This is a genomic window from Nonomuraea spiralis, assembly GCF_014648435.1.
GTDB classification, from domain to species: domain Bacteria; phylum Actinomycetota; class Actinomycetes; order Streptosporangiales; family Streptosporangiaceae; genus Nonomuraea; species Nonomuraea spiralis.
In genome coordinates this window covers 113,875-170,553 of sequence record NZ_BMRC01000019.1, presented here as the reverse complement: position 1 = coordinate 170,553, position 56,679 = coordinate 113,875, and the positions used below count along the sequence as shown (strand labels likewise).

Below are 56,679 nucleotides of genomic sequence, written 5' to 3'. Positions count from 1 at the left end.
GGGGTTCGCGGGCGGGGCGGGGAGGAGGGCGGCGCGGGCGGCGTCGGCCAGGCGCAGGAACCGGCCGGCGTCGATGTCCTCGGGGTCCACCGGCAACCGGTATCCGGCGGCGGTCAGCTCGACCGGGATCCCGTCCCCCCGGAGCCGGGAGACCTGGGAGTGCAGGGCGTGCTGGGCGTTCTTCGGCGGCCGGTCGGCGTACAGGAGGTCGACGAGGCGGTCCTGGCTGACGATCTCGCCGGGCCGTACGAGCAGCAGCGCCAGCAGCGCGCGCCTGGCCGGACCACCCAGGGGTACGTCGACGCCGTTCGCGTCCCATGCCCGGGTGCTGCCGAGAATGCCGAAGCGCATGGAGGCTACTTTAGATGCGTGAGCAAGATTCCCGCCGCGCCCGAGCCGCTTTCCGCACCGGTGTTCGACAGCCACTGCCACCTCGACATCATGGTCGGCAACCGGCAGGCGTCCTCGGGGGACCCGGTGGCGCAGGCCGCGCAGGCGGCGTCGGCCACCGTACGGACCATCCTGCGGGACGCCCGCGAGGTCGGCGTGACGAGACTGGTCACCATCGGGTACGACCTGCCCTCCTCCCGCTGGAACGCCGAGATCGCGGCCGAGCAGGAAGGCGTGTACGCCGGGGTCGCCATCCACCCCAACGAGGCCCACGAGGCGACCCCCGAGGTCCTGGCCGAGATCGAGGCCCTGGCCGGGCGGCCGGACGTGCGCGCGGTGGGGGAGACCGGCCTCGACTACTTCCGCGACTGGGCGGGCAAGGACGACCAGCACGCGAGCTTCCGCGCCCACATCGAGATCGCCAAGCGCACCGGCAAAGCGCTGGTCATCCACGACCGCGACGCGCACGACGACGTCCTGAAGGTGCTGGCCGAGCAGGGCGCGCCGGACAGGGTGGTGTTCCACAGCTACTCGGGCGACGCCGAAATGGCGAAAAAGTGCGCTGAAGCTGGATATTTCATGTCGTTCTCCGGGCCCGTTACCTACAAGAACGCCGGTTACCTGCGCGAGGCCGCCGCCGTCGCCCCCATGGAGCTCATGCTCGTCGAGACCGACGCCCCCTACCTGCCGCCGGTCCCGTACCGGGGCAAGCCCAACGCCCCTTACCTCATCCCGCTCACCCTGCGCTGCCTGGCCGAGGTCAAGGGTGTCCATCCGGACGAGTTGTGCGAGGCGATCAGCACGAACGGAGTCACGGTCTTCGGCGAGTGGTGACCATCTTTCCGTGAAGCGGTGGAGGCGGGCGCGCCGCCGCCGCTAGCGTTCGGGCGGTCCCTGGGCGTTTCCGGAGGTGGTTCGTGCGAGGCAGGAGGCGTGCGCCGCGTCCGCGCATCCCCTGGCGTTCCCCGTGGACGCCGGTCGTGTGCGTCGTCGGTACGCTGGCCGCCGGCCTGCTGGTCACGGCCTCGTACCTGGTCAAGGACGTCGTCGTGGTCGTGGACGGCACGCCGGTGGCGATCCGCAGCTTCGCCGGCCGGGTGGCCGGCGCGCTCGGCGACGCCGGCGTGTCCGTGGGCCACGGCGACGTCGTACGTCCCGGCCTCGACGACGGCCTCATCGACGGCTCCACCATCGAGGTACGCCACGCCCGCCCGATCACCCTGACCCTCGACGGCCGCACCACCACGCACCTGGTCACCGCCACGAACGTCCGGGACGCCCTGGCCGAGCTCGACGTCGACGCGGCGGCCGGCAGCCTGTCCGCGCCGCCGGGCCGCCCGGTGCCACTGTCGGGAATGTCGCTCACGGCGTACACCGAGCGCAGGGTCTACGTGATCGCGGGCGCCGGCCGGCTCGCCTCGCGCACCTCGGCGCGTACCGTCCGGCAGGTGCTCAGGCAGGAGCGTGTCGTCCTCCGGCGCGGCTCGGTGGTGCGCCCGCCGCTCGGCAGTTTCCCCGAGGACGGGACGGTCATCACGGTCATGCCGCCGCGAACCGTACAGATCCCGTGGGAGGTGACCAGGCTCGACTGGCAGGCGCTGGCCGACTGCCAGTCGCGGGGCGACCCCGTGGCGTACAACCCCCACGGCCCCTACTACGGGATGTACCAGTTCAGCCTGCCCGTGTGGCAGGCGGTCGGCGGCGCCGGGCTGCCCAGCTCCTGGCCGGAGGAGGAGCAGACGTACCGGGCGCAGCTCCTCTACCAGCGGGTCGGCGGCCGGTGGCAGTCCCAGTGGCCGAACTGCGGCGACCACCTGTTCGACTGACGGCGACGCCGCTTCCCACTGGGCTGAGGCCTGTCCGCCGGGCCGTGACCTGTTCAGCCGGGCCGTGACCTCTCAGCCGGCCAGTGATGCCCCGAAGTCGGCGCCCTTGGGCGGCTGCACCGGCCGCAGGCCGTCGGTGTTCCGCGGCGCCACCGACACCTTGCCGTACGGCGGCGCGTCCGGCTGGCCCACGAAGAGCTTGTTCCCGCTGAAGGCCACCGACCAGCCGAACAGCCCCTCGGTTGTCGGGAGCTTCCGGTCGTCGGCCGGGTTCTGCCACGACAACACCTGCACGCCGCCGCCATAGGGCGCGCCCACGGCCAGCCTGCCGTCGGCGGAGGCGGCCATCGAGAAGCCGAACGCCTGCTTGCCGCCCTGCTTCACCGTCCTCGTCTGCTTCCTGGCGGGATCGAGGAACTGCACGTAACCGGGGCCGGGCGCGCTGATCGCGTACCCGTGGCCCTCGGCGTAGGCGACCGCGTAGCCGTACCGGTCGCCGGAGGACTTGGTGGGGGAGTCGAGCTTCAGGCTCGTGATCCGCGCGGCCAGCACGTCGTCGATGAAGACCACCGACCCCGAGTCGATCTTGCCGGCCTGGACCTGCCGTCCCGCGCCGTCGTCGTTCTCGTACGGGACGCCCACGACCAGCCCGTTCTTCGGCCCGATCGCCAGCGACCAGCCGAACTGGTCGCCGACCTCGCTGTTGCCACGCACGTCCACGGTCTCCTGGCTGATCCGGCGCAACGCGTTCGTGCCCTGGCGTACGTAGACCGCGCCGGCGTCCTGGATCTGGCCGTCGTCCTCGTACGGCGCGCCGATCGCCACCAGGTTGCCCCTGGCCGCCAGCGACCAGCCGAAGTGCGCGAACCGTTGCGGTCGCGGAGCGGTGAGGCGTTGCGGGGGGCCGGCGTCGCCGCCGTAGACGACGTAGACGCTGCCCGCGTCCTGCTCGCCGTCCACGTCCGCGAAGGGGGCGCCGACCAGGAGGTCCGCGCAGGAGTCGGCGTTGACGTCGGCCAGCCGTACGGACCAGCCCAGACCGTCGCCCTTCACCGGCCCCGGCACGGCGACGGGGATCACCTTGTCGCCCGACAGCAGGTGGACCGCCCCCTTCTGACCGTCCCCGAACGGGTCGCCCACGGCCACGTCGTCCGCGCCGTCACCGTCGAAGTCGGCAGCCCCGGCGCAGGCCGCCGCCGTGGCGGCGGGCGGCGATAACGCGACGCCGCCGCCCGCGAGCGCGACGACCATCGCCCCGGCGAGGGCCGATCTGATGGGGTTCACAGTGCGACCTCGATCTGTCGGCCGTTCTCCAGCATGGTCGCGGTCATCTTCACGGGCACGCGATAGGGCGCCAGGTCGAACACGAAGGCGCTGTCCACGCGCCCGCCCGGCAGGATGACCGGCGGCAGCGTGACCGGGACCGGGTCGTGCTCGGCGCCCTTGTCGTCGACCATGGTGACGACGGGCTGGACGAGCTGGCGGCGCTCACCGCCCGGATTGATCATCGTCCAGTGGACCACGCAGAGTTGTCCCTTCGTGGCCGCCTTGCCCCCGAACTCCTTGAGCCCGCACTGCGGCGCCTCCGGCACGATCGCGACCGGGTCGTCGAACGCGCCGCCGAGGGCGAACCTGCGGCCCAGGTCGCCGGGCCGCGAGCCGGTCACCGACCGGGAGGGACTGTTGGTTACGGCGACGCCGGAGGAGTTGCGGCCGGAGTTCACGATCAGCACCGCGACCGTGACCACGATGGCCAGTACGGCGGCTCCGGCGGCGATCAGCCAGCGGGTGCCCTTCGTCCGCGTGCCGCCCAGGGTGTCGGGTTCGTCGGGGATGTAGGTCAGGACGCCGGGGTCCGTGCCCGCGCCGGTCCGGGGCTTCTCCGGTTGCTTCTCCGCTTGCTCTTCAGGGGGTTTGGACTTGCGGGCCAGCAGGCGGGCCTGTTCCAGCTGGCGGTCCTGTTCGCGGCGGCGGGCCTGCGCCTGCGCCTCCCAGCGGGCCAGTTCCTCGCGGGCGGCCTGCTCCTCGCGTCGCGCCAAATCGTCCAGGGACGCCTGCCGCGCCCCCGGCCCCTCCTGAGCCGCCTGGGCGCCTTGGGCGCTCTGGGCGTTCGGCGCCGCGGCGGCCCCGAAGGCGCTCGGGACCCCGGGCCGTACGGGGTTGGGGCCTCCGGCGGTGCCCGTCGTGTCGCTAGGGGGCGGTGTGGTGAACGTGGCCGTGATGTCCGGTTCGTTCACGACGTTCTGCGGGGGCTGCCACTCGGTCAGCATCTCGGTGGCGACCAGGGTGGGCGGATCGTCGGCGATCGCCGGGGTGCTGCCGCCGACCAGCGCGATCAGGAGCTCCTGCGCCGTGGGCCGGTGGGCGGGGTCCATGGCGGTGGCCCGGCGTACCAGCTCGTTGAGCGGCGCGGGGAGCGCGCCGAGCTCGGGCGGCGTGTTCAGGACGCGGGTCGCCATCGTGATCGGGTCGCCCCGGCCGAACGGATGGCGGCCGTTGCCCGAATAGGCCACCAGGCAGCCCCAGGCGAAGATGTCGGCCGCCGGGCTCACCGCCTCGCCGCGTACCTGCTCGGGGGCCCACCACCCCGGGCTGCCCAGCAGTTCGCCGGAGAGCGTGAACCCGGTCTCCCTGTCCAGGGCCCTCGCGATCCCGAAGTCGATCACCCGGGGCCCGGACAGCGACAGGATGACGTTGGCGGGCTTCAGGTCCCGGTGCACCAGCCCGGCCACGTGGATCGCCGCCAGCGCCGCGGCGACCCCCAGCGCCACGCCGTGCAGCGGCCCCGGGTCCAACGCCCCGAAAGTGGTGATCTGCTCCGAGAGAGGGGTGCCCGCGATGTACTCGGTCACCATGTACGGACGCCCGTCCCCGGTATTGCCGTTGTCGAGCACCTGAGCCGTGCAGAACGACGCCACCCGGCGCGCGTTGTCCACCTCGGCGTGGAAGCGGGCGGCGAACCCCTCCTGATTGGCGAACTCCGCCTTCACCACCTTGACCGCGACGAACCGCCCCGTCGGGGCCCTGGCGAGGAAGACGGTCCCCATGCCGCCTTCGCCGAGCCGTCCGAGCAGCCGGTACGGCCCGATCTCCCGCAGATCGGTCGGGCGGAGCGGCGCGGCGCCCGTTGGCTCCATCAGGGACGTCCCTTCCTGTTCCACGCCATCCTCTCCTTAGGTCTCCCCCATCCGCCATCGCAGGTTCTTCGATGCGGGAGACTGGTTGGATGATGAGGCTGTTGGGCCCTGCAGAAATACGTATTTTGGCGAACAAGCTAGATCTTCGCCCCACCAAAAAGCTAGGCCAGAACTTCGTGATCGACGCGGGGACCGTCCGGCGCATCGTCCGCGTGGCCGACCTGTCGGCCGACGACGTGGTCATCGAGGTCGGGCCCGGCCTCGGCTCGCTCACCCTGGCGCTCCTGCCCGAGGCCGCGCACGTGGTGGCCGTCGAGATCGACCCGGTCCTGGCCACCCAACTGCCCGTCACCGTCGCCGAGCGCGGCCCGTCCGACAAGCTCACGGTCGTCAACGCAGACGCCATGAAGATCGGCCTCGACGACCTCGCCGGCCACACCCCCACCGCCCTGGTCGCCAACCTCCCGTACAACGTGGCCGTCCCCGTGGTGCTCCACCTCCTGGAGAAGCTGCCCTCGCTGCGCAAGGGCCTGATCATGGTGCAGCTGGAGGTGGCCGACCGCCTCGCCGCCGGTCCCGGCTCCAAGGTGTACGGCGTTCCGTCCGTCAAGGCCGCCTGGTACGCCGACGTACGCCGGGCGGGGCCCGTGGGCCGTACGGTCTTCTGGCCCGTACCCAACGTCGACTCCGGTCTGGTCTCCCTGACCCGTCGCGAACCGCCCACCACCACGGCGACCAGGGAAGAGGTGTTCGCCGTGGTGGACGCCGCCTTCGCCCAACGCCGCAAGACCCTGAGGGCGGCGCTGGCGTCGTGGGCGGGAAGCCCGTCCCAGGCGGAGACGGCACTACGAGCCGCCGACGTGGACCCCTCCGCAAGAGGCGAACAACTCCCGATAGAAGCCTTCGCCCGCATAGCCGAACAAAAACCCTGACCCACCCCGGAGCACCTCCGGAGCACCTCCGGAGCACCTCCGGAGCACCCCCGGAGCACCCCCCGAGCACCGCCCGAGCGTGCCCCGAGCACCCTCACCGCCACCTTCCGCCGAAGCTCCCCGGGCCCCCACAACCTTCGCCGACGCTCCCGCGGCTCATCCACAATCCCCGGCGGGCCTCACCGGGCCCATCCACAGAACCCCGTTCGGCCCCCACGGCCCCCGCCGGCCCGCGTGATCCTGGCCTCCTCGTCCCGCACCACGACGAAGGAGACCACCCATGACCACCCGCCACCTGGCCCAGCCGCTGTCGATCATCCTCACCAGCGGCCTCCTGACCGCCGCCGCAACCGCCACCCACCCCGCCCCGGCCCGCGCCACACCCCCGCAATGCATCCGAGCCACCATCACCATCCCCGTGACCGGCACCGGAGCAACCGCGACCACCCCGTGCCCAGCCCCCCACCACCCCAAGAAACCGAAGCCCAGGAAGCCCCGAAAGCCCCGAAGTCACCAAAGACACAAGGGCGACATCGCAGCCGAGGCAGCCCTGGCCCAACTGGGCGTCTCGTTCTCCTGGGGCGGCGGCTCCTCAAAAGGCCCCACCATCGGAGTGGGCACCGGCGCGAACACCACAGGCTTCGACTGCAGCGGCCTCACCCTCTACGCCTGGTCCAGAGCCGGGGTGCGCCTCGCCCACTACACCGGCACCCAGTTCCGCCAGGGCCGCAGAGTCCCCCTCAGCGCCCGACGCAGAGGCGACCTCCTGTTCTTTGGCGGCACCGGCGACCCGACCCACGTAGCCCTCTACCTGGGTGACGGCATCATGATCCACGCCCCCCGAACAGGCGACGTAGTCCGAAGAACCAAGTTCCTGAACTCCCCCTACTACCGCACCGCCTACCGAGGAACCATCCGCCCCGCCTGACAAGGCGCCCCCAAGGCCCAGACCACCCCAACCACGGCGACACCCCCAGGCCGGGCCGCGGGGCCCACCCCACCCCACCCCACCCCGGCCCTGCCCCTTCCCCTGCCGCTGTCCCGGGCTCCGGGCTCTGCCCCTGGCCTGGGCTGTCAGACCCGCAATGGGCTGGGCCGGGGCCTGGGCCCGGGCCTCTGCCTACCGCCCGGCGCAGACCGCCACCAGCTCCTTCACCAACGACGCGAGCAAGGCCTGATCCTCAGCCCCCGTCGGCTCATACTCCATGAGCCCCAGCCCCACCACCTCGAACCGCCCCGCAACCGCACTGACCATCGCCAGAAGCTCATCAGGCCGAAACCCGTCAGGCGTTGGACTCCCCACACTCCCGAAGAGCTGAGGATCAAGCACATCGAAGTCCACATGCACGTAAACAGCAGCCCGCTCACCGCCCCCCGCCGCAGCAGCAGCTCCCACCGCCTCGACCAGGGCCTCGGCATCCGCCGCCCGCACCCGCCGTACCCCCTGAGCCTCGACGAACGCCACCTCAGCCGGATCCAGGTCACGCACCCCCGCCAGCACGATCTGCCCAGCCCCGACCGGCTCCCCGGCGGCCACCAGCCCTTCAGGCCCTTCGCCGGTCAACGCCCGCAGGACCATGCCGTGAAAGGCCCCCGACGGCGACGAGTCCGGCGTGTTCAGATCCCCGTGCGCATCGAACCAGACGACGACCAGCCCGTCCCCGAACCATCGCCGCGCCGCCGAAACCGGCTCCAGCTCGACACCGCAGTCCCCGCCGGCGGTGACCAGAAGCCCGTCCCAGCCAGCCTCGGAAACCGCCTCCCGCACCCTGGACGCGGTGACCACCAGATCATCGTCATCGACCTCGACCCGAATCCGGCGATCCGCGTCCACCATCTCCGAGACCAGCCGAGCGCCTTCACGCAGCCGCTCAGCCGTACGAGCCCCCGACCCCCGCCACTGCGGCACCTCAACCACGGTCACCTCGGACACGAGCACCTCCACGTCCAGTCAGCCATCGTGCCCCCAGCATCCCAAGGACCGATCCCAGCCGACCACCACAAATCCCCTTACATAAACCCCGAACGACCTCCGAACCGAACCCCGGAGCGACCGCCCCGACACGCCCATACGGCCACGGCATCCGGGAAGGGCATGCCCGTGGCGGCTGCGGCACCTATGAGGGCGTGCCCGTACTGCCGTGGCGTCCGGGAGGTCATGCCCATGCAGCTGTGGCGTCCACGCGGGCATGGTGGGCTTCTGCTGCAACGCCGAGTGGGTGTCCGCCACCCCTACGTGGGCGGCAGTCGACCCCAGTTCGCCACGAGCCCGGACCCCCTAGCCACCGCCGGGTCGAGTCTCACCCCGCTCTCCTTCCCGGCAACGATGGCCGAGTTCGTCGAGCCGACCGGCGGAAAGGATGACGAACCTCACCCTGCGTGGCACGGAGTCGTCCATCTCACAGGTCTAATTCCAAGAACCGCATGTCAGCGCACCCCACCCCGATAACATCGAGTGTCCTTGACCCCGGCAAGCGATGAAAGTGGCAGAAGATCGATGAGTTCGGTGACCGTACGTGTGCCCGCGAAGGTCAACGTGCAGCTTTCAGTCGGCCCGCTCCGGGAAGATGGCTACCACGACCTGGTCAATGTCTTCCACGCAGTGTCGATCTTCGATGAGGTGGTCGCGAAGGAGGCCGAGTCGATCACCGTCACGGTCAACGGCCGGTGGTCCGACCAGGTGCCGCTCGACGACGACAACCTCGCCATCCGCGCCGCCCGCGCCCTGGCCAAGCACGCGGGCCGCTCGTACGGCGCCGACCTGATCATCCAGAAGGCCATCCCGGTCGCGGGCGGCATGGCGGGCGGCAGCGCCGACGCGGCGGGCGCCCTTGTGGCGTGCAACGAGCTCTGGGGGCTCGGCCTGCCCTTCGAGGACCTCATGGAGATCGCCGGAGACCTCGGCAGCGACGTCCCGTTCTCGCTGCTCGGCGGCACGGCGGTCGGCACCGGCCGGGGCGAGCAGCTCAGCGAGCTGCCCACGGGCGGCACGTTCCACTGGGTGTTCGCGCTGGCCGACGGCGGCCTGTCGACCGCCAAGGTCTACGCGGAGTGCGACCGCCAGCGCGAGGTCTCGGGCGCCCGCGTGTCCTGGCCCGAGCTCAGCGCCCCGCTCATCGAAGCCCTGGGCACCGGCGACGCGTACGCGCTGGGCGCCCACCTGAGCAACGACCTCCAGGCCGCCGCCCTGGCCCTGCGTCCCGAACTCGCCGCCACCCTCGACTCCGGCCGCCAGCACGGAGCGCTGGGCGCGATCGTCTCCGGCTCCGGCCCCACCTGCGCCTTCCTGGCCATCGACGCCACGCACGCGCGCGACCTGGCCGACAGCCTCACCGCCACAGGTGCCGCCACCACCACGGTCGCCGCCCACGGCCCCGTCACCGGCGCCACCCTGCTCTGACCGCCTGCGGGCCCTGCACCGACCGGCGCCGCTCTGACCGGCTCCGCAACCCTGAACCGATTGGCTCCGGGCCCCGAAGCCGGGGACAAGTCGGCGCCGGGGACGGATCAGCGAGGGGCCAGCGTCGGGATGACCTCGGGGTACGTGCATGGGCCTCCCGGTCGGTGACGGTCCACCTACGGACGCTCAAGGAGGTCGCCGACGTCGGGAATCGGTTGGGGAGACCGATACTCTGGACACGTCATGAATCTGGTCAACCTTGAGTCGGTCACCCACGCCTACGGGCCCAAACCGCTCCTCAGCGACGTCTCCCTGGGCATCGAGGCGGGGGAGCGCATCGGCGTCGTCGGCCGCAACGGGGGCGGTAAGACGACCCTGATGTCCGTCATCGCCGGGGACGTGCGCCCGGACAGCGGCCGGGTCACCCACACGCGCGGCCTGCGGGTCGGTTTCCTGTCCCAGCAGGACACCCTCGACCCAGAGGCCACGGTGAGCGAGCTCGTCCTCGGAAACAGGGCAGAGCACGAATGGGCCGGTGACCAGCAGGTTCGCGAGATCCTGGCCAACCTGATCGGTGACCTCGACCTCAGCGCCAAGGCCGCCGCCCTCTCCGGCGGCGAGCGCCGGCGCACCGCGCTGGCCCGCCTGCTCATCGACGACCACGACCTGGTCATGCTCGACGAGCCCACCAACCACCTCGACATCGAGGCCATCGCCTGGCTCGCCGCCCACCTGGCCGCCCGGAAGAGCGCCCTGCTGGTCGTGACCCACGACCGCTGGTTCCTCGACGCCGTCTCCACCCGTACGTGGGAGGTCGTCGACGGGAAGGTCGAGCGTTACGAGGGCGGATATGCCGCCTACGTGCTGGCCAAGGCCGAGCGCGCGCGTATCGCCCAGGCCGCGGAGGAACGCCGCCAGAACCTCATGCGCAAGGAGATCGCCTGGCTGCGCCGCGGTCCGCCCGCCCGCACGTCCAAGCCGAAGTTCCGGATCGAGGCCGCGCAGGCCCTGATCGCGAACGAGCCTCCGGCGCGGGAGAGCGTCGAGCTGATGCGGTTCGCCGCGGCCAGGCTCGGCAAGACGGTCTACGACCTCGAAGACGTGACCCTGCACGCCGGCGGCCCCGGCGACGGGCCGCTGGTGCTCGACCACTGCACGTGGCAGTTCGGGCCGGGCGACCGCGTCGGCCTGATCGGCGTCAACGGCTCGGGCAAGTCGTCGGTGCTGCGGCTGCTCGGCGACAACGTCCAGCCCGATTCGGGCCGGGTGGTCAGGGGCAAGACCGTACGTCTCGCGCATCTGTCGCAGGAGCTGACCGAGCTCGACCCGTCCCGGCGGGTGCTGGAGTCGGTGGAGGAGATCCGCAAGTACCTCCAGCTCGGCAAGCGGGAGTGGACGGCGTCCCAGTTGCTGGAGCGGCTGGGCTTCAAGGGCGACGCGCAGTGGAAGGTCATCGGCGACCTGTCCGGCGGCGAGCGGCGGCGGCTGCAGCTGCTGCGCCTGCTGATGGACGACCCCAACGTGCTGCTCCTCGACGAGCCCACCAACGACCTCGACATCGAGACGCTCAACGAGCTCGAAGACCTGCTGGACGGCTGGCCGGGCACACTGATCCTGGTGAGCCACGACCGCTACTTCCTGGAGCGGGTGACCGACCGGTGCGTGGCGCTGCTGGGTGACGGCAAGCTCGTGATGTTGCCCGGCGGGGTCGACGAATACCTCGAACGCCGCAGCGCCGGCACGGCCGTGACCGCCCGCCTCGGCGGCGCCTCCGTCCCGGCGGCGGGAGCTCCGACCCCCGCCGCGGCGCCGTCCGAGAGCGGCCTGTCGGCCAAGGAGGAACGCGAGCTCCGTAAGGAACTCAACCGCCTCGAACGCCAGCTCGACAAGCTCGGCGACCAGGAGGCCCGCCTCCACGCCGCCATGGCCGAGGCCGCCAGCGACTACGCCAAGCTGGGCTCCCTCGACGGGCAGCTACGTGACGTCCTCACCCAGAAGGACACCGTCGAGGCGGAATGGCTTGAGCTGGCCGACCGCCTCGGCGACTGATCCGGCGGCCCAGGGAAACCGAGAAGACGGCTCACAGGGCGCTCGTAACGGCGAGCAACCCTGTGAGCCTTCACGACCGGCGCTCGACGGACGCCCGCCGACGTCGGCGAGTCCGGGCAACCACGACACCGCGTAAAGAAAAACCCCGCAAAGAAAACCGCGCAGAGAACCACGCGCAGAGAACCACGCGCAGAGAACCACGCACAGGGCCGCGCGCAGAGCCGCGCACAGCGGGCCACGCGGCGAGCTGCGCGGCGAGCTGCGCACAGAGGATCGCCACACACCACGCGCAGAGGGTTGCGTAGGAACGGGCTACTTGGGGGAGTCGAAGGGGGCGAGGAGGAGGCGGAGGAGGGCGGCGAGGGAGCGTTGGTCGGCGGGTGGGAGGCCGGAGAGCAGGTCGCGTTCGCGGCGCAGCAGCCCCGCGAAGGCGGCGTCCACCTGCGCGAGCCCCGTCTCCGTCAGCGACACCAGCACGCCGCGCCGGTCCTCCGGGTCGGGCCGCCGCCGCACCAGCCCCGCCTGCGCGAGCCGGTCGATGCGGTTGGTCATCGTCCCCGACGTCACCAGAGTGGCCCGCAGCAGCGCCCCGGGGCTCAGCTCGTACGGCTTGCCGGCCCGCCGCAACGCGGTGAGCACGTCGAACTCCCAAGGCTCCAGATCATGTTCGGCGAACGCCGCCCGCCTGGCGCGGTCGAGATGTTTGGCCAGCCGTGACACCCTGGAGAGGACCTGGAGGGGCTCGACGTCGAGATCGGGCCGCTCGATCCGCCATGCCGCGACCAGCCGGTCGACCTCGTCATCCTGTGGCGTCATGACACAGAGTCTACTGTCTTGACATCGAGATATCTCTCTCGATATCAATTATCTCTATGTCAAGAGATATCTGGGACCCGGTGACCTACGCCGTCTACGCCGACGAGCGGTCGCGGCCGTTCATCGAGCTGATATCCAGAGTCGGTGCCGTGGCTCCCGATTATGTCGTGGACGCCGGCTGCGGCAGTGGCGAACTCACCGTCATGCTGGCCGAACGCTGGCCCGAAGCCACCGTCGAGGGCTTCGACGCCTCGCCGGCGATGATCACCAAGGCCCGGCAGCTCAAGACGCCGGTGCACTTCGCCGTGGCCGACGTCGACACCTGGCACCCCGACCGGCCCATGGACGTGATCGTCTCCAACGCCGTCCTGCAATGGGTGCCCTCCCACCGGGCTGTGCTCGAACACTGGCTGGAGGAGCTGGCCCCCGGCGGCTGGCTGGCGTTCCAGGTGCCCGGCAACTTCGACGCCCCGAGCCACGTCGCGATCCGCGAGCTGTGCGCCTCCCGGGCCTGGTCCGACCGGCTCAGCGATCTCAACAGAAGCAACCCGGTGGACGATCCGGTCCAGTATCTCGACTTCCTCAACGACGGCGGCTGCCAGGTGGACGCCTGGGAGACGACGTACGTGCACGTGCTCCAAGGCGAGAACCCGGTGCTCGACTGGGTCTCCGGCACGGCCCTGCGCCCGATCTTCGACCGGCTCGGCCCGGAGGAGCAGCGGCGGTTCAAGGCCGACCTGGCCGGACTGCTCGCCGAGGCGTACCCGGCCAGGAGCTACGGCACCCCCTTCCCCTTCCGACGCGTCTTCGTGGTGGCCCAGAAATGACGATCAGAGCTCTGCATCACGTCCAGCTCGCCGCGCCCAAGGGCAGCGAGCCGCAGTTGCGCGCCTTCTACGAGGGCGTGCTCGGGCTGCGCGAGGTTCCCAAGCCGCCTGAGCTGGCCAAACGCGGCGGCGCCTGGTTCCGCGGCGACGGGGTAGAGGTTCACCTCGGCATCGAGGACGACTTCAGGCCCGCGCGCAAGGCCCACCCGGCGTTCCTGGTCGAGGACCTCGACGCGTACGCCGCGAAGATCCCCGGAGCCGTGCCCGACGACCTCTTTCCCGGCTACCGCCGGATCTACGTCACGGACCCGGTGGGCAACAGGATCGAGCTTCTACAAGTCGTGTGATGTTCATCTGCGGGTGGCATCATGGTCCGAAATCGCACACTTGTGAGGTGCAGTGGGCATCGAGATCGAGGACAAGTTCGACGTTCCTACCGACTACGCGATTCCGGATCTGAGTGGCCTTGCGCAGGTCGCGGGCCCGCGCAGCCACCAGCTCGTGGCGCTCTACTACGACACGCCCGATCTGCGGCTGGCGGCGCGCGGCGTCACGCTCAGACGCAGACGCGGTGGCGACGACGCGGGCTGGCACCTGAAGCTGCCCAAGGCCAAGGGCGTACGCCAGGAGATCACGTGTCCGCTGACGCGGAGCACCAAGATCGTGCCGCCGGAGCTGGCCGAACTCGTCCGGGCGTACTCCCGGGGCGCGGAGCTCCAGGTCGTCGCCGAGCTCGACACCCGCCGTAGTGTGACGCTGCTGCACGAGGGTGGCACCCACCTGGTCGAGGTCGCCGACGACCGGGTCAAGGGCACCGTCCACCGGGACGGCAGGGTCCTGCGGTGGCGCGAGGTCGAGGCCGAGCTCCTGGCGGAGAACCGCCGGGACCTGCTGGCCAAGGTCGGCAAACGGCTGCGGAAGGCGGGCGCGACCCCCGCCGGGAGCGCCAGCAAGCTCGCCCGGCTCCTCGAGCCCACCCCGCCCGCCAAGGCCGACACCGAGCCGGGCACGGCCGGTGAGACGGTCCTCGCCTACCTGTCGAGCCAGGTCGACGCCCTCCTCACCCAGGATCCCCGGGTACGCAGGGCCGAGGAGGACGCCGTCCACCAGATGCGGGTGGCCTCGCGCAGGCTGCGCAGCGCGCTCAAGGCGTTCAAGTCGGTGGTGGGCGGCACCGAGGGGGTGCAGGACGAGCTGCGCTGGCTCGGTACGGTGCTCGGCGAGGCCCGCGACCTTGAGGTGATCAGGGCCAGGTTCGACAAGGAGCTGGCCGGTCTGGCCCCTGAACTGGTCACCGGTCCCATCCAGACCCGGCTCGGCACGGACCTGTACGAACGCGAGCAACAGGCGTACGAACGCATCAAGGACGCGCTCAGCGGCGACCGCTACTACACCCTGCTGGACGCCCTCGACGCGCTGGTCGCCACCCCCGAGCTGGGCAAGGCGGCGGCCAAGCCGGCGCAGGAGCAGCTCACCGCCGTCGCCTCCGCCGGCTGGGACCGCGTGACCAGGGCGTACGAGACCGCCCAGGGCATCGAGGACCCCGAACGCCGCGAGATCGCCATGCACGACGTCCGCAAGGCGGCCAAACGCGCTCGGTACACCGCCGAAGCGCTCGAACCCACCCTCGGCAAGGACATGGTCAGGCTCGCCAGGCTGGCCGAGAACGTCCAGGAGATCCTTGGGGCGCACCGGGACGGCGTGGTCGCCCAGGAGACGCTGGCCAAGGAGGCAGAGGGCGCCCGGCAGGCCGGCGAGGACACCTTCACGTACGGGCTGCTGATCGGCATCGAGCGCAACATCGCCGAACGGGCGCAGGCCGATTTCCCCAGAGTATGGGCGGAAACCGTGAAGGCGGTTAAGAAGGTTCTATGAGTAACCTTCCGGCAATACCCTTCGCGCGCAGCGACCCTCTCGACGTGCCCGCCGCCTACCGGGAACTGCGGGCGGCGGAGGGCATCGCGCGGGTGCGCACCTCCGTGGGCGACGAGGTCTGGCTGGTCACCGGCTACGAACAGGCCCGCGCGCTGTTCACCGACCCCCGGCTCGGACGTTCGCACCCCGAGCCCGAGCAGGCGTCGCGGGTGTCGAACTCGGCCCTGCTCGGCGGCCCCCAGGGCGAGGTCGCCACGGAGAAGGCCGAGCACGAGCGCCTGCGCAGGCTGCTCACGCCCGCCTTCTCGGCCAGGCGGATGAGGAGGCTCGCCGACCATGTCGGGTCACTGGTCGAGGAGCGGCTGGACCGCCTGGCCAAGCTGACGCCGCCCGCCGACCTGCACGCCGAGCTCTCCTTCCCGCTGCCGGTGCTGGTCATCTGTCAACTGCTCGGCGTCCCGTACGAGGACAGGGAGTACTTCAGCGGCGTCTCCGGGCGTATGGCCGACCTCCGGGACGCGGCGACGGGGGAGGCGGCGCGGGCGGAGCTGAGCGCGTACATGGCTGGGCTGATCACCCGTAAGCGGCACGAACCGGGCGAAGATGTCCTGTCGGACCTGGCGAACGAGCTGGACGACGACGGCAGGATCGCCGAACTGGCCGCCGGGCTGCTGTTCGCCGGGCACGAGACCACGGTCAACCGCATCGACTACGGCGTGCTCCTGCTGCTGGCCAACCCGGGCCGGCTCGCGCTGCTGCGCTCAGACCCCGGGCTCGCGCCCGCCGTGGTCGAGGAGATCCTGCGCATGGCCGTGCCGAGCCTGCACGGCCTGCCCAGGTACGCCCACGAGGACATCGAGATCGACGGCCGGACGATCCGCCGCGGCGAGGCCGTCGTGATCAACCCGGGCGTGGCCAACCGGGACGAACACGTCTATCCGGATCCCGACGCCTTCGTCATCGGACGACCGTCGACCGACCCGCACCTCGCCTTCGGGTACGGCCCGCGCTTCTGCGTCGGCGCGAGCCTGGCCAGGGTGGAGCTGGAGGCCGTCTTCGGCCGGCTCTTCCAGCGTTTCCCGGACCTGCGCCTGGCCGTCCCCCTCGCGGAGCTGCCGCGCAACGAGGGCAGGGTCACACAGGGCTTCGCCACCCTGCCCGTGACCTGGTGAGGGCCGGCGAAACGTCCGACCTGGTGAGGGCCTTCAGGTCGCGTAACGTTCCACGCTGACGACCTGCCCGTCCCGGCGGTGCAGCACCGCGAAGGCGCCCTTGCGCAGGTGCACGTCCTTGTCGCTCAGCGTGTGGATCAGGTGCGGCAGGACCTTGCCGTGACTGCACACGGCGGCGGCCACGGCGAGCCTGCCGACGAGGTCCGGCGTCTTGCGCGGGTCCTGGCCCTCCTCGCTGAGCAGGGCCTCGGTCCTGATCTCGGTCCCGTACGGCTCCAGCGTCTGGACGCAGCGCCGGCTCGGCGAGCTGACCAGCACCTCGGGCCGGTAGGCGGCCAGTGCGGTGGCCAGGGCCGCCGCCTGGGAGCCGCCGTCGGCGTCGAGCGGGCGCAGCGCGTCGTCGCCCTTCCACGCGCTCCTGGACCCGGCCGAACCGTGCCGTACGAGCACCAGAGGGACGGTCGCGAGCGGCGCGGCGGCCAGGGCGCGCAGCAGACCGGCGTCCCACTCGTAGGTCAGCAGGTCTCTGGCCTGTTCCAGCGGCAGCCAGCGCAGCCCGTCGACCTCCTCACCGGGCTCGAACCCGGCGTCGTGGGCCACCTGGGCCGTCCAGTAGTCGACCCGCTTGAGCCGGCCGCCGCTGAGGTAGTGGATCGGCGGCAGCGCGCGGCCGAGCACGACCGTCAGGCCGGTCTCCTCGTCGACCTCGCGCAGGGCGGCGGCGATCACGTGCTCGCCGGCCTCCAGCTTGCCCTTGGGGAGGGTCCAGTCGTCGTAGCGCGGGCGGTGGATCACCGCCACCTCGGGGCGGCTCTCCTCGCCCCTCCAGACCACGGCCCCGGCGGCCCGGAGCAGATCAGTCATCAACGGTCCTCCAACGCCTGGTGCTGACGAGATGGCTCTGCAGGTCCTCGCCGTGGTGGCGGATCCAGGTGCCGTCGGAGTTGAGCCACCACGCGTTCGTGGTGTCGGCCATGGCCAGGTCCATCAGCTCGATCAGGTACGCCCTGTGCTGCTGGGAAGTCACCTTGACCAGGGCCTCGACGCGACGGTCGAGGTTCCTGCGCATCAGGTCGGCGCTGCCGATCCACACCTCGGGCCGTCTGCCGAGGCCGAACTCGTACACGCGGGAGTGCTCAAGAAAGCGCCCCAAAACCGACCTTACGCGGATATTTTCGGACAAGTCGGGAATTCCGGGGCGGAGGATGCAGATGCCACGCACCCACAGATCCACCGGCACCCCCGCCCTGGACGCCCGGTAGAGCGCGTCGATGATCGGCTCGTCCACCAGCGAGTTCGTCTTGATCCTGATCCGGGCCGGGCGGCCCGCCTGCTGGTGGGCGATCTCCCGGTCGATCCTGGCCAGCAGGCCGCTGCGCATGGAGTGGGGAGCGACCAGCAGCCTGCGGTACGCCGAGTGGTTGGAGTAGCCGGTGAGGTGGATGAACAGGTCGGTGACGTCCTCGCCCACCAGCGGGTCGGCGGTGAGCAGGCCGAAGTCCTCGTACTGGCGGGCCGTCTTGGGGTTGTAGTTGCCGGTGCCGATGTGGCAGTAGCGGCGCAGCTCGCCGGAGGGCTCCTGGCGTACGACGAGGGCCAGCTTGCAGTGGGTCTTCAGGCCGACGACGCCGTAGACCACGTGGCAGCCGGCGCGCTCCAGCTTCCTGGCCCAGGAGATGTTGGCGTGCTCGTCGAAGCGGGCCTTGATCTCCACGACCACGACGACCTGCTTGCCGGCCTCGGCCGCGTCGATGAGCGCGTCGACGATGGGGGACTCGCCGCTGGTGCGGTAGAGGGTCTGCTTGATCGCCAGCACTCTGGGGTCGGCCGCGGCCACCTCGATGAAGCGCTGCACGCTCGTCGCGAACGAGTCGTACGGGTGGTGCAGCAGCACGTCGCGTTCGCGCAGGGTCGCGAAGATGTCGTCCTCGGAGTTGATCACCTCGGCCGGCACGAACGGGCGGTAGCTCAGCTCGCCGCGGTCGAGGTCGGCGATGGCGTGCAGGCCGGTCAGGTCGAGCGGGCCGGGCAGCCGGTAGATCTCGTGCGGGGCCAGCTCCAGCTCCTCGATGAGCGGGGCCAGCACGTCCGGCGTGATCGTGTCCTCGACCTCCAGCCGCACCGGCGGCCCGAAACGCCGCTTGAGCAGCTCCTTCTCCAGCGCCTGCATGAGGTTCTCGGTGACGTCCTCGTCGACGTCGAGGTCCTCGTTCCTGGTGACGCGGAAGACGTGGTGCTGGAGGATCTCCATGCCCTTGAAGAGCTGGCCCAGGTGCGCCGCGATGACGTCCTCCAGCGGCACGAACCGGTCCTTCGAGGCCGGTACGAACCGGGGGAGCTGCGAGGGCACCTTGACCCGGGCGAACACGGTGTGGTCGGTGATCGGATTGCGTACCAGCACGGCCAGGTTCAGGCTGAGTCCGGAGATGTAGGGGAAGGGGTGGGCCGGGTCGACGGCCAGCGGCGTCAGCACCGGCCTGATCCGCTCCCTGAACAGCTTGCGCAGCTCCGTACGCTCCTCGCGGCCCAGGTCGTCCCACCGGACGATCTCGATGCCCTCGGTCGCGAGCTGCGGGCAGAGCCGGTCGTGGAAGGCGGCGGCGTGCCGCTTGGCCAGGGAGTCGGCGATCGTGGCGATCCTGGCCAGCTCCTCGCGCGGCTTCAGCCCGCTCTTGGTGCGCAGCAGCAGCCCGGTGGCCATGCGCCGCTTCAGCCCGGCGACCCGTACGCGGAAGAACTCGTCGAGGTTGCTGGCGAAGATGGCCAGGAAACGCACCCGTTCGAGCAGCGGGATCGAGGGGTCCTCGGCCAGCTCAAGGACACGTTCGTTGAACTGGAGCCAGCTTTCCTCGCGGTTGAGGAACCGCTCCTGTGGCAGGGGCAGGTCGTTTCCCGAGTGCAGCGGTTCCGCGGACATATGGCCTATATTGCCCCGATTGGTTGAACGGAACGTTAACGTAGCCGCAACGACTCACTCCGGATGCTCGGCCTGCTCCAGGCGTGCGGCGCGCTCGGCGAGCCTGACCTCCCGCTGACGGATCTTCTCCTCGCGCTCACGGGCCTTCTCCGCCTCCTTCAGCAGCCGCTCGCGCTCCTTCAACTCTCGTACCCGGGCCTTCTCGGCGTCACGCAGCTCACGCTGGCGCAGCTTCTCGGCCTCCTTGAGCTCCTTCTCGCGGGCCTTCTCGAAGTCGCGCATCTCCTTCTCACTGGCCCGCGGTTTGGCGAGCGCCTGCTGGTCGCGGCTGGCCACGGTGATGACCGGGCTGGGGTTCAGCCCGGTCAGGCCGTTCCAGGCCAGGTTGACCAGGTGCGCGGCGACCTCCTCGCGGCCAGGCTTGCGTACGTCCAGCCACCACTGGCCGGTCAGCGCGACCATGCCGACCAGCATCTGGGCGTACATCGGGGCGAGTTTGGGGTCGTAGCCGCGGTCCGCGAACTCGTCGGCCAGCACGTCCTCGACCTGGCTGGCGATCTCGCTGATCAGGCTCGCGAACGTGCCCGTGCCCGAGGCCGCGTGCGAGTCGCGGACCAGGATGCGGAAGCCCTCGCTGCTCTCCTCGATGTACTGCAGCAGGGCCAGGGCGGCCCGCTCCAGCTTGATGAGGGAGTGGGAGGCGGCGAGGGCGGAGGTGATCATGCCGAGCAGCTTCTGCATCTCGCGGTCCACGACGACCGCGTAGACGCCTTCCTTGCCGCCGAAATGCTCGTACACCACAGGTTTGGAGACCTGCGCGGTGGCGGCTATCTCCTCGATAGAGGTCCCGTCGAACCCCTTCTCGGCGAACAGCGTGCGGCTGATCCGGATCAGCTGCTCTCTGCGCTCTCTACCGGACATGCGCCTGCGAGATCGGGGTTCGGTCACGGTTTCCATAATGACGGCCACGGACGAATGGCCGTTCATCGGCTGATTATCGTCAGGCAATGCGCTTCGCCGCCAGGCGCTCCGGCGTCGGCCAGCGCACGTCGTCCACCCAGCCCACCCGCTCGAAGATGCGGATCAGGCCGGCGCTCAGGTCGATCTGGCCCTTGAGCGCGCCGTGCCGGGCGCAGGTGGGGTCGGAGTGGTGCAGGTTGTGCCAGGACTCGCCGAACGACGGGATGGCCAGCCACCAGACGTTGCGCGACTTGTCGCGGACCTGGAAGGACTCCTCGCCGAAGACGTGGCAGATCGAGTTGATCGACCAGGTCACGTGGTGCAGCAGGCCGATGCGGATCAGCGAACCCCAGAACAGCGCGGTCAGCGCGCCCTGCCAGGACCAGGTGAGCAGCAGGCCCAGCACGCCGGGCAGCAGGACCGAGACGAGGGCCAGCGTCGGGAACCACTTGTGCAGCTTCTGGATGTCCTCGTCCTTGCACAGGTCGGGGGCGTACTTCTCGCGGTTGGTGCGCTCGCTCTCGAACAGCCAGCCCATGTGGGCGTAGAGCAGGCCCTTGGACATCGACTTGAAGCCGGGGCCGAAGCGCCACGGCGAGTGCGGGTCGCCCTCCTTGTCGGAGAACTTGTGGTGCTTGCGGTGCGTGGCCACCCAGTCCAGCACCGACATCTCCAGTGACAGGCTGCCCGCGATGCCCATCGCGATCTTCAGCGGCCGCTTGGCCTTGAACGAGCCGTGCGTGAAGTAGCGGTGGAACCCGACGGTGACGCCGAGCCCGGAGACGATGTAGAAGACGAAGGCGATGGCGATGTCCGTCCAGCCGAGTCCCCAGCCCCATGCCAGAGGTACCGCCGCCGCGATCGCGATCAGGGGCAGTCCCACCACGAGTGCGAACGTGACGAGCTCCGCCTTGGATTTCGGTTCGGGTTCGAAGTCGGGCTTCGGGGCAGGGGATGAGCGCTCGGCGAGAACGGTCATGGGCTACCTCCAACGACATGTATGAGGACGAATGTCCGGGCTACGCCACCGTAACCTACGCCATCGTAAGTAAGGAAGCCCTAAGCTGTGGATGTCACATAGCTGACGGGCGGCTCGCCGAGGTGAGTGGGTTTCGTACCTTGCGGCTTTTCGGGGGGTCTGTTATGTGAGCAGCGCGCCGACCACCCCTCATGACCCCGGTATTCGCGGGGGCTGGTGAGGTGGGAGAGAATTGAGGGCGCATACGCCCGTGCGGGCTCGGTATCGTAGGGGCTGTGCCGGACGCCGCGGCGTCCGGTCCGTCCCGGATCGTCTAATCGGCAGGACAAGTGGTTTTGGTCCACTTTGTAGGGGTTCGAGTCCTCTTCCGGGAGCCTTGACACACATTTCGCGACTCCCCGGGCGAAAGAGCCCGGAGCCGGGCAGGTATCCTCACGGTGTCGGGAGGGTTGCGGGGCGGTAGCCGCGCCGACGACCCTGATCCGTCCAGTCACAGGGAGCCTCAGTCCGTGAGTGTGCCGCGCCCGGCAGCCGTCATCGTCCTCGCCGCCGGCGAGGGCACCCGGATGAAGAGCCAGACCCCGAAAGTCCTGCACGAGCTGTGCGGCCGCGCGCTGGTCGACCATATGCTCGCCGCCGCCCGCGACCTCGGTCCCGAACGGCTCATCGTGGTGATCGGCCACGCGCTCGAACAGGTCGGCGGCCATCTCGCCGCGACCAGCCCCGACGCGCGCGCCGTCGTCCAGCGTGAGCAGCGCGGCACCGGCCACGCCGTCCGTACCGTGCTCGAAGAGGTCGGCACGATCTCCGGCACGGTCCTGGTCACCTACGGCGACGTGCCGCTGCTGCGTGCCCGTACCCTTTCCGACCTGCTGGACAAGCACGCCGCCGACGGCAACGCGGTCACCGTGCTGACGGCGCAGGTGCCCGACCCGACCGGCTACGGCCGGATCGTGCGCGACCCGTCGGGCGCCGTGCTGGAGATCGTCGAGGAGAAGGACGCCGACGACGAGCAGCGCGCGATCAAGGAGATGAACTCCGGCATCTACGCCTTCGACGGCCTGCTGCTCGCCGACGCCGTCAAGCGCGTGTCCACCGACAACGCCCAGGGCGAGGAGTACCTCACCGACGTGCTCGGCATCCTGCGCGGCGACGGCCACCGGGTCGGCGCCTGCGTGGTGGCCGACCACGTCGAGGTCGAGGGCGTCAACGACCGCGTCCAGCTCGCCTTCGCCCGCCAGGTGCTCAACCGGCGCCTGCTGGAGGAGCACATGCGCGCCGGCGTCACCGTCGTCGACCCGTCGAGCACGTGGGTCGACGTGGGCGTGGAGATCGCGCCCGACGCCGTCATCCACCCCGGCACCCAGCTCCACGGCCGTACGGTGATCGAGACCGGCGCCGAGGTCGGCCCGGCGACCACGCTGACCGACACCCGCGTCGGCGAGCGCGCCGTCGTGCGCAACGCGGTCTGCGACAGCGCCGAGATCGGCCCGGAGGCCAACGTCGGCCCCTACGCCTACCTGCGCCCCGGCACCGTCCTCGGCCGGAAGTCCAAGGCGGGCACGTTCGTCGAGATGAAGAACACCAAGGTCGGCGAGCGTTCCAAGGTGCCCCACCTGACCTACGCCGGCGACGCCACCCTCGGCGAGGACGTCAACATCGGGGCCTCCAGCGTCTTCGTCAACTACGACGGGGTCGACAAGCACCACACCACCGTGGGCGACGGCGCGTTCGTCGGCTGCGACACCATGCTCATCGCTCCCGTGACGATCGGCGACGGCGCCACCACAGCGGCCGGATCCGTCATCGTCAGCGACGTACCCCCAGGGGCGATGGGCGTGGCAAGAGCGCGACAGCGCAACATCGAGAAATGGGTCTTGCGCAAGCGCGCGGGCACGAAGTCGGCCGCCGCCGCCGAACGGGCGCTGGCCGAGCGAGCACAGCAGGAGAACGAACAGTGACCAGCATCAAACAGCCGGGCGAGAAGAACCTCATGCTCTTCTCCGGCCGGGCCTATCCAGAGCTGGCCGAAGAGGTTGCCGAGCACGTCGGCGTCTCCCTCACCCCCACCAAACTGATCGACTTCGCCAACGGCGAGATCTACGCCCGATACCTTGAGTCCGTCCGCGGTTGCGACGCCTTCGTGATCCAGAGCCACACCGGCCCGATCAACAAGTGGATCATGGAACAGCTCATCATGGTCGACGCGCTCAAGCGGGCCTCCGCCAAGCGCATCACCGTGGTCATGCCGTTCTTCGGCTACGCCCGCCAGGACAAGAAGGGCCGCGGCCGCGAGCCCATCACGGCCAGGCTGATGGCCGACCTGTTCAAGACCGCGGGCGCCGACCGGCTCATGTCGATCGACCTGCACACCTCGCAGATCCAGGGCTTCTTCGACGGTCCCGTCGACCACCTGTTCGCGATGCCGGTCCTGGAGAGCTACCTGAAGAACAAGCTCGACCTGGCCAACACCACCGTCGTCTCGCCCGACACCGGGCGCGTCCGCCTGTCCGAGCGCTGGGCCGACACCCTCGGCACGCCCCTGGCCTTCATCCACAAGCGCCGCGACCTCGACGTGGCCAACTCCGTGAAGGTCAGCGAGGTCGTCGGCAAGGTCAGCGGTCGCACCTGTGTGCTGATCGACGACATGATCGACACCGCCGGCACGATCTGCAAGGCCGCCGACGCCCTCTACGAGCAGGGCGCCACCAACGTGATCGTCGCCGCCACCCACGCGGTCTTCTCCGACCCCGCCGTCGACCGGCTGAAGAACTCCCGCATCTCCGAGGTCATCGTGACCAACACGCTGCCGCTGTCGGAGACCAAGCGGTTCGACAAACTGACCGTGTTGTCGATCGCCCCGCTGATCGCCCGCGCGGTCACCGAGGTCTTCACCGACGGGTCCGTCACGAGCCTGTTCGAGGGCGACACCTGAGCGAGTAAGCTGTACGGGTTGCGCTCGTAACGCCTTCCGCTAGGGCGGGTGAGGGGGAGCGCGCCACAATCCGATCTCTGCATCCCTAGGAGATGTCGTGTCCGAAGTACGTATTGCCGCCGAGCCGCGCACGGTGTTCGGCAAGGGCGCCGCCCGCAAGATCCGCCGCGCCGACAAGGTGCCCGCCGTTCTCTACGGGCACGGCATCGACCCCAAGCACCTGACCCTGCCCGGTCACGAGGTGCTGCTCGCGCTCCGCACGCCCAACGTGCTGATCCGCCTCGAGGGTGAGGGTGTCGACGAGCTGGCCCTGCCCAAGGGTGTGCAGCGCGACCCGATCAAGGGCTTCGTCGAGCACGTCGACCTGATCCTGGTCAAGCGCGGCGAGAAGGTCACCGTCGAGATCCCGGTCACCACGACCGGCGACGTCAACTCCGAGGGCCTGCTCGACCAGCAGCTCGTCGCGGTGGCCGTCGAGGCCGAGGCCACCCACATCCCGACCGGTGTCGAGGTCGACATCGAGGGCATGGAGGTCGGCACCGTCGTCACCGCCGCGCAGCTCAACCTGCCGTCGGGCGCCACGCTGGCCGCCGACCCCGAGGCCGTGGTCCTCCACGTCATCGCCAAGCCGACCGAGGAGCCCGCCGAGGAGGCCGCCGAGGCCGCCGAGGGTGAGGTCGCCGAGGCCGAGGGCGAGGGCGAGACCGCCGAGGCCGCTGCCGAGTAAGCACGTCCTGCGAACGGGGGTGGCGCGAGGCCGCCCCCGTTCCGCTGTAAGGGGAGCACATGGACCGCTGGCTGATCGTGGGACTGGGCAATCCGGGGCCCGAATACGCGGGCAACAGGCACAACGCGGGCTTCATGGTGCTCGACGAGCTGGCCGCGCGGGCCGGTGGGCGCTTCAAGGCCCACAAGAGCAGGTCCGACGTGCTGGAGACGCGGGCGGCCGTGCTGGCCAAGCCGCTGACGTACATGAACCTGTCGGGCGGGCCGGTCAAGGCGCTCGCCGACTTCTACAAGATCGGCCCCGAGCGGCTGATCGTCGTGCATGACGAGCTCGACGTCCCCTACGGCGCGCTGCGCGCCAAGCTCGGCGGCGGCGACAACGGCCACAACGGGCTCAAGTCCATCACCAAGGTCCTCGGCACCCGCGACTACCTGAGGGTGCGCTTCGGCATCGGCCGGCCGCCCGGCCGCATGGACCCCGCCTCCTTCGTGCTCAGAGACTTCGCCACCGTCGAGCGCAAGGACCTGCCCTTCCTCGTCGACCGCGGCGCCGACGTCGTCGAGTCGCTCATGACCCGCGGCCTGGAAGTCACCCAGAACGAGTACCACCGGGCTGATCTGCACATTTCCGGCCCTCCGCGCTGATCGCCGCATAGAACCGTTCGCCGCCTGTCGTCGCGTACGCACGGCTACCATCTGTGACTGTCCGTTCGGTAATGGACACACACAGGTGTGCCGGGGAGACGGCGGGAGCGGAGCGGGGGAAGACGGCATTTGGCGACCGAGGCCGCCTCACGCAGTGAGGCAGGAGAGCCCGTGAGATCGGGCGAGGCCGTCTCGTGGCGGGTGAGCCCGGTGACGCCGGTGTGGATGCGGTCCTACCGGTTCCGTGCCGTCGTGGGCGATCTGTGCGGGGCGGGCGTCGGGTCCGCCGCCGCCTTCTGCGGCAGGTTCGGGGGGTTCACCCCGTACGTGCTGCCGTACCTGCTGGTCAGTGTGGCGTTGCCGTGGGTGTGGATCTGCGCGGTCGCGTTCAACCGGGCCTACGAGCCGCGCATGATCGGCGTCGGCACCGAGGAGTTCCGCCGGGTCGTGCACGCCGGCGTGGCGCTGACCGCGGCCACCGCGATCGGCTCGTACGTCACCAAGACCGACGTCGCCCGCGGCTACGTCGTGCTCGCGCTGCCCCTGGTCACGCTGCTCACGCTGGTCGCCCGCTACCTGCTGCGGCGCTCGCTCAACCGGCGCAGGGCGGCCGGCGCCTGCATGCGCAGGGTGGTCGCGGTCGGCCATCCGGCCTCGATCGCCGAGCTGGTCCAGCTCTTCCGCAGGGAACGCCACCACGGCATGGACGTCGTGGCTGCCTGCGTGCCCCACGGCGACGCCCAGGGCGCGCTGAGCGGGGTGCCCGTGGCGGGCGACTTCGGCGACGTGCCGCTGGTGGTCGACCAGGTGCGCGCCGACACCGTGGCGGTGCTGGCCTGCCCCGAGATGGACGGCGACGCGCTGCGCCGGCTGGCCTGGCGCCTGGAGCGCAGCCACACCGAGCTGGTGGTCGCCCCCGCGCTGATGGACGTCACCGGCCCGCGCATCATGATCCGGCCGGCCGCCGGGCTGCCCCTGCTGCATGTCGAGCACCCCGAGCTGACCGGCGCCAGGCAACTGGTCAAGAACGTCTTCGACCGCCTGGTCGCCGCCGCGCTGCTGGTGCTGCTGTCGCCGCTGCTGGTGGGCCTGGCGGTGGCCGTACGCGGCACGAGCCCCGGGCCCGCGCTGTTCCGCCAGGTCAGGATCGGCAAGGACGGCAGGCCGTTCACGATCCTGAAGTTCCGTACCATGCGGCGGGGTTCGGAGGAGCAGAAGATCACCATGGTCAGCGACCGCGACGGGCTGCTGTTCAAGATCCGCAACGATCCGCGTGTGACGCCGCTCGGCACGCTGATGCGCCGCCACTCCCTCGACGAGCTGCCCCAGCTCATCAACGTGCTCCTCGGACACATGTCGCTGGTCGGCCCCCGCCCGCCGCTGCCGGAGGAGGTGGCGCGCTACGGTGACGATGTGCGCAGACGGCTGCTGGTACGCCCCGGGCTGACCGGGCTGTGGCAAGTGAGCGGACGATCCGACCTGTCCTGGGAGGAATCGGTCCGCCTCGACCTGCGTTACGTTGAGAACTGGTCCCTCACGCTGGACCTCCAGATCCTGTGGAAGACCTGGTCGGCCGTCGCCCGCGGGCAAGGAGCATATTGATGACGATTCGCGACGACCACGCCGTGGCCGCCGACCTGGCGACCGAGGCGGGCGAGCGGCTGCTGGGGGTTCGCGAGCGCACGGGGTTCGGCGACTCCGCCGCGCTGCGGGCGGAAGGCGACCGGGCCGCGCACGTGTTCCTCATGGAGGCGCTGGCGCGCTTGCGTCCGAGTGACAGTGTCCTGTCCGAGGAGGCCACCCGCGAGGAGCGGCTCGACCCGCGCAGGCTGGGCGCCGAGCGGGTGTGGATCGTCGATCCCCTCGACGGCACCCGCGAGTTCTCCGAGGAGGGCCGTTCCGACTGGGCCGTCCACGTGGCGTTGTGGGAGCGCGGCAGGCTGACGGCGGGCGCCGTGGCGCTGCCCGCGCAGGGCCGTACTCTGAGCACGGCCGAGCCGCCCGCGCTGCCGGCGTTCGAGAAGGGGCGCTTCCGCATCGCGGTGAGCCGCACCCGGCCGCCGGAGTTCGTCCAGAAGCTGGCCTTTCTGCTGGGGGCCGACCTGGTGCCGATCGGCTCGGCGGGCGCGAAGATCTCCGCGGTGCTCACCGGCGAGGTCGAGGCGTACGTGCACGCCGGCGGCCAGTACGAGTGGGACTCCGCCGCCCCCGTCGCCGTGGCGCAGGCCGCCGGCGCCTTCGCCAGCCGGGTCGACGGTTCGGAGCTGACCTACAACCAAGCCGACCCGTCACTACCGGATATCCTGGTTTCCCTACCGGAGCTGGCGACATCCCTGCTCGCCGGAATTCGGGACCTGCACCGCTAACCGCCGGAGGAAGCGCCCATGCTCCAGCGCGACTACACGACGTCGCAGCTCGACGTACTCGAAGCCGAGGCCATCCACATCATGCGCGAGGTGGCGGCGGAGTTCGAGCGGCCGTGTCTGCTCTTCTCCGGGGGCAAGGACTCGATCGTCATGCTCCGCATCGCGGAGAAGGCGTTCTGGCCCGCGGCCATCCCGTTCCCGCTGATGCACGTCGACACCGGGCACAACTTCGACGAGGTCATCGAGTTCCGCGACCGCCGTTCCGAGGAGCTGGGCGCGCGCCTGATCGTGGCCAGCGTGCAGGAGTCGATCGACAGCGGCCGGGTGGTGGAGGAGACCGGGCGGCGCGCCTCGCGCAACCGCCTGCAGACCACCACCCTGCTCGACGGGATCGAGGAGCACGAGTTCGACGCCGTCTTCGGCGGGGCCAGGCGCGATGAGGAGAAGGCCCGCGCCAAGGAGCGCGTGTTCTCCTTCCGCGACGACTTCGGCCAGTGGGACCCGAAGAACCAGCGCCCCGAGCTGTGGAACCTCTACAACTCGCGCATCCGCAAGGGCGAGCACATCCGGGTCTTCCCGCTGTCCAACTGGACTGAGCTGGACATCTGGGACTACATCCGGCGTGAGGGCATCGAGATCCCCTCGATCTACTTCTCCCACACCCGCAAGGTGTTCGAGCGCGACGGCATGTTGCTGCCCGACTCCGACGTCGTCTCGCGCGGCGACGACGAGCCGCTGTTCGAGGCCGTCGTACGCTACCGCACCGTCGGCGACATGACCTGCACCGGCGCCGTTCAGTCCAAGGCCGTCACGGTCGAGGAGATCATCGAAGAGATCGCGGCCACCCGGATCACCGAGCGGGGGGCCACCAGGGCCGACGACCGCTCGTCCGAGGCCGCCATGGAGGACCGCAAGCGAGAGGGCTACTTCTGATGGACATTCTTCGCTTTGCCACCGCGGGAAGCGTCGACGACGGCAAGTCCACCCTCATCGGACGGTTGCTCTTCGACTCCAAGGCCATCTTCGAGGACCAGCTCGAAGCGGTCGAACGCACCTCGCGCGACCGCGGCACCGAGTACACCGACCTGTCGCTGCTGACCGACGGCCTGCGGGCCGAGCGCGAGCAGGGCATCACGATCGACGTGGCCTACCGCTACTTCGCCACGCCCAAGCGCAAGTTCATCATCGCCGACACACCCGGGCACATCCAGTACACCCGGAACATGGTCACCGGCGCCTCCACGGCCGACCTGGCGATCATCCTCATCGACGCGCGCAAGGGCGTGCTGGAGCAGTCGCGCCGGCACGCGTTCCTGACCTCGCTGCTCCGCGTGCCGCACCTGGTGCTGGCCGTGAACAAGATGGACCTGGTCGACTACTCGCAGGAGCGGTTCGAGGAGATCCGCGAGGAGTTCACCTCCTTCGCCTCCAAGCTCAACGTGACCGACCTGACGTTCATCCCGATCTCCGCGCTCAACGGCGACAACGTGGTCTCGCGCTCGGAGAACATGCCCTGGTACCTCGGCACCTCCCTGCTCCACCACCTGGAGAACGTGCACATCGCCTCCGACCGCAACCTGGTCGACGTGCGTTTCCCGGTCCAGTACGTGATCCGCCCCCAGAAGGCCAACGACCACGCCTTCCACGACTACCGCGGCTACGCGGGCCAGGTCGCGGGCGGCGTGCTCAAGCCGGGCGACGAGGTCGTGCACCTGCCGTCCGGGCTGACCACGCGGATCGCCTCGATCGACACGTTCGACGGGCCGGTGGAGGAGGCGTTCCCGCCCATGTCGGTCACGCTTCGCTTCGAGGACGACCTCGACGTCTCGCGCGGCGACATGATCGCCAGGCCCAACAACCAGCCGCACGCGGCGCAGGATCTGGAGGCCATGGTCTGCTGGATGGCCGACGGCCTCAAACTGGCCCCGCGCTCCAAGCTGACGATCAAGCACACCACCCGTACGGCGCGGGCCCTCGTGCGCGACCTGCACTACCGGCTCGACGTCAACAGCCTGCACCGCGACGAGGAGGCCACCGCGCTCGGCCTGAACGAGATCGGCCGGGTGTCGCTGCGGGTCACCCAGCCGCTGTTCGTCGACGACTACGCCCGCAACCGGCTGACCGGCGGCTTCATCCTCGTGGACGAGGCCACCAACGGCACGGTCGGCGCCGGGATGATCATCGACGCCAACTGAGCGCATCGACCGTACTGGACGGCCCGGCGATCTCCGCCGGGCCGTCCGTGTTTCGGTAGATCTTTGCGAGGTTTCCTGACCTACTGATTACCCTGCGCGCTAGTGTCGTCGCATTCCGTGTTGGCGACGTGAAGGCCCTCCCCTGTGACCGACCGCGCAACCGCCACCCGAGTGATCTTCCTCGGGGGCCTCGGCCGAAGTGGCACCACTCTGCTGGAGCGGCTGCTCGCGGAGCTGCCCGGCGTGGTGGCGCTCGGCGAGGTGGTCCACCTGTGGTCGAGGGGCGTGCTGGCCGGGGAGCCGTGCGGCTGCGGGGCCGCCTTCGCCGACTGCGACTTCTGGCGGCGGGTGGGGGAGCGGGCGTTCGGCGGGTGGCGTCCGTCGCTGGCCGAGCGGGTGCTCGTGTTGCGGCGGCGGGTGGACCGTACCCATCGGATGGGGTGGATCGCCCATCCCGACCTGGCCGAGTACGCGCGGGCGTACCGGAGGGTCTACGAGGCGACCGGCGCGCCCGTCGTGATCGACTCCAGCAAGCACGCCTCGCTCGCCCACTGCCTGGTCGCGGCCGGGATGGACGTACGTGTCGTGCACGTCGTCAGGGATCCGCGGGCCGTGGCCCACTCCTGGCGCAGGCTCGTGGAGCGGCCCGAGGACGGGCGTCCGATGACCCGGTGGGGGCCGTTCCGCACGGCGCTCCACTGGACCGCCCAGAACGCCGGCCTCGAACTCCTCACCCGCCGGGGCGCCCGGGTGGCCCGGGTGCGCTACGAGGACCTGGTCGCCGACCCGGAGCGCACGCTGACCGAGCTCGCCGGGTTCCTCGGTCTCGATGTGCCGGGCCTGCCGTTCCTGGAGGGCGCGACCGCGCTGCTCGGGCCCGCGCACACCGCGTCCGGCAATCCGATGCGGTTCCAGGTCGGGGGGATCCGGTTGCGGTGCGACGACTCGTGGCGTTCGGGGCTGCCGGTGCGTGACCGGCGGCTGGTCGCCGCGCTCACCTGGCCCCTCCGCGTGCGGTACGGCTACCGGGAGGTGGCCGCGTGACCGCGCTGCCGTCCGTGGGCGTGGTGATCCCCACGCGGGGCGATCGGCCCGGTCCGCTGCGCGAGGCCGTGGCGGCCGTGCTGGCCCAGGACTACCCGGGCCGGGTCGCCGTGGTCGTGGTCGCCGACGGGGCCGACGCGGGGGAGCCGGGTGTGCCCGTGCTGGCCAACTGCCGTACCCCTGGGCTGCCCGGGGCGCGTAACACCGGTGTGGCGGCGCTCGACACCGACCTCGTGGCGTTCTGCGACGACGACGACCTCTGGTTGCCGGGCAAGCTCGCCGCCCAGGTGCGGGCGCTGGGCGGGGGCGAGTTCGCGAGCTGCGCCATCGAGGTCGAGCACGGGCGGCGCCGGGTGGTCCGGCTCGCGGGCTCGGACACGGTGACCGTGGCCGACCTGGTGCGGTCGCGCATGGTGATGGTGCACTCCTCGACGTTCCTGTTCCGGCGGGGGGTGTTGTGGGCCGACGAGAGTGCCCCCGGCGGGCAGAACGAGGACTGGGACTTGGCCCTGCGCGCGGCCCGGCGGCAGCCGATCACGTACGTGGACCGGCCGCTCGTACGGGTGCGGTGGGGTGGTTCGTCCCACTACGCCGCGCGCTGGGCGGACCGGATCGCCGGGCTCGACTGGATGCTCGACCGGCACCCCGAGCTGGCCCTCGACCGGCGCGGCGCGGCCCGCGTCTACGGGCAGCTCGCCTTCGCGCACGCGGCGCTCGGGCGGCGGCGGGAGGCGGTCCGGTGGGCGTGGCGCACGCTGGGGGCGCGGCCGGGCGAACCGCGCGCGCCGATCGCGCTCGCCGTCGCGGCCGGGCTCGTGCCGGCCGCCACCGTGCTCGGGTTGCTGCACGGGCGGGGGCGCGGCATATGAGCCCCCCGAGAACCCGCACCCCCGCCGTCCCCGCGCAACGGCCCCCGTCCCACGCCCCCGCCGACAGCAGGAGCAGCGTGTACGGCCCCTCGACTCCCGCGCCGGTTGCGGGTGAGGGCGGGGCGTACGGCCCCTCGGTTCCGCTGCGTTCCAGGGGGGCGGGGCGGGTGGTGGTGGCCGGGGTCGGGGTGGACGTCGTCACCGAGGCCGACGTGGTGCGGTGGGTGGAGCGGGAGGCGGCGGCCGGGCGGGGCGGTCGCATCGTGACGCCCAACGTCGACATCTGCCGGGCCGTCGCCCGCAACCCCGCGCTCCAGGAGCTCGTACGCTCGGCCGACATCGTGGTGGCCGACGGCATGCCGCTGGTGTGGGCGGCCAGGCTGCTCGGCACGCCGCTGCCCGAGCGGGTCACCGGGGCCGACCTCATCTGGTCGCTCAGCGAGCTGGCCGCGGCCCGGGGCTGGCCGGTGTACCTGCTCGGCGGGCCGCCGGGCGTGGCCGAGCTGGCGGCCGACGAGCTCAGGAGCTGCCGTCCGGGGCTGAAGGTGGCCGGGGTGCACGCTCCGCCGTACCACTTCGACGCCACGGCGGAGGGGAGGGAACGGGTGCGGCGGCGGGTGGTCGCGGCGCGGCCCCGCCTGGTGTTCGTCGGCCTCGGCTTTCCCCGGCAGGACCTGCTCATCGCCGAGCTGCGGGAGGAACTTCCGGAGGCGTGGTTCGTGGGGTGCGGGGCGGCCATCGCCTTCGCCGCGGGGACGGTCCAGCGGGCGCCGCGGTGGATGCGGCGGGCCGGGCTGGAGTGGGCGTTCCGGCTGGTGAGCGAGCCCGGACGGCTGGCGCGGCGCTACCTCGTGGACGACCTGCCCTTCGCGGTACGCCTGCTCACCGGCTCCCTGCTGCGCCGGTTCAGGCGGTGAGGGCGCGGACTCGGATGGCCTCCTGCGGGGTGAGGCCGCGGGCGGCGCTGGTCAGGGCTTGACGGGAGTCCATCGGCCGGAAGGCCGTGCGGGACAAACCTGACCAGGCGAAGGCCGCTGACCGGCCGGAAGGCGTCGTGCACGCGCGTACGATCCGGCGTTCGGCGGACGGGGTCCAGGGCAGGCCCGCGTGGGCGTACAGGCGTCTGAAGCCGGTGACCGGGTCACGTGCCAGGGACTCGTACGAGACGACCAGGATGCCGGGGGTGGCGGCCAGCACCGACCGGGCGGTCCGCCACAGACCGGCGGTCCTGGCCAGTACGTCCGGGGAACCGACCAGGGGACGCAGGTCCAGCACGCCGGGATGGTCGCGGACGAGGAGCGGCTGGTCGAGCAGGTCGCGGACGTCGAACGTCCAGCCCAGGCGGCGCCAGCTCGCGGCGAACGACACGGGATCGCGTAAGAGGGCGATGACCGCGCAGCCCAGCCGCCGGGCGAACCAGCCGGCCGAGAACACCGCGAACGGGTCGTCCAGCAGCGCCCGGCGGCCGGTCAGGCGGCCGTACGCGAACGCGGTGCCGTAGCGCGCCAGGCGGGCCAGGTCGTAGGGGGAGTGGTTGGCGCGCAGCTCGGCGAGCCAGTGGTAGCGCAGGGCGACGGTGTCGCGGAAGGCGGGCAGCCAGGCGGCGGCGTTGTCATCGCAGATGTACTGGAATCGGTGGGCGACCTCCGCCCGGAGCACGCCGGGGCAGCGGCCGGGCGGGTGTTGCGGGTTGAGCGGCTCGTTGACGTAGACCAGGCCGCCGCCGGCGGCGAGCATCTTGCCGGCCCAGCTCGTGCCGCTCCTCGGCAGGCCGGTGACGAGGACGGGGGTGTTCACGCGGCCGTGGCCCAGGTGCGCGGGCGCAGGGCGGCCAGGGTGTGGCGGCCGAACGGGCGCAGGCCGTAGCGGTGGTGGAGTTGCCACAGCGGCAGCAGGTTCTTCACGATCACGCCGGACGACCAGCCGATGACCGCGCCGAGCGCGCCGTGGGAGGGGATCAGGACCAGGTCGAGCGCGACGGTGCAGGTGATCGCGGCCAGCAGGTTGAGCAGGCTGGTCAGGGTGTGCCCGGCGGCGGTCAGGACGACGTCCACCATGCCGCAGGCGGTCGCGACCAGCATGGTCCCGGCCAGGACCAGGGCGATGGGGGCGGCGGCGCCGTACGCGGGGCCGAAGACGCGCAGCAGCCACGGCGCGAGGACGGCGTAGCCCAGCCACACCGGCCAGGTCAGCAGCACCAGCCAGATCGTGGTGGCCTGGTACAACTCCCGCGCCCGCCCCAGCTCCCCGTCGGCCAGCGCCCTGACCAGCCGCTCCTGTACGGCCTGCGCCAGCCCCTGGTTGGCGAGCTGCCCGACCACGCGGAACCGGGTGGCGGCCGTGTAGACCGCGGCCTGGGCCGGCCCGGCGAGCCAGGCCACGATCACGATGTCCAGCCGCTGGAACACGGCCTGGATGGCGCCGGCGACGGATCGCGGCGCGGTGTACCGCCACAGGTCACGCCCGGTCCCCGGCAGGTACGGCGTGCGCGGCGCGCGCCCCGGCAACCCGGCGAGGGCCAGGACGAGCAGCGGCACGAAGGGCAGTGCCCAGGCCGCCGGCAGCCATTCGGGAGCCTTCGCCAGCGCCGCCCACGAGACGAGCACGAGCTGCGCGACGGGCAGCAGCACCCCGTCCAGCAGCACGGTGGGACGTATCGAGCCGAAACCGCGGGTCGCGGCCAGGGCGACGTCCCCGAGCACGATGACCGGCAGGGCCCAGGCCAGCAGCCCGATGCGCGGCTCCAGCAACACCCCGGCGCCGCAGGCGGCCAGCGCGCACGGCACCACGGCCGCCCGGAAATATCCGGAAATGCCGCGATAGTCGTAGGTCTTCGCCCGCGCGATGAAGTACACCAGCCCGTTCCCGGCGTCCAGCTTGGCGATGCCGGCCGCCATCAGCGTCAGGGCCGTCACGCTGAAGAACGCCCCGGCCTGCGCCGGGCTGAACGCCCTGGTCACCACCACGGCGAGCGAGAACTGCGCCAGCGCGCTCACGCCCGCCCCGGTCAGTCCGGCGATCCCGCGCCGGACCATCACCGGCGCCACGACGGCTCACCGCCCAGCCAGCGCGTCAGCCGCGCGTCGTACGGTTCGAAGTGATCCCTGAGCGCCTGCTCCAGCACGCCGGGCACGGGCCTGGGCAGCGGCCTGCCGTTGTGCCGCTCGAACGCCGGATATCCCAGATGCGGCACCCCCAGGAACTCCAGCACACGATCGTGCACGGACTCCGGCTCGGCGAAGAACCGGTGGCTGTCCAGCACCAGCATGCGGTCGCGGCCGAACAGCGGTTCGAGGCGGTCGAGCTGGTCGGCGTACCGGCCGCGGGCCACGTACGCGTGGTGGCGGTGGGAGTGGTGCTCCGAGTACGGCGACGCGCGCAGGCTCTCCTCGGCCCCGGCCAGCCGCGCGGCCTCCAGCTCCAGGGCGGACTCCAGGTGCGACTCGGTCTCGAAGCCCCTGGCCAGCTCGTGGGCGTGGGCCGAGCAGGCCCGCGCGACCGGGTCGCGGACCAGGACGATCAGCTTGATCCCCGGCAGGTCGGCGGCGATGCGCTCCCCGGCCGGCGGATGGAACAGGTAGTAGGGGGAGGACTCGAACGCCTGGGGCCGGCCGCCGTACCGGTGGGCGAGCAGGGCCGCGCCCGCCCGCAGCGGGAAGTGCGCCTGGTACCAGGACAGGGGCCGGTGGTAGCCGACGTCGAAGTAGTGGACCCCTTTGTGCAGGACCGGCTTGAGCAGCAGCGGGTGCTGGGCCAGCGCCCGGTAGAGCGAGGTCGTGCCGCACCGCTGCGCCCCGATGATCAGGAACGCCGGCAACACCCGCGCGCCCGACGTGAACCGGCCCGCGAGGCGCGAGAAGGACAACACCGGCCGCTTCATCGTCCTCATGGCAGCAGCTCCTCGTGGTCGACGGCCGGGTTGAGCCAGGTCTCCGGCGGGCCGAGCGGGAAGTGGCCGTCGGCGGCGTGCCGGTCGGCCAGCACGATGAGGTAACGCAGCGCCGTCTGCCTGGCCGCGGCCGACGACAGGCCGAGCGGGGCCAGCTCACGGGCCGCGCGGGCCACGCAGGCGCGGGCCGCCTCGGGCGGGGCCATCCGGCGCAGCGCCCGCTGGAAGAAGTGGTGGACGGCGTCGAGGCCGTAGGGGACGCCGGTCTCGTACCGCTCCCAGTCCCAGACGAGCAGCCGGCCGTCGGCGGACGGGCACATGTTCCACGGGGACAGGTCGCCGTGCCAGGCCGGGGTGGGCCCGCCGGTGGCGGCGATCTCCGCGACCGCGGCGTACAGCAAGGAGGGGGACACCCGGCCGCGCCGGACGGGCAGCGGCGAGAGCGCCAGCACGGGCAGGCCGCGCCACTCGCCGTGGTGCAGCACGGCGGGCACGACGACGGTCTGCAGCGGCGCCTCGGCCAGGCCGCGCAGGGCCGCCGCCTCGCGGTCGACCAGCTCGCGGGCCGGCGGGCTGTCGCCGACCTTCACGAACGCCAGCAGCCGGCCGCCGCTGCGGGCCTCCAGGACGGGCTTGCGGTTGGGGCGCAGCGCGGGACGTACGTGCAGCACGGTCTCCACGGGCGCGTCGAAGACCTCGCCCAGGTAGGTCGCGATGGAGTCCTCGACCGGCACGGTGACCGCGCCCCCCGGATGCCACCAGCGCCGCGGCGCCAGCCGGCGGGGCAGCCCCCGGTGCGGCAACACCGAGTACGGCCGCGGCGACCCCGTGCCCGGGAACAGCAGGCGCACGGTCTCCCGGAGGTATCCGAGCCGCGCGGAGGCGTCCTTCATGCGTTCCTCCACAGCAGGGCGAACGAGATCAGATAGAGGCTCAGCGGCGTCACCAGGCCGTCGTAGACGAACATGTAGAGCAGTACGAGACCCATCACCAGCACCCCGGCCAGCCCGATCGGGGAGCGGTCGGCCCAGTGGCGGCGGATGGCGCCGAGGAAGAAGGCCACGTAGAGGGCGGCCCCGGTGAAGCCCTGGGTGATCAGCAGCAGCCAGAGCTGCCCGTCGCTGCCGAGCGGCGGATGCCCGCAGGCGGCGCACCACTGGGTCTTGCCGGTGGTGATCGAGCGGTGGTTGCCGAGCGCGTTGCGGGTGTTGCCGTAGCCGATGACCGGCGAGTGGCGGGCCGCGGCGACGGTGGCGGTCATGGTGAACGCCCTGACGTCGTTGGAGTGCGGTTTGTCCAGCCGCTGGGCGAACACCGAGGCCAGCGGGCTGAGCGCGAACGCCACCAGCCCGGCGGCCACCGCCCCGCACAACGCGATCCTCGTACGGCCCCCCACCCGCACGATCAGGTACGCCACCGCCACCCCGAGCCCGATCCACAGGCCGCGGTTGAGCGAGTACACGACCGGGACCGCGGCCAGGCCGATCACCAGGACCGCCAGCACCCGGCGTCCCCGCCCGCCGTACGTCCACCAGCCGACGACGAACCAGATCAGCAGCACCGAGGCGTTGCTGCCCCACGCGTTGGCCCATTCGAAGGGCGCCTCCGGCCTGGGCGAGGAGTAGCCGAGCACCTTCTGCGTCTGGGCGGCCGTGGGATGGATGAGGTTCTGGACGAAGGAGTTCTCGCCGATCCAGCCCGGCAGCAGCAGCTCGACCGGCGAGGTGAAGGCGAAGTGCGGCAGGACCACGCCGAGCAGGCCGCCGGCGACCGTGGTCAGGAACAACACGCCGAGCCAGCGCACCAGGCGTAGTTGCGGCAGCTCGCGCTCGGTCAGGTTGCCCAGGTAGAGCACCATGATCAGGATGGACACGTACAGGGCCAGGCGCATGGCCCAGCCGATCAGCCGGCCCATGCTGAACTCGCCGTACGTGCCGGGGGGCAGCTCGTCCAGCATCATCGCGCTCAGCGCGTAACCGGCGAGCAGCAGCAGCCACAGGCCGAACCCGTGGGGCACCCTGATCGGCCGCCGCCGCCACAGGATCACCGCCATCGGCACGGCCAGGACGATCACCGACAGGCCGCCGAAACCCAGGGCCCACCAGATCGGGTAGCCGAGCAGGAGCGCCGCGATCGGCCAGGCTGGTCCTGTCACGTCTGCTTGCGTTGCCGGTGGTGGAACGACTGCATGGGGGTGGTCTCCGCCGACACGTTCACCGCCAGCTCGCCGGTGGCGACGAGCTTGCCGAGCGGGGTGTGGGTGCGCGGGTCGAGCAGCGGGACGAACTCCGGCACCGCGTCGGTGGCCGTCACCACGCCGACGACCGGCACACCGTGCCTGTCCAGCTGGCGTACGGCGGCCACCACCTCGGTGGAGGCGACCCGGCCCAGCCCGACCAGCAGCAGGGCCGCGTCCGCCCTGGCCAGATCGCGGACGTCGGAGCCGTCGAGCACCGACAGCGGCGCGCTGACGGCCAGCGGCTCGGCGAGCGAGGAGGCGTAGAGGTCGGCGGGCAGCGACCGGACCAGCAGCCGTTTGCCCGGACATGCGGCCACCACGGCGCAGGCCAGCTCGTGCAGCGCGCCGTGCTCGCGGGACGCGGACAGGTCGGTCAGCACGGGCAGCCCGGTCAGCCGTTCGACGTCGGCGGCCGTGCGCAGCCGGGTGTCGAGCCGGTCGCGGGCGTAGGCCGCCGCCGCGCCGAGCAGCAGCCCGGCCATCAGGCCGGTGCCGAGGAAGAGCGGCAGGCTGGGGGAGCTGGGCCGGGTGGGCGGCAGGGCCTCGCTGATGACCGAGCCGGGGGTCACCGCGATCGTGCGCAGGGCGTCGTACTTGAGGGTGAGGCTGGCGGCCTGGCGGTTGAGCATGCTCTGGCGCTGGGTGGCGATGGTGTGCTCGGCGCTGCCCTTGATCAGGCGGCCGGCCTCTTTGACGGCCGCGTCGAGGGCCGCCTGGACCTGCTTGAGCTTGGCCGCCACCGCCTGCTGCCGCTCGGCCGTCGCGGCCCGCGCGCTCTCGCGCCTGTTGGCCAGGTAGGCGTCGGCGTAGGCCCGGGACTGCGCGGCCGCGGTCACGGGCTCGGGCGCGGTCACCGAGATCCACAAGACGGCGGAGTTGGGCGGCACCGAGACCTCGACCGGCTGGGGCGCGGGGATCCGCAGGGCCTGGGCGACCCGGGCCGAGACCACGGCCGACTGGGCTATCTGGGCCTCGGTGTCGAGGTTGAGCGGCTCGCGCTGCCGGTTGCTCACCTGGTTGCTCTGGTCCTGGCCGTCGACGGGCGTGACGAGGACCTGGGTGACGGCGGTGTAGGCCGGCGGCGTGGCCCGCAGCAGGGCGAGCCCGGCGGTGCCGCCGACCACGACGCAGCCGACGAGGAGCAGCCACCGCCTGCGCAGCAGCGAGAGATGCTCGTCCAGGTCGGCGCCCGGGCGGCGCGCCTGGAGGTCCGGCGACGGGCTCATGGGGACGGTCTCCTGGAGGGGATGCGCGCTGTCGCGAGTGTGCGACGCTGCGTCACTTGCCGAAGTGTGCGCCCACTATAGGCCGGACGGATATTACCCAAGTCGAATACTGAAGATTTTTTCCGGTACGGCCTTAAAGACGTACCTCTTTAAATGGACTTTTCGCGAAAAGTCGGGTGGGGGGACGTGCTCGCTGAACTGGGCAGACGGGCACACTGGCTGAAGTTCGAGGAATGGCATGGCAAGGTTCAGGTTTGAAAGGCGGGGGTCCGTCGACAAGGGGGTTGGAAGGCGTTGCAACATCGGGGCTTTTCTCATTTCGCGACGAAGACCGCAATCACCTGTGCGGTGCTCTCGCTCCTGGCCGCCTGCTCGACCGCCGAGGGCGCGCCCGCCCGGGTCGACTCCAGCACGGCCGAGCTGGCCGGCGCGCCCTCCTGCGCGGTCACCGCCAGGCTCATCCCCTCGTGCGGCGCCTGGTGGGGCGTGGCGCCCGAGGTCTTCACCGGCGCTCCGGTGGCCGAGGCGCTGCGCGGGGCCGAGTCCCGCATGGGCGTCGGCGCCGACGTGCTGCACGTCTACCACCGGGGCAGCGAGCTGTTCCCCACGCCGCAGGAGATCGACCTGGCCCGTGACCCGGCCCGGCCCAGGCTGCTCATGATCAACTGGAAGCCGTCGTTCGACCGCACCTGGGCCGAGATCGCCGACGGCGCGCTCGACCGCCGGATCGACCGGCTGGCCGCCTACCTCAGGCGCACCTTCCCCGAACGTTTCTTCCTCACCCTCCACCACGAGCCCGAGAACGACGTGAACGCCCGCTCGGGCTCGGGCATGCAGGCCACCGACTACGCGGCGATGTTCCGGCACGTCGTGCTCAGGCTGCGCGAGCGCGGGGTCAAGAACGCCGTGACGGTCATGACGTACATGGGGGCGCCCAACTGGGCGGCCAAGCCCTGGTTCGAGGACCTCTACCCGGGCGACGACGTGGTCGACTGGGTGGCGATGGACCCGTACGCCGACGACCGGGTGCACGACTTCGACGGGCTGGTGAACAAGACGCGCAAGGAGTACGGGCAGTGGCCGGGGTTCTACCGGTGGATGCAGGCCCGCTTCCCGGGCAAGCCGGTGATGGTGGCCGAGTGGGGCGTGTTCGAGCGGACGGACGACCGGGCCTTCAAACGGCGTTTCTTCGAGTCGGTACTGAGACAGATCAAGCGATATCCGCAGATCAAGGCGGTGTTGTACTTCGACTCGCCGCAGGCGCCGCGCGGCAACACGAGCTTCGACTCCGACTCGGGCGCGGCCCGCGCGTTCACCCAGCTCGCCCGCGACCGCTACTTCCGTTCGACCCGCGTGCCGCGGCCCTAACGCCGCGCTTCCTGGGGCGGCCCGACGGCCGCGTTCGCCCCGCCGCGGCGGGCCAGGACGCCGCCGCGCAGCCGCCAGCCCGCGAACGTGACCGCGCAGGCGGCGACGAGGAGCCACACGGTGACGGCGTTGCCGACGTCCAGGAGCTTGAGCGCCGAGGCGAGCAACACGATCGCCAGCAGGGCCCTGATCAGGCCGCCCGGGGCGCGTGAGGAGATCCGCGCGCCGAGGTAGACGCCGGGGATCGAGCCCACGAGCAGCGAGAGCGTGAGCTCCATCTTGAAGTCGCCGAACAGCAGATGGCCGAGCGCGGCCGAGGCGACCAGGGGCACGGCCTGGACCAGGTCGGTGCCGACGAGCTGGTTGGCCTTGAGCGCCGGATAGAGCGCGAGCAGCGCGACGATGATGAGCGAACCCGAGCCCACGGAGGAGACGCCGACCACCAGCCCGCCTACCGTACCGACCAGTAGGGTCGGAATTGGGCGCACGACGATCTCGTGGGCGCTCGACGAGCCGCCCCGCGTGCCGAGCCAGCCCTTCAGCGCCATGCCCGCGACGGCCAGCAGCAGCGCCACGCCGAGCGCGTACTTGACGGCGTCGGTCACCGCGAACGCCCTGGCCAGGAACACGCCGCAGAACGCGGCCGGCACCGACCCGGCGCACAGCCAGCCGACCAGCCGCAGGTTGACCGTGCCCCGCCGCAGGTGGACGACGCCGCCGACCGGTTTCATCACGGCCGAGGCGACCAGGTCGCTGGAGACCGCGGCCAGCGGCGGGACGTTGAAGAACAACATCATCATCGGGGTCATCAGCGCGCCGCCGCCCATGCCGGTCAGGCCGACCACGATCGCGACGACGAAGGACCCGGCCACCAGCGCGAAGTCGATCAACGAACCCACCCTCCGGACCGCAGCGTCCCCAGCACCCGGGAGACGGCCGCCTCGATCGAGATGTGCGTGGTGTCGATCACCAGGTCGGCGTCGTCCGGCTCCTCGTACGGGTCGGAGACGCCGGTGAACTCGGGGATCAGGCCGGCGCGGGCCTTGGCGTACAGGCCCTTGCGGTCGCGCCGCTCGCACTCCTCCAGCGGCGTGGCGACGTGCACGAGCAGGAAGTCGGCCCCGACGGACTCGACCATCTCGCGCACCTCCTCACGGGTGGCCGCGTAGGGGGCGATGGGGGCGCAGATCGCCAGGCCGCCGTGGCGGGCGGCCTCGGCGGCGACGAATCCGATGCGCCGGATGTTCAGGTCGCGGTCGGCCTTGGAGAAGGTCAGGCCCTTGGACAGCAGGTGGCGTACGACGTCGCCGTCGAGGTGGGTGACCGTGCGGGTGCCGAGCTCCAGCAGCGCGTCGCGCAGGCCGCGGGCGACGGTGGACTTGCCCGAGCCGGACAGGCCGGTGAAGAAGACGACCAGGCCGCGGCGGTGGGGCGGGCCGGGGAGCGTGACGGGCTCGGGGCCGGCGAGGTGCTCGGTCGCGCCGTAGGCGGTGGCGACGTGCTCGCGCAGTTCGAGGTCGATCTCGGGCTCTTCGCGCGGCGCCAGGGGCACCGGGACCACGAGGGTGCCCTCCGGGAGGCGTTCCGCGGCGCGGAGGGCGGCGCGGACGACCGCGGGGCCCGCCTCGCCGTACGAGAGGGGGAGCAGCACGATCACCGCGTCGAGCTCCTTGGCGGTGGCGGTGATCTCGGTGAGGTCGTCGAGCGGGCCGCGCATGGTCACGACCAGCGCGGGCCGTCCGCCGAGCGCGGCCCTGACCTCGGCGGGCGTACGGCGCAGCCGGGCGAACGGGCCGTGCTCGGGTGTGCCGAGCGCCTCGATCGGGCCCGCGGTCAGGCCGTCGGCGTCGTGGGCGGTCACGGTGAGCACGGCCAGCGCCAGGCCCTCGGGGTCGAGCAGGCGTACCTCGTCGCCGGGCGAGACCTCGGCGGACAGGTGGAGGGTGACGGGGGCGGGCCACGGCGTGCCGTCGGCGAGCGTGCCGCGCTCGTGCACGGCGTGCAGGTCGTCGTGGCCCAGGAAGCCGGTCAGCGGCTCGAACGCCCCGGACAGCAGCAGCTCCAGATCGGCCAGCTCGTGCGCGTCCGGGGTCCACTCCACGATTTCCGACATCCCAACTATTCCGATTGAATTGGTAGGAAAGGAGTCTACCCACTGATCCCGTCGTGTCGCTAGAGCAACCGGGCGAAGTGGTGCTGAGGCTTCCTGATCACCATCATGATCTCGTCATGCGTGGCGGGATAACGCCCGTTGCTCAGCCGCTCGACCGCCGCGACCGCGGCGGCGCCGATCCGCCCGGTACGGGCCGGGCCGCTGATCCGGCGCTCGTCGTCGGTGATCAGCAGACCGCGGCTCAGGCAGAACGCGTGCATGCCGTCGCTGGAGGCCAGCGGCTCGTAGACGACGGGCAGCGGGCCCGGCGTGCCCGGGGTGACCAGCGTGCGCCACAACACGCGGCGCAGCCAGGACGGCGTGAGCCGGTCGAGCAGCCCGTAGGCCGACTTCCTGTCGCGCATGCGCAGCAGCACCAGCCCGCCCGGCCGCAGGGACTGGAGCAGGCGGTCGAGGACCAGCTCGGCGTGCTGGACGCGTTCGAGCAGGAAGGACAGATGGATCACGTCGTATGCGCGGTGCTGGAGCGGCACGCAGCGCAGGTCGCCGAGCGACCAGGCCACGAGGTCGGCGCGTTCCTCGACGACGTCCCTGATGACGGGGTGGTCCTCGTCGGCGCCGGTCGCCCTGGCCTCCAGTGGCTCCACGTCGAGCGGCTCGTCGTGGGCGCAGCCCGCGACGAGTATGTCGAGCCGCCGGCTGAACCGCCCGGCCCAGTGCTCGCGGATCCGTTGACCGAAGAGGTCGCCTCGCTGGGCGACTGATCGCACCTCAGACATGTCACCTACAGTAATCAATCGAGCGGCGTCGGTTACGCACTTCCCTGCTAGCGTCCTGCCCCGTGGACGAGCAGGTTTACGTGGGAAACGCCAATATCGACGCCGCCGGCGACCGTGGCTGGCTGCTCGGTCACTTCAAACCCCTCGGCGACCCACGGCACAGTGAAGAAGTCGAGATCAAGTGGGGCGTGCACCCGGCGGGCGACGAGCGTGCCCAGTGGGTGAGGGGCGAGGCCCGTACGGCGCTGCTGGTGTTGATCAGCGGGCGGTTCCGGGTGGAGCTGCCAGGGCGCAGCGTGCTGCTGGCCGAGCCCGGCGACTACGTGGTGTGGGGCAAGGGCGTGGACCACTCGTGGGTGGCCGAGCAGGAGTCGGTCGTGCTCACCGTACGCTGGCCGTCGGTCCCCGGTTACCGTGTCCCGCACCCCGAGTAGGCTGGGTGGAGACCCCCGCGACCTGACCCGGCCGGGGGTAGTTGTGTTGCCGTCGTGGGGCTGTGGGCGTAACTGATGAGTCTTTCCGGACTGCTTGACCTTGTTGCCCTGGGGGCCGGGGCCGACCCGAAGCTGCGCGCCGCCCTTGAGGAGGGCGGCGACGTCTCGCTGATCGCGCCTTCGGCGCTGCGCCCGTTCGGCGTGGCCGCGCTGGCCGCGCACGACCAGCGCACCGTCCTGGCCGTCACCGCCACCGGCCGTGAGGCCGAGGACCTGGCGGCGGCGCTGACCAGTCTCGTCGAGCCGAGCTCGGTCGCGGTGTTCCCGGCCTGGGAGACGTTGCCGCACGAGCGGCTCTCGCCGCGCAGCGACACCGTCGGCCAGCGGCTGGCGGTGCTCAGGAGGCTGGCGCACCCGATCAAGGGCGACTCCGCCGCAGGGCCGCTCGGCGTGGTGGTGGCCCCGGTCAGGGCGCTGCTCCAGCCCATCGTCAAGGGGCTCGGCGACCTGGAGCCGATCAGGCTGAAGGCGGGCGACGACGCCGACCTCGACGAGGTGGTCGAGCGGCTGGTCACCAACGGCTACCACCGGGTCGACATGGTGGAGAAGCGCGGCGAGGTGGCCGTGCGCGGCGGGCTGCTCGACGTGTTCCCGCCCACCGAGGAGCATCCGCTGCGGCTGGAGTTCTGGGGCGACACGGTCGAGGAGATCCGCTGGTTCAAGGTGGCCGACCAGCGTTCGCTGGAGGCGGCCGAGGACGGCCTGTTCGCGCCGCCGTGCCGCGAGCTGCTGCTGACCGGCGAGGTCCGGGAGCGGGCGCGGGAGCTGGCGCAGGAGCACCCCTCTCTCTCCGAGGTGCTCGACCAGCTCGCCGAGGGCGCCGCGGTCGAGGGCATGGAGGCGTTCGCGCCGGTGCTGGCCGGGGAGATGGACCTGCTGCTCGACCACCTGCCGGTCAGGTCGGCGGTGTTCGTGTGCGATCCCGAGCGCATCAGGGGCAGGGCGGAAGAGCTCGTACGCACCTCGCAGGAGTTCCTGGAGGCGTCCTGGATCAACGCGGCGGCCGGTGGCGAGGCGCCGATCGACCTGGGCGCGGCGGCCTTCCGCACGCTGGAGGAGGTCCGCGGCCACGCCGACGCGCTGGGCCTGCCGTGGTGGACGATGGCGCCGTTCGGCAACGGCGTCGAGCTCGACGCCCAGGACTCCGAGGCGTACCGGGGCGACACAGCCAAGGCGCTGGCCGACATCAAGGGCTGGCTGGCCGAGGACAAGGCGGTCGTACTGCTCAGCGAGGGCCACGGTCCGGCCGAGCGCATGGTCGAGCTGCTCAAGGGCGTCGACGTGCCCGCCAGGCTGCGGCAGTCCGTGGACAAGGCGCCCGAGCCGAAGGTCGTGCACGTCTCGACCGGCCTGATCGAGCACGGGTTCATCACGCCGGGCCTGGCCGTGCTCACCCACCTCGACCTGGTGGGGCAGAAGGCGTCCACGAAGGACATGCGCCGGCTGCCCTCGCGCCGGCGCAACATGGTCGACCCGCTCCAGCTCAAGGTCGGCGACCACGTCGTGCACGAGCAGCACGGCGTCGGCCGCTACGTCGAGATGGTCCAGCGCACGATCCAGGGCGCGACCCGCGAGTACCTGGTCATCGAGTACGCCAAGGGCGACCGCCTCTACGTCCCCACCGACCAGCTCGACGAGGTCACCCGGTACGTCGGCGGCGAGGCGCCCACGCTCAACCGCATGGGCGGCGCCGACTGGGCCAAGGCGAAGTCCAGGGCCAAGAAGGCGGTCAAGGAGATCGCCGGCGAGCTGATCAGGCTCTACTCGGCCCGCATGGCCTCGCCCGGCCACGCCTTCGGCGCCGACACCCCGTGGCAGCGCGAGATGGAGGACGCCTTCCCCTACGCCGAGACCGGCGACCAGCTCGAAGCCATCGACGAGGTCAAGCGCGACATGGAGCGCGGCGTCCCGATGGACCGGCTGATCTGTGGCGACGTCGGCTACGGCAAGACCGAGATCGCGGTACGGGCGGCGTTCAAGGCCGTGCAGGACGGCAAGCAGGTGGCCGTGCTGGTGCCGACCACGCTGCTGGTGCAGCAGCACATGTCCACCTTCACCGAGCGCTTCTCCAGCTTCCCCATCGCGATCAGGCCGATCTCCCGCTTCCAGACCGACGGCGAGGTCAAGGGCACCCTGGAGGGGCTCAGGGCGGGCGCGGTCGACGTCGTCATCGGCACCCACCGGCTGCTCAGCCCGGAGGTCAGGTTCAAGGACCTCGGGCTGATCATCATCGACGAGGAGCAGCGGTTCGGCGTCGAGCACAAGGAGGCCATGAAGCACCTGCGCACGCAGGTCGACGTCCTGGCCATGTCGGCCACGCCGATCCCGCGCACGCTGGAGATGGGGCTGACCGGCATCCGCGAGATGTCCACGATCCTCACGCCGCCGGAGGAGCGCCATCCGATCCTCACGTTCGTGGGGCCGTACGAGGAGAAGCAGATCGGGGCGGCGATCCGGCGCGAGCTGATGCGCGACGGCCAGATCTTCTTCGTGCACAACCGGGTGGCCTCCATCAACCGGGTGGCGGCGCGGCTGCGCGAGCTGGTCCCCGAGGCGCGCGTCGCGGTGGCCCACGGCCAGATGAACGAGCACCAGCTCGAAAAGATCATGGTCGGCTTCTGGGAACGCGAGTACGACCTGCTCGTCTCCACCACGATCGTCGAGTCCGGCCTCGACGTGCCCAACGCCAACACGCTGATCGTCGACCGGGCCGACAACTACGGCCTGTCGCAGCTCCACCAGCTCAGGGGCCGGGTCGGGCGAGGCAGGGAGCGCGGTTACGCGTACTTCCTCTACCCGCCGGAGAAGCCGCTGACCGAGACCGCCCACGAGCGCCTGGCCACCATCTCCCAGCACACCGAGATGGGCGCGGGCATGTACGTCGCCATGAAGGACCTGGAGATCCGCGGCGCGGGCAACGTGCTCGGGGCCGAGCAGTCGGGCTTCATCGCGGGCGTCGGCTTCGACCTCTACGTACGCCTGATGGCCGAGGCCGTGCAGGAGCAGAAGGCCAAGCTGTCCGGGGCCGAGGTCCAGGAGGAGCAGCAGGACGTCAAGGTCGAGCTGCCCATCAACGCCCACATCCCGCACGACTACGTCACCTCCGAGCGGCTGCGGCTGGAGGCGTACAAGCGCATCGCGGCCATCATCGCGCCGATCCACATCGACGAGGTGCGCGACGAGCTCACCGACCGCTACGGCAAGCCGCCGGTGGAGGTGGAGAACCTGCTGGAGGTGGCCCGCTTCCGGATCAGGGCGCGCTCGGCCGGGCTCACCGACGTCACGCTGCAGGGCCAGAACATCAAGTTCGGCCCGGCGCGGCTGCGCGAGTCGCAGCAGGTCAGGCTCGACCGGCTGTACAAGAAGGCCATCTACAAGCAGGCGGCCGAGACGTTGCTCGTGCCGGTTCCCAAGACCAAGCCGCTGGGCGGGCAGCCGTTGCGTGACCTCGATCTGCTCAAATGGTGCGGTGACCTGGTCGAGGCGATGTTTCTGGAGCCCGCGCGGGTAAGCTAAGCGCGGTTTTTGTCGGAAAGGGACGCATGTGAAGTCGATTCGAGTGGCTGTGGCCGCCGGTGCGGTGGGACTCGCCGCGCTGACCGCCTGCTCTTCGCCCATTGAGGCCGGAGCCGCGGCCGTGGTCGGGAGCGAGCGCATCTCGGCCCGCGATCTGACCAGGAACGTTCAGACGTACGAGGCGGCGCTCAAGCGCGCCAACGTCTCGGCCGAGCAGCTCGGGGTGCCCGTCACTCAGTTCGTGCTCTACCGGATGGCGAACGAGAGCGCGTTCAGGCAGCTCGCGGCCAAGCACAACGTGCAGGTGAGCGACGGCGAGATCGACGCCGCGCTCAAGGACCCGGGCCAGTACCAGTCGCCCGAGATCAACCTGATCGCCAGGGGTGTGAGCCCGGCCGACGCGCGTGGCTACCTGCGTGCGGAGCTGGGCGCGATCAAGGTGCGCAACCAGCTCGGCGGTGCCCAGGACCAGGCCGCCCAGGAGAAGTTCGTCAAGGAGCTGACGAGCATCAAGCCGATCTACAGCCCGCGTTACGGCGAGTTCACCCAGCAGGGGTTCGTCGATCCGGGCCGGTTCGGCAAGTCCTCCCAGCAGGCGCAGCAGCAGCCGCAGCAGGGCTAGCGACATGCCGCTCATCGTCGTCACCACCTCGCCCAGGGTCGCGCCGGGCCTGCTGAGCGACCAGGCCTGGCAGGCGCTGCGCTCGGGGCCCGTGCTGACCGCCACCGACTCCCACCCCCAGCTGCCCTACCTGGCCGCCGCCGGGATCGAGGTGGAGGTCGTCGCGCCCGACGCGGTCGGGCTGTCCAGGCGGGCCGTGCGGGAGCGCGTGGTGTGGCTCGCCGGTGACGACGAGGACTTCATGCGCGCGATCGGGCGGGCCGCCATCTCGCTCGACGAGCCGCCGCTGATCGAGGTCGTGCCCGGTTCGTACGATCTGCCCGGCTCGCGGGTGCTCGACCTGGTCGCGGTGATGGACCGGCTGCGTACCGAGTGCCCCTGGGACCGCAAGCAGACGCACGAGTCGCTGGCGCCGTACCTGCTGGAGGAGTCGTACGAGGTCCTGGAGACGATCGAGCAGGGCGACTACCCGGCGCTCCGCGAGGAGCTCGGCGACCTGCTGCTCCAGGTGGTCTTCCATGCCCGCGTGGCCGAGACGTTCGACATGGACGACGTCGCCGCCGGCATCGTGGACAAACTCGTCCGGCGCCACCCGCACGTGTTCGGTTCGGTGCGGGTGGAGAGCGCGGACGAGGTCAACGACAACTGGGAGGCGATCAAGGCGGCCGAGCGGGCGGCCAAGGGCGGCGAGTCGTCGGTGCTCGACGGCGTCCCCATGGGGCAGCCCGCGCTCGCGCTGGCCGCCCAGCTCCTGCGCAGGGCCGGTCGGGCGGGGGCGCCCGACGCGCTGGCCGCCGCGATCGGCCAGGGCGTGGCCCGGGAGCTGTTCGACCTCGTACGCCGTGCACAGGAGGCCGGGCTGGACGCCGAGGCCGAGCTGCGCGCGGCGGCCCGCGCCTACCGCGACCGCGTACGCGCGTGGGAGTCGAACGCCTAGCTGCCCGTGTTGTGGCGACAAGTCGCCGAATGCCAGGATCCCTCAGGGGCTTGAACGACAGAGCCGAGGGGGACTGGTGGTGGAGCTGAGACCGCTGCGTTCGGGGGAACCGCGGGAAGTGGCGGGTTATCGCCTGCTCGGCGGGTTGGGCGACGGCGGGCAGGGGTCGGTGTTCCTCGGCCGGGACGCCGACGGCCGGCACGCGGCCGTCAAGGTGCTGCATCCGCGCCTGCTGAGCGACGAGCGGGCCACCCGCCGGTTCCTGCGCGAGAGCGCGACGGCCGCGAAGGTGGCGGGCTTCTGCACCGCTACCGTGTACGGGAGCGGGCTGACCCAGGGCCGGCCGTACATCGTGAGCGAGTTCATCGACGGCCCGTCCCTGCACGACCTGGTCCTCGACGCCGGCCCGCTGACCGGCGGCGAGCTGGACCGGCTGGCGGTCGGGACGATCACCGCCCTGACCGCCATCCACGGCGCGGGCATCGTGCACCGCGACTTCAAGCCGAGCAACGTGCTGATGGGCCTGGACGGCCCCCGCGTGATCGACTTCGGCATCGCCAAGGACATGGACGTCTCCACCACGGCGAGCAGCGTCGTCGGGACGCCGGGGTTCATGTCGCCCGAGCAGATCTCGGGGGAGACCGCCACGGCGGCGTCCGACGTCTTCAGCTGGGCGGCGACCATGGGGTTCGCGGCGACCGGGCAGCCGCTGTTCGGGCGCGACTCGATCCCCGCGGTGATGAACCGGATCCTGCACGCCGAGCCGGACCTGCGGGAGGTGCCAGAGCCGCTGCGCTCGGTGTTGCGCGGGTGCCTGGCGAAGGAGGCCGGGGCACGGCCGTCGGCGGACGACGTCCTGATGCGGCTGCTGGGCCGTACCGCGCCCGACCTCCGCGCCCACGCGCCCGAGCGCGCCGCCCCACGCCGTACGGGCTCTCGCGCCTCACGCCGCGACGTGCGGGCCGTACGCAGGCGGTGGGCCGCCGCCGGTGTGGGGGTGCTCGTCGTCGCCGGGATGGTGGCCGGGGCACTGTGGCGGAACGCCGGCCTGCCCTCCGCAGTCGGGCGGGAGACGGCGTTCGGCGTCGAGCTCGGCCCCGAGTTCGGCCCCACGACGAGGGGGGCGCGGGTCGAGGCGATGGCCATCGGCTACCACCAGGACTCGCCCGTCGTCGCCTACGCCGAGAGGTCCGGCCACTCGATCGAGGTCTGGGACCCGAGCATCGGCGAGCGGATCGACCGGCTGGCGGACGCGGGCCCCTCGCCGGTGCGCTCGCTGATGCTGGTCCCGGTGGGCGGCAGGCAGACGGCGGTCTGGACGGGCACGGACGGCATCGTACGGCGCTGGCGCATCGGCGACCCCAAGCCGGGCAAATGGCACGTGGTGTGCCGCTCGGAGGCCCGCGTGGCGCCCGGCCAGTGGCGCAAGCAGCCCGCGGTCGTGATCGGCTGCCCCGACGGTCAGGTCGTGACGCTCGACCTGACCTCCAACCGCATCGTGGCCCGCGCCAAGCCCGTGGCCGGCCCGGTCACCGCCCTGGCCTGGGACGAGGCCGGCGGCAAGCCCCTGGTCGGCACCGGCGCCGGCCTGGTGGGGGCGGCGGCGGGGGTGCTCGGCAAGGGGGAGGTGCGCTCGGTGGCCGCGTTCGGCGACGGCCGCGCCGCCGTCACCGTGGGCAATTCGACCGCCGTGTACGACCTGGCCAGCGGCGCGTTCGTACGCGGCTTCAGCACGGGAGGGGCGGACGTCGGCGTCACTTCGGCCGGGGGACGCAGGATGATCGCCGGCGGCGGCGTCGACGGCGTGACCGTGTGGAACGTCGACCGCGGCGATCGGCTGGGCAACCTGGCCCCGGGCCAGAAGGTCATCACGCTGGCGGTGGGCGAAGGGCTCCTGGTCGCCGCGATGGGCGGCAGACTGCGCGCGTGGAGTCTGTCCTCGATCGGATGATCCGCGGTGGTGAGGTGTGGGGTGGGTGACCGTGCCGTATCGGTGGCCCGGGGTACCGATAGGCTCTGATGGCATATTGCCTTTCGATTTAGGAGCGCAACCCGTGGCTACCATCGAGGTCGTTTACGCTCGCGAGATCCTCGACTCCCGGGGCAACCCCACGGTCGAGGTCGAGGTCGTGCTCGACGACGGCAGCAGCGGCCGCGCCGCCGTGCCGAGCGGGGCGTCCACCGGCCAGTTCGAGGCGGTCGAGCTGCGTGACGGCGGCAAGCGCTACGGCGGCAAGGGCGTCGAGAGGGCCGTGCTCGCCGTGACCGACGAGATCTTCGAGGAGATCAACGGCATCGAGGCCGAGGATCAGCGCATCATCGACCAGATCATGATCGACCTCGACGCCACGCCCAACAAGGCCAAGCTGGGCGCCAACGCCATCCTGGGCGTCTCGCTGGCCGTCGCCAAGGCCGCGGCCGACAGCGCCGACCTGCCCTTGTTCCGTTACGTCGGCGGCCCCAACGCCCACGTCCTGCCGGTCCCGATGATGAACATCCTCAACGGGGGCGCCCACGCCGACACCAACGTCGACATCCAGGAGTTCATGATCGCGCCGATCGGGGCGGAGACGTTCCGCGAGGCCGTGCGCATGGGCACCGAGGTCTACCACGCGCTCAAGGGCGTGCTGAAGGAGAAGGGCTACGCGACGGGCCTGGGCGACGAGGGCGGTTTCGCCCCCAACCTGCCCTCCAACCGCGACGCCCTCGACCTGATCCTCGTCGCGATCGAGCGGGCCGGCTACGTGCCGGGCGAGGACATCGCGCTGGCCCTCGACGTGGCCGCCTCCGAGTTCCACAAGGACGGCGTCTACACGATCGACGGCAAGGGCGTCTCGGCGCAGGAGCTCATCGCCTTCTACGCGGACCTGGTCGCCAACTACCCGCTCGTGTCCATCGAGGACCCCCTCGACGAGGAGGACTGGGCGGGCTGGAAGGCCATCACCGAGGCTCTCGGCGACAAGGTCCAGCTCGTCGGCGACGACCTGTTCGTGACCAACCCCGAGCGGCTGGAGCGCGGCATCAAGGAGGGCACCGCCAACGCCCTGCTGGTCAAGGTCAACCAGATCGGCACGCTGTCGGAGACCCTCGACGCCGTCGACCTGGCCCACCGCAGCGGCTACCGGTGCATGATGAGCCACCGTTCCGGCGAGACCGAGGACACCACGATCGCCGACCTGGCGGTGGCGGTCAACTGCGGTCAGATCAAGACCGGCGCCCCGGCGCGGTCCGACCGGGTGGCCAAGTACAACCAGTTGCTGCGCATCGAGGAGCTTCTGGACGACGCCGCCCGCTACGCGGGTCGCGCGGCTTTTCCGCGGTTCCGGCGCTAGTTTCGACTGACGGCTCGCGGCCTGGGAAGGGCTGAGCGCCGCGAGCCGTACGTCGAAGGGGGTGTGCAGCATTGGCGAAGAGGCCGCAGCTGACCGGGCGGGCCGCCATCCTCGCGATCGTGGTCTGCGCGATCGCGATGAGCCTGGCCTACCCTGTGCGCGAGTACATCAGCCTGCGCCGCAGCATCTCCGAGCTGCAGGCGGAGAAGGCCAGGGTCGAGGCCGAACGGCAGGCGCTGCTGGCCCGCGACCGGCAGAGTGACGATCCCAACTGGATCAAGCGCACCGCGAAGGAGCGGCTGCACTTCTGCGGCCCCGGCGAGAAGTGTTATGTGGTGATGGAGCCCGAGCAGGGCAAGGAGCAGGCGGCCGTGAAGCAGCCGGTCGAGGTGCCCCCGTGGTACCAGACGCTGTGGGAATCGGTGGAGGCGGCCGACAAGGGCACGGGCCGCAGAGCGGTGGAGAGCAGTGGAAAGTGATGACGTCGAGGCGGTTCAGCGGCAGCTCGGCCGTCCGCCCAGAGGGCTGCGCGAGGTGGCTCACCGCTGCCCGTGCGGCAACCCCGACGTGGTGGAGACCGCGCCGCGACTGCCCGACGGGTCGCCGTTCCCGACCTTGTACTACCTGACCTGCCCCAAGGCGGCCTCGGCCATCGGCACGCTCGAAGGCTCGGGCCTGATGCGCGAGATGCAGGCCAGGCTGGCGACCGACCCCGACCTGGCGGCCGCCTACCAGGCCGCCCACGACGACTACGTCGCCAGACGCGACAAGGCGGCACGGGACGAGGGCATGGAGCCGCTGCCGCGCGACATGCAGAGCACCGGCGGCATGCCGCTGCGCGTGAAGTGCCTGCACGCCCTGGTCGCGCACGAGCTGGCGGTGCCGGGGAGCAACCCGTTCGGCAGGGAGGCGCTGGAGGCGCTCCCCGAGTGGTGGAGTGACGGACCATGCGTGTAGCCGCCATCGACTGCGGCACCAACTCGGTGCGCCTGCTGATCGCCGACGTCCTCGACGACACGCTGGACGACGTCGAGCGGCGGATGGAGATCGTCCGCCTGGGCCAGGGGGTCGACCGCACCGGCATGCTGGCGCCCGACGCGCTGGAGCGTACGTTCAAGGCGATGCGCTCCTACCGCGAGCTGATCGACCGGCACGGCGCGGTCGCGACCAGGGTGGTGGCCACGAGCGCGACCCGCGACGCCGGCAACCGGCAGGAGTTCGTCGACGGCGTACGCGAGATCTTCGGCGTGGCGCCCGAGGTGGCGACGGGGGCGGAGGAGGCCGAGCTGTCGTTCACGGGGGCGACCAGGGGCCTGCTGCGCCTCTCGCCGGAGACCGAGCTGCCGCAGGGCCCGCTGCCCCCCTACCTGGTGGTGGACATCGGCGGGGGTTCCACGGAGTTCGTGGTCGGCACCGAGCACGCCGAGGCGGCGCTGTCGGTGGACATCGGCTGCGTACGCCTGACCGAGCGGCACCTGCGGGACGCCGGCGACCCGCCGCCCGCCCCGGCGCTGGAGGCCGTCGTCGCCGACATCGAGGCGGCCCTCGACCGGGTCGCGGAGGCCGTGCCCGTCGAGCGGGCGCACACGCTGGTGGGGCTGGCGGGGTCGGTGACGACGATCGCGGGCATCGCGCTCGACCTGCCCGCCTACGACTCCAGGCGTATTCACCACTCAAGGATTTCCGCCGGACAGGTCCACGAGGTGACGCGGCGGTTGCTCGCGATGACTCATGGTGATCGCGCGGCGGTCCCGGTCATGCACCCTGGACGAGTTGACGTGATAGGTGCCGGTGCGCTTATTCTTGACCGGATCGTGCGCCGTTTCGCGTTTACGCAGGTCGTGGTTAGCGAGCACGACATCTTGGACGGCATCGCCTGGTCCCTCGCGCGATAGGTATCGCCAAATCCGGACATTTCCGATCTATGTCCTGTGTTGAGGGTGCAATCAGTATTGTGATTAGGTAAAGGTGCAAAACGGGGGCTTTGCCATTTCGCTGTGCACGGAATGTGACGGCGTGGCGACCGTTCCCGAGCGCGTCTTTTCCCTCACGGAATGGAGCACTCTCACATGATGTCTGTTGGGTTAGCACGTAAGGCGGCGGCGTTCGGCGCCTCTGCCGCTGTGCTGGCCGCCATGGCAGCGGGTCTGGTCGCCAGCCCCGCGCAGGCGGCGACCGCGGCCGCGGCGGGCAAGGCCACCACGGCCTCCACCGCGAAGTCGGCCAAGGTGTCGGTCACCGCTCCGGCGGCCTCGTCGAAGGACTACCAGGGTTCCTGCCCGGTCAAGGTCAACTTCTCGGCCAAGATCAAGGTTCCCGTCAAGGGCAAGACCGAACTTGCCTACCGCTGGCTCCACGGTGACGGGTCCAAGGGCAAGGTCCAGGTGGTCAAGCTCAAGGGCCACGGCACCAAGTCGGTCACTGTCAAGGAGTCGGTGACCTTCAAGGGTGACGTCAAGGGCTGGGAGGCCGTCCAGGTCCTCGGTCCGAAGAAGGTCACGTCCAAGAAGGGCTACTTCTCGGTCTCGTGTGTGGACCTCGGAGGCGTCCGTACGGACAAGGACGTGTCTGTCTCGGCGCGCGCCTGGGCCGACCCGTCCTCCTACGCCGGTCCCTGCACCCCGGGTGACAAGATCGACTTCACCGGTCTGATCAGCGTCAACCAGCCGACCTGGGTCCGCTACCGCTGGATCCTGAACGGCGACGTCGTCGACCACGGCAAGGTCAAGGTCTGGAGCAAGCGCAAGGTCGGCTTCGGCATCTCCCCGCGTCACAGCCAGCGCGGCTGGGCGCAGCTGGAGATCGTCGGCCCCGACGACGCTCTGTCCAACCGCGCCTACTACAAGGTGTGGTGCAAGGACTCGACCCCCGCTCCCGCTGTCAAGGTCTCGGCCACCGACCTGGTGACCGCCACCAACAACATCGGCTGCAAGGTCGGCGCGCACGCCAACGTGAACGCGACCGGCCCGGCTCGGGTCCAGTGGACCTGGGCGGTCAACGGCGAGTCCGTGCTCAAGGGCGAGAGCGTCTTCTCGACCAGCGGCTCGAAGACCGTCGAGCTCCCTGACCGGGCGCTGACCGGCGAGGCGGCCAAGGGTGGCAAGATCACCCTGACGGTCACCGGACCGAACAACAGCGACTCGATCACGCAGTCGTACGCGGCGTGCGAGGCTCCCAAGCCCACCGCGTCCGTGTCGGCCGTGTCGGTCTCCGGCACCCGCAACGACATGTGCAAGGACAACCGTGGTCCCGGCGTGGACTTCTCGGCCACCCTGCACAGCACCGGCCCGACCACCGTCAAGTACTACTGGGTGGTCAACGGCGTCAAGGACGTCAACGTCCTGGAGCGTCAGGTCAACGGCGACCTCGCCGTGACCTGGGGCGTCGGTGGCACGAACAGCAGCAAGGAGACGAAGGGCACCATCGAGCTCGTCGTCGTCAGCCCGAACGCCGCCTCGTCGGGCGTCGCCAACTACTCGGCGACCTGCCCGGCTCCGGCCGCCGCCTAGGCTGATCATGTGACCGGGCGGCACCCTCACGGGAGCCGCCCGGTTCTCTTGTTGCCACTACTGTGCATTGCACAGTACTCTGCTTCGCGTGGATAGCAGCCAGTTGCTCAAGGGCGTGCTCGACCTGGCCGTCCTGGCCGTGCTCGACGAGCGCGACGGCTACGGCTACGACGTCGTGCGCAGGCTCAGGGAGGCGGGCCTGGAAGAGGTGGGCGACGCCTCCGTCTACGGCACGCTGCGCCGCCTGTTCAAGGCCGGCGCGCTCAACTCCTACGTCGTGGCCTCCGACGAGGGCCCTCACCGCAAGTACTACGGCCTCAACGAGGTCGGCCGCACCATGTACGCCGCCTCCGCCAAGCGGTGGACCTCGTTCGCGGCCACCATGGATTCCCTGCTCAAGGAGGGGCACGCATGACCACGCCGGAACAGTACGCGCAGGCCGTCCGCGACGCCCTGGCGGATCACCCGGACCGCGAGGAGCTGATCGAGGACCTCGACGACCATCTGGCCGAGATCGCCGCCGAGTCCGACCTGCCGCTGGAGGATCGGCTCGGGCCGCCCGCGGCCTACGCCGACGAGCTGGTGGCCGCCTACG

52 protein-coding genes and 1 tRNA gene (2 of these 53 cut by a window edge) are annotated in these 56,679 nt (G+C 71.0%); 35 read left to right on the top strand and 18 right to left on the bottom strand.

What is annotated here, in order from left to right; all coding sequences use genetic code 11:
• Positions 1–351, bottom strand: the start of a protein-coding gene (locus IEZ27_RS36705) for an ATP-binding protein (RefSeq protein WP_189651451.1). Its footprint begins 2,835 nt before the window's first position; 351 of the gene's 3,186 nt are visible here — the first part of the coding sequence; it begins with the start codon at positions 349–351; its stop codon lies off the left edge, out of view.
• 18 nt (positions 352–369) lie between these two features.
• Between IEZ27_RS36705 and IEZ27_RS36700 the strand changes: the two genes are divergently transcribed.
• Together IEZ27_RS36700 and IEZ27_RS36695 are read left to right on the top strand one after the other, a co-directional pair.
• Positions 370–1,224, top strand: coding sequence for a TatD family hydrolase (locus tag IEZ27_RS36700; protein ID WP_189651450.1), 855 nt, complete (start codon positions 370–372; stop codon positions 1,222–1,224).
• Positions 1,225–1,307: 83 nt separating this feature from the next.
• Positions 1,308–2,216 carry a resuscitation-promoting factor gene (locus IEZ27_RS36695; protein ID WP_194521988.1) on the top strand — a complete coding sequence of 303 codons (909 nt, stop codon included), beginning with the start codon at positions 1,308–1,310 and terminating at the stop codon, positions 2,214–2,216.
• 72 nt (positions 2,217–2,288) lie between these two features.
• Here IEZ27_RS36695 and IEZ27_RS36690 read toward each other — a convergent pair whose 3' ends face one another.
• Positions 2,289–3,500 (bottom strand): FG-GAP-like repeat-containing protein, encoded by a 1,212-nt coding sequence (locus IEZ27_RS36690; RefSeq protein ID WP_189651448.1) that lies wholly within the window; start codon positions 3,498–3,500, stop codon positions 2,289–2,291.
• Positions 3,497–5,377: a protein kinase domain-containing protein gene (locus IEZ27_RS54355; RefSeq protein WP_308427331.1), complete on the bottom strand. Its 1,881-nt coding sequence runs from the start codon at positions 5,375–5,377 to the stop codon at positions 3,497–3,499. The genes IEZ27_RS36690 and IEZ27_RS54355 overlap by 4 nt, the downstream gene beginning before the upstream one ends.
• 47 nt (positions 5,378–5,424) lie before the next feature.
• Between IEZ27_RS54355 and rsmA the strand changes: the two genes are divergently transcribed.
• Positions 5,425–6,285, top strand: a complete 861-nt coding sequence (gene rsmA / locus IEZ27_RS36680; RefSeq protein WP_189651447.1) for a 16S rRNA (adenine(1518)-N(6)/adenine(1519)-N(6))-dimethyltransferase RsmA — start codon at positions 5,425–5,427, stop codon at positions 6,283–6,285.
• Between the two features lie 280 nt (positions 6,286–6,565).
• On the top strand, positions 6,566–7,213 hold the full coding sequence (locus IEZ27_RS36675; protein ID WP_189651446.1) for an NlpC/P60 family protein: 648 nt from the start codon (positions 6,566–6,568) through the stop codon (positions 7,211–7,213).
• A 192-nt stretch (positions 7,214–7,405) separates the two neighbouring features.
• Here IEZ27_RS36675 and IEZ27_RS36670 read toward each other — a convergent pair whose 3' ends face one another.
• The gene (locus IEZ27_RS36670) at positions 7,406–8,218 is read right to left on the bottom strand and encodes an arginase family protein (RefSeq protein ID WP_229824677.1); all 813 of its coding nucleotides are present in this window, start codon (positions 8,216–8,218) and stop codon (positions 7,406–7,408) included.
• 564 nt (positions 8,219–8,782) lie between these two features.
• On the opposite strand from IEZ27_RS36670, the gene IEZ27_RS36665 reads away from it, so the two are divergent.
• Positions 8,783–9,685 (top strand): 4-(cytidine 5'-diphospho)-2-C-methyl-D-erythritol kinase, encoded by a 903-nt coding sequence (locus IEZ27_RS36665; protein ID WP_189651445.1) that lies wholly within the window; start codon positions 8,783–8,785, stop codon positions 9,683–9,685.
• Between the two features lie 243 nt (positions 9,686–9,928).
• Positions 9,929–11,734, top strand: a complete 1,806-nt coding sequence (locus IEZ27_RS36660) for an ABC-F family ATP-binding cassette domain-containing protein (RefSeq protein ID WP_189651444.1) — start codon at positions 9,929–9,931, stop codon at positions 11,732–11,734.
• A 312-nt stretch (positions 11,735–12,046) separates the two neighbouring features.
• Here the strand turns inward: IEZ27_RS36660 and IEZ27_RS36655 are convergent, their stop codons facing one another.
• Positions 12,047–12,550: a MarR family winged helix-turn-helix transcriptional regulator gene (locus IEZ27_RS36655; protein ID WP_189651443.1), complete on the bottom strand. Its 504-nt coding sequence runs from the start codon at positions 12,548–12,550 to the stop codon at positions 12,047–12,049.
• A 56-nt stretch (positions 12,551–12,606) separates the two neighbouring features.
• Between IEZ27_RS36655 and IEZ27_RS36650 the strand changes: the two genes are divergently transcribed.
• The 4 genes from IEZ27_RS36650 to IEZ27_RS36635 are packed head-to-tail and all read left to right on the top strand — an operon-like array spanning position 12,607 to position 16,424.
• Complete coding sequence (locus IEZ27_RS36650) at positions 12,607–13,377, top strand: trans-aconitate 2-methyltransferase (protein ID WP_229824676.1); 771 nt, start codon at positions 12,607–12,609, stop codon at positions 13,375–13,377.
• On the top strand, positions 13,374–13,724 hold the full coding sequence (locus IEZ27_RS36645; protein ID WP_125636615.1) for a VOC family protein: 351 nt from the start codon (positions 13,374–13,376) through the stop codon (positions 13,722–13,724). The genes IEZ27_RS36650 and IEZ27_RS36645 overlap by 4 nt, the downstream gene beginning before the upstream one ends.
• A gap of 52 nt (positions 13,725–13,776) precedes the next feature.
• On the top strand, positions 13,777–15,252 hold the full coding sequence (locus IEZ27_RS36640) for a CYTH and CHAD domain-containing protein (RefSeq protein WP_189651442.1): 1,476 nt from the start codon (positions 13,777–13,779) through the stop codon (positions 15,250–15,252).
• On the top strand, positions 15,249–16,424 hold the full coding sequence (locus IEZ27_RS36635) for a cytochrome P450 (RefSeq protein WP_189651441.1): 1,176 nt from the start codon (positions 15,249–15,251) through the stop codon (positions 16,422–16,424). The genes IEZ27_RS36640 and IEZ27_RS36635 overlap by 4 nt, the downstream gene beginning before the upstream one ends.
• 33 nt (positions 16,425–16,457) lie before the next feature.
• Here IEZ27_RS36635 and IEZ27_RS36630 read toward each other — a convergent pair whose 3' ends face one another.
• The 4 genes from IEZ27_RS36630 to IEZ27_RS36615 all read right to left on the bottom strand — a co-directional run bounded on the left by IEZ27_RS36630 (position 16,458) and on the right by IEZ27_RS36615 (position 21,280).
• Positions 16,458–17,288: an NUDIX hydrolase gene (locus tag IEZ27_RS36630; protein ID WP_229824675.1), complete on the bottom strand. Its 831-nt coding sequence runs from the start codon at positions 17,286–17,288 to the stop codon at positions 16,458–16,460.
• Positions 17,281–19,341 (bottom strand): RNA degradosome polyphosphate kinase, encoded by a 2,061-nt coding sequence (locus tag IEZ27_RS36625; protein ID WP_189651440.1) that lies wholly within the window; start codon positions 19,339–19,341, stop codon positions 17,281–17,283. The genes IEZ27_RS36630 and IEZ27_RS36625 overlap by 8 nt, the downstream gene beginning before the upstream one ends.
• Before the next feature lie 54 nt (positions 19,342–19,395).
• Positions 19,396–20,262: a TetR/AcrR family transcriptional regulator gene (locus IEZ27_RS36620; protein WP_189651439.1), complete on the bottom strand. Its 867-nt coding sequence runs from the start codon at positions 20,260–20,262 to the stop codon at positions 19,396–19,398.
• A gap of 79 nt (positions 20,263–20,341) precedes the next feature.
• Positions 20,342–21,280: an acyl-CoA desaturase gene (locus IEZ27_RS36615; protein ID WP_189651438.1), complete on the bottom strand. Its 939-nt coding sequence runs from the start codon at positions 21,278–21,280 to the stop codon at positions 20,342–20,344.
• A 302-nt stretch (positions 21,281–21,582) separates the two neighbouring features.
• Between IEZ27_RS36615 and IEZ27_RS36610 the strand changes: the two genes are divergently transcribed.
• From IEZ27_RS36610 to IEZ27_RS36555, 12 genes are all read left to right on the top strand, one after another.
• Positions 21,583–21,654, top strand: a tRNA-Gln gene (locus IEZ27_RS36610).
• Between the two features lie 135 nt (positions 21,655–21,789).
• A complete protein-coding gene (gene glmU / locus IEZ27_RS36605; RefSeq protein ID WP_189651437.1) occupies positions 21,790–23,241 on the top strand; it encodes a bifunctional UDP-N-acetylglucosamine diphosphorylase/glucosamine-1-phosphate N-acetyltransferase GlmU in 1,452 nt (483 codons plus the stop codon).
• Positions 23,238–24,215 (top strand): ribose-phosphate diphosphokinase, encoded by a 978-nt coding sequence (locus IEZ27_RS36600; protein ID WP_125636621.1) that lies wholly within the window; start codon positions 23,238–23,240, stop codon positions 24,213–24,215. The genes glmU and IEZ27_RS36600 overlap by 4 nt, the downstream gene beginning before the upstream one ends.
• A 97-nt stretch (positions 24,216–24,312) precedes the next feature.
• Positions 24,313–24,942 carry a 50S ribosomal protein L25/general stress protein Ctc gene (locus tag IEZ27_RS36595; protein WP_189651436.1) on the top strand — a complete coding sequence of 210 codons (630 nt, stop codon included), beginning with the start codon at positions 24,313–24,315 and terminating at the stop codon, positions 24,940–24,942.
• Between the two features lie 59 nt (positions 24,943–25,001).
• Complete coding sequence (gene pth, locus IEZ27_RS36590) at positions 25,002–25,586, top strand: aminoacyl-tRNA hydrolase (RefSeq protein WP_125636623.1); 585 nt, start codon at positions 25,002–25,004, stop codon at positions 25,584–25,586.
• 225 nt (positions 25,587–25,811) lie between these two features.
• Positions 25,812–27,188, top strand: coding sequence for a sugar transferase (locus IEZ27_RS36585; RefSeq protein WP_189651467.1), 1,377 nt, complete (start codon positions 25,812–25,814; stop codon positions 27,186–27,188).
• Positions 27,188–27,952 carry a 3'(2'),5'-bisphosphate nucleotidase CysQ gene (locus IEZ27_RS36580; protein ID WP_189651435.1) on the top strand — a complete coding sequence of 255 codons (765 nt, stop codon included), beginning with the start codon at positions 27,188–27,190 and terminating at the stop codon, positions 27,950–27,952. The genes IEZ27_RS36585 and IEZ27_RS36580 overlap by 1 nt, the downstream gene beginning before the upstream one ends.
• 18 nt (positions 27,953–27,970) lie before the next feature.
• The gene (gene cysD / locus IEZ27_RS36575; protein WP_125636625.1) at positions 27,971–28,885 is read left to right on the top strand and encodes a sulfate adenylyltransferase subunit CysD; all 915 of its coding nucleotides are present in this window, start codon (positions 27,971–27,973) and stop codon (positions 28,883–28,885) included.
• Complete coding sequence (gene cysN / locus IEZ27_RS36570; protein ID WP_125636626.1) at positions 28,885–30,147, top strand: sulfate adenylyltransferase subunit CysN; 1,263 nt, start codon at positions 28,885–28,887, stop codon at positions 30,145–30,147. Before cysD ends, cysN begins: the two co-directional genes overlap by 1 nt.
• A 144-nt stretch (positions 30,148–30,291) precedes the next feature.
• Positions 30,292–31,191 carry a sulfotransferase gene (locus tag IEZ27_RS36565; protein ID WP_229824674.1) on the top strand — a complete coding sequence of 300 codons (900 nt, stop codon included), beginning with the start codon at positions 30,292–30,294 and terminating at the stop codon, positions 31,189–31,191.
• Positions 31,188–32,060 (top strand): glycosyltransferase family 2 protein, encoded by an 873-nt coding sequence (locus IEZ27_RS36560; protein WP_229824673.1) that lies wholly within the window; start codon positions 31,188–31,190, stop codon positions 32,058–32,060. Before IEZ27_RS36565 ends, IEZ27_RS36560 begins: the two co-directional genes overlap by 4 nt.
• Positions 32,057–32,977 (top strand): WecB/TagA/CpsF family glycosyltransferase, encoded by a 921-nt coding sequence (locus tag IEZ27_RS36555; RefSeq protein ID WP_189651434.1) that lies wholly within the window; start codon positions 32,057–32,059, stop codon positions 32,975–32,977. The genes IEZ27_RS36560 and IEZ27_RS36555 overlap by 4 nt, the downstream gene beginning before the upstream one ends.
• On the opposite strand, the gene IEZ27_RS36550 is transcribed toward IEZ27_RS36555, so the two are convergent.
• Genes IEZ27_RS36550 through IEZ27_RS36525 form a run of 6 tightly spaced genes read right to left on the bottom strand, consistent with a single transcriptional unit; the run spans position 32,967 to position 39,414 of the window.
• Entirely contained in the window at positions 32,967–33,857 is an 891-nt protein-coding gene (locus tag IEZ27_RS36550; RefSeq protein ID WP_189651433.1) for a sulfotransferase, read from the bottom strand. The two genes, IEZ27_RS36555 and IEZ27_RS36550, sit on opposite strands and share 11 nt — an antisense overlap.
• Positions 33,854–35,107: a lipopolysaccharide biosynthesis protein gene (locus IEZ27_RS36545; RefSeq protein WP_229824672.1), complete on the bottom strand. Its 1,254-nt coding sequence runs from the start codon at positions 35,105–35,107 to the stop codon at positions 33,854–33,856. The genes IEZ27_RS36550 and IEZ27_RS36545 overlap by 4 nt, the downstream gene beginning before the upstream one ends.
• The gene (locus IEZ27_RS36540) at positions 35,095–35,949 is read right to left on the bottom strand and encodes a sulfotransferase family protein (protein ID WP_189651432.1); all 855 of its coding nucleotides are present in this window, start codon (positions 35,947–35,949) and stop codon (positions 35,095–35,097) included. The genes IEZ27_RS36545 and IEZ27_RS36540 overlap by 13 nt, the downstream gene beginning before the upstream one ends.
• On the bottom strand, positions 35,946–36,842 hold the full coding sequence (locus IEZ27_RS36535; RefSeq protein ID WP_189651431.1) for a hypothetical protein: 897 nt from the start codon (positions 36,840–36,842) through the stop codon (positions 35,946–35,948). Before IEZ27_RS36535 ends, IEZ27_RS36540 begins: the two co-directional genes overlap by 4 nt.
• Positions 36,839–38,104 carry a hypothetical protein gene (locus IEZ27_RS36530; protein WP_189651430.1) on the bottom strand — a complete coding sequence of 422 codons (1,266 nt, stop codon included), beginning with the start codon at positions 38,102–38,104 and terminating at the stop codon, positions 36,839–36,841. The genes IEZ27_RS36535 and IEZ27_RS36530 overlap by 4 nt, the downstream gene beginning before the upstream one ends.
• Positions 38,101–39,414 (bottom strand): Wzz/FepE/Etk N-terminal domain-containing protein, encoded by a 1,314-nt coding sequence (locus tag IEZ27_RS36525; protein ID WP_189651429.1) that lies wholly within the window; start codon positions 39,412–39,414, stop codon positions 38,101–38,103. The genes IEZ27_RS36530 and IEZ27_RS36525 overlap by 4 nt, the downstream gene beginning before the upstream one ends.
• 348 nt (positions 39,415–39,762) lie before the next feature.
• On the opposite strand from IEZ27_RS36525, the gene IEZ27_RS36520 reads away from it, so the two are divergent.
• Entirely contained in the window at positions 39,763–40,782 is a 1,020-nt protein-coding gene (locus IEZ27_RS36520; RefSeq protein ID WP_229824671.1) for a glycoside hydrolase family 26 protein, read from the top strand.
• Here IEZ27_RS36520 and IEZ27_RS36515 read toward each other — a convergent pair.
• Genes IEZ27_RS36515 through IEZ27_RS36505 form a run of 3 tightly spaced genes read right to left on the bottom strand, consistent with a single transcriptional unit; the run spans position 40,779 to position 43,674 of the window.
• Positions 40,779–41,681 (bottom strand): sulfite exporter TauE/SafE family protein, encoded by a 903-nt coding sequence (locus IEZ27_RS36515; RefSeq protein ID WP_229824670.1) that lies wholly within the window; start codon positions 41,679–41,681, stop codon positions 40,779–40,781. The two genes, IEZ27_RS36520 and IEZ27_RS36515, sit on opposite strands and share 4 nt — an antisense overlap.
• A complete protein-coding gene (gene cysC / locus IEZ27_RS36510; protein WP_189651428.1) occupies positions 41,669–42,895 on the bottom strand; it encodes an adenylyl-sulfate kinase in 1,227 nt (408 codons plus the stop codon). Before cysC ends, IEZ27_RS36515 begins: the two co-directional genes overlap by 13 nt.
• A gap of 59 nt (positions 42,896–42,954) precedes the next feature.
• Positions 42,955–43,674 (bottom strand): methyltransferase domain-containing protein, encoded by a 720-nt coding sequence (locus tag IEZ27_RS36505; RefSeq protein ID WP_189651427.1) that lies wholly within the window; start codon positions 43,672–43,674, stop codon positions 42,955–42,957.
• A gap of 62 nt (positions 43,675–43,736) precedes the next feature.
• On the opposite strand from IEZ27_RS36505, the gene IEZ27_RS36500 reads away from it, so the two are divergent.
• From IEZ27_RS36500 to IEZ27_RS36445, 12 genes are all read left to right on the top strand, one after another.
• Entirely contained in the window at positions 43,737–44,108 is a 372-nt protein-coding gene (locus IEZ27_RS36500) for a cupin domain-containing protein (RefSeq protein WP_189651426.1), read from the top strand.
• A gap of 75 nt (positions 44,109–44,183) precedes the next feature.
• On the top strand, positions 44,184–47,684 hold the full coding sequence (gene mfd, locus IEZ27_RS36495; RefSeq protein ID WP_189651425.1) for a transcription-repair coupling factor: 3,501 nt from the start codon (positions 44,184–44,186) through the stop codon (positions 47,682–47,684).
• A gap of 28 nt (positions 47,685–47,712) precedes the next feature.
• Entirely contained in the window at positions 47,713–48,306 is a 594-nt protein-coding gene (locus IEZ27_RS36490) for a SurA N-terminal domain-containing protein (RefSeq protein WP_125636639.1), read from the top strand.
• A 4-nt stretch (positions 48,307–48,310) separates the two neighbouring features.
• Positions 48,311–49,243 carry a MazG family protein gene (locus tag IEZ27_RS36485; protein ID WP_189651424.1) on the top strand — a complete coding sequence of 311 codons (933 nt, stop codon included), beginning with the start codon at positions 48,311–48,313 and terminating at the stop codon, positions 49,241–49,243.
• 76 nt (positions 49,244–49,319) lie between these two features.
• Positions 49,320–51,194, top strand: a complete 1,875-nt coding sequence (locus tag IEZ27_RS55130; RefSeq protein ID WP_189651423.1) for a WD40 repeat domain-containing serine/threonine protein kinase — start codon at positions 49,320–49,322, stop codon at positions 51,192–51,194.
• Positions 51,195–51,297: 103 nt separating this feature from the next.
• A complete protein-coding gene (gene eno / locus IEZ27_RS36475; protein WP_189651422.1) occupies positions 51,298–52,575 on the top strand; it encodes a phosphopyruvate hydratase in 1,278 nt (425 codons plus the stop codon).
• Between the two features lie 71 nt (positions 52,576–52,646).
• The gene (locus tag IEZ27_RS36470; protein ID WP_125636643.1) at positions 52,647–53,054 is read left to right on the top strand and encodes an FtsB family cell division protein; all 408 of its coding nucleotides are present in this window, start codon (positions 52,647–52,649) and stop codon (positions 53,052–53,054) included.
• Positions 53,044–53,532 (top strand): DUF501 domain-containing protein, encoded by a 489-nt coding sequence (locus tag IEZ27_RS36465; RefSeq protein ID WP_189651421.1) that lies wholly within the window; start codon positions 53,044–53,046, stop codon positions 53,530–53,532. The genes IEZ27_RS36470 and IEZ27_RS36465 overlap by 11 nt, the downstream gene beginning before the upstream one ends.
• Positions 53,523–54,470, top strand: a complete 948-nt coding sequence (locus tag IEZ27_RS36460) for a Ppx/GppA phosphatase family protein (protein WP_189651420.1) — start codon at positions 53,523–53,525, stop codon at positions 54,468–54,470. Before IEZ27_RS36465 ends, IEZ27_RS36460 begins: the two co-directional genes overlap by 10 nt.
• Positions 54,471–54,710: 240 nt before the next feature.
• Complete coding sequence (locus tag IEZ27_RS36455; protein WP_189651419.1) at positions 54,711–56,084, top strand: hypothetical protein; 1,374 nt, start codon at positions 54,711–54,713, stop codon at positions 56,082–56,084.
• Positions 56,085–56,172: 88 nt separating this feature from the next.
• On the top strand, positions 56,173–56,499 hold the full coding sequence (locus tag IEZ27_RS36450) for a PadR family transcriptional regulator (protein ID WP_125636647.1): 327 nt from the start codon (positions 56,173–56,175) through the stop codon (positions 56,497–56,499).
• Positions 56,496–56,679, top strand: partial view of a hypothetical protein gene (locus tag IEZ27_RS36445; RefSeq protein ID WP_189651418.1) — the start only. 761 nt of this gene lie beyond the right edge of the window; only the first 184 of its 945 coding nucleotides appear in the window; its start codon is at positions 56,496–56,498; its stop codon lies beyond the right edge, outside the window. Before IEZ27_RS36450 ends, IEZ27_RS36445 begins: the two co-directional genes overlap by 4 nt.

Excerpts from the sequence above, each read along its gene's own strand:
- pth (WP_125636623.1), top strand. The coding sequence starts at position 25,002 with ATGGACCGCTGGCTGATCGTGGGACTGGGCAATCCGGGGCCCGAATAC.
- IEZ27_RS36625 (WP_189651440.1), bottom strand. The coding sequence starts at position 19,341 with ATGTCCGCGGAACCGCTGCACTCGGGAAACGACCTGCCCCTGCCACAG.
- IEZ27_RS36455 (WP_189651419.1), top strand. The coding sequence starts at position 54,711 with ATGGCAGCGGGTCTGGTCGCCAGCCCCGCGCAGGCGGCGACCGCGGCC.
- IEZ27_RS36635 (WP_189651441.1), top strand. The coding sequence starts at position 15,249 with ATGAGTAACCTTCCGGCAATACCCTTCGCGCGCAGCGACCCTCTCGAC.
- IEZ27_RS36630 (WP_229824675.1), bottom strand. The coding sequence starts at position 17,288 with ATGACTGATCTGCTCCGGGCCGCCGGGGCCGTGGTCTGGAGGGGCGAG.
- IEZ27_RS36620 (WP_189651439.1), bottom strand. The coding sequence starts at position 20,262 with ATGTCCGGTAGAGAGCGCAGAGAGCAGCTGATCCGGATCAGCCGCACG.
- IEZ27_RS36535 (WP_189651431.1), bottom strand. The coding sequence starts at position 36,842 with ATGAAGGACGCCTCCGCGCGGCTCGGATACCTCCGGGAGACCGTGCGC.
- mfd (WP_189651425.1), top strand. The coding sequence starts at position 44,184 with ATGAGTCTTTCCGGACTGCTTGACCTTGTTGCCCTGGGGGCCGGGGCC.
- cysN (WP_125636626.1), top strand. The coding sequence starts at position 28,885 with ATGGACATTCTTCGCTTTGCCACCGCGGGAAGCGTCGACGACGGCAAG.
- IEZ27_RS36540 (WP_189651432.1), bottom strand. The coding sequence starts at position 35,949 with ATGAGGACGATGAAGCGGCCGGTGTTGTCCTTCTCGCGCCTCGCGGGC.
- IEZ27_RS36665 (WP_189651445.1), top strand. The coding sequence starts at position 8,783 with ATGAGTTCGGTGACCGTACGTGTGCCCGCGAAGGTCAACGTGCAGCTT.
- IEZ27_RS36655 (WP_189651443.1), bottom strand. The coding sequence starts at position 12,550 with ATGACGCCACAGGATGACGAGGTCGACCGGCTGGTCGCGGCATGGCGG.
- IEZ27_RS36615 (WP_189651438.1), bottom strand. The coding sequence starts at position 21,280 with ATGACCGTTCTCGCCGAGCGCTCATCCCCTGCCCCGAAGCCCGACTTC.
- cysD (WP_125636625.1), top strand. The coding sequence starts at position 27,971 with ATGCTCCAGCGCGACTACACGACGTCGCAGCTCGACGTACTCGAAGCC.
- IEZ27_RS36645 (WP_125636615.1), top strand. The coding sequence starts at position 13,374 with ATGACGATCAGAGCTCTGCATCACGTCCAGCTCGCCGCGCCCAAGGGC.
- IEZ27_RS36460 (WP_189651420.1), top strand. The coding sequence starts at position 53,523 with ATGCGTGTAGCCGCCATCGACTGCGGCACCAACTCGGTGCGCCTGCTG.
- IEZ27_RS36585 (WP_189651467.1), top strand. The coding sequence starts at position 25,812 with ATGCGGTCCTACCGGTTCCGTGCCGTCGTGGGCGATCTGTGCGGGGCG.
- rsmA (WP_189651447.1), top strand. The coding sequence starts at position 5,425 with ATGCGGGAGACTGGTTGGATGATGAGGCTGTTGGGCCCTGCAGAAATA.
- IEZ27_RS36555 (WP_189651434.1), top strand. The coding sequence starts at position 32,057 with ATGAGCCCCCCGAGAACCCGCACCCCCGCCGTCCCCGCGCAACGGCCC.
- cysC (WP_189651428.1), bottom strand. The coding sequence starts at position 42,895 with ATGTCGGAAATCGTGGAGTGGACCCCGGACGCGCACGAGCTGGCCGAT.
- IEZ27_RS36580 (WP_189651435.1), top strand. The coding sequence starts at position 27,188 with ATGACGATTCGCGACGACCACGCCGTGGCCGCCGACCTGGCGACCGAG.
- IEZ27_RS36660 (WP_189651444.1), top strand. The coding sequence starts at position 9,929 with ATGAATCTGGTCAACCTTGAGTCGGTCACCCACGCCTACGGGCCCAAA.
- IEZ27_RS36505 (WP_189651427.1), bottom strand. The coding sequence starts at position 43,674 with ATGTCTGAGGTGCGATCAGTCGCCCAGCGAGGCGACCTCTTCGGTCAA.
- IEZ27_RS36675 (WP_189651446.1), top strand. The coding sequence starts at position 6,566 with ATGACCACCCGCCACCTGGCCCAGCCGCTGTCGATCATCCTCACCAGC.
- IEZ27_RS36525 (WP_189651429.1), bottom strand. The coding sequence starts at position 39,414 with ATGAGCCCGTCGCCGGACCTCCAGGCGCGCCGCCCGGGCGCCGACCTG.
- IEZ27_RS36650 (WP_229824676.1), top strand. The coding sequence starts at position 12,607 with ATGTCAAGAGATATCTGGGACCCGGTGACCTACGCCGTCTACGCCGAC.
- IEZ27_RS36485 (WP_189651424.1), top strand. The coding sequence starts at position 48,311 with ATGCCGCTCATCGTCGTCACCACCTCGCCCAGGGTCGCGCCGGGCCTG.